49 protein-coding genes and 2 pseudogenes (1 of these 51 running past the window's edge) are annotated in these 57,671 nt (G+C 70.2%); 36 read left to right on the top strand and 15 right to left on the bottom strand.

From position 1 onward, the window contains the following. The 3 genes from ABEA33_RS02535 to ABEA33_RS02525 form a co-directional block, all read left to right on the top strand. A protein-coding gene (locus ABEA33_RS02535) for a YifB family Mg chelatase-like AAA ATPase (RefSeq protein ID WP_345524985.1) crosses the window boundary here: on the top strand, positions 1-832 show its 3' portion. Its footprint begins 755 nt before the window's first position; 832 of the gene's 1,587 nt are visible here — the last part of the coding sequence; its start codon lies off the left edge, out of view; its stop codon occupies positions 830-832. Beyond that, complete coding sequence (gene dprA, locus ABEA33_RS02530) at positions 829-1,947, top strand: DNA-processing protein DprA (RefSeq protein ID WP_345524984.1); 1,119 nt, start codon at positions 829-831, stop codon at positions 1,945-1,947. The genes ABEA33_RS02535 and dprA overlap by 4 nt, the downstream gene beginning before the upstream one ends. 79 nt (positions 1,948-2,026) lie before the next feature. Beyond that, a complete protein-coding gene (locus ABEA33_RS02525) occupies positions 2,027-2,926 on the top strand; it encodes a tyrosine recombinase XerC (RefSeq protein ID WP_345525427.1) in 900 nt (299 codons plus the stop codon). Here the strand turns inward: ABEA33_RS02525 and ABEA33_RS02520 are convergent, their stop codons facing one another. Next, positions 2,927-3,511 carry a M23 family metallopeptidase gene (locus ABEA33_RS02520; RefSeq protein ID WP_345524982.1) on the bottom strand — a complete coding sequence of 195 codons (585 nt, stop codon included), beginning with the start codon at positions 3,509-3,511 and terminating at the stop codon, positions 2,927-2,929. A 405-nt stretch (positions 3,512-3,916) separates the two neighbouring features. Between ABEA33_RS02520 and rpsB the strand changes: the two genes are divergently transcribed. The 7 genes from rpsB (at position 3,917) to rlmN (ending at position 9,783) form a co-directional block, all read left to right on the top strand. After that, positions 3,917-4,891 carry a 30S ribosomal protein S2 gene (gene rpsB / locus ABEA33_RS02515; protein ID WP_345524980.1) on the top strand — a complete coding sequence of 325 codons (975 nt, stop codon included), beginning with the start codon at positions 3,917-3,919 and terminating at the stop codon, positions 4,889-4,891. Between the two features lie 42 nt (positions 4,892-4,933). Next, on the top strand, positions 4,934-5,746 hold the full coding sequence (gene tsf, locus ABEA33_RS02510; protein ID WP_345524979.1) for a translation elongation factor Ts: 813 nt from the start codon (positions 4,934-4,936) through the stop codon (positions 5,744-5,746). Between the two features lie 192 nt (positions 5,747-5,938). Next, complete coding sequence (gene pyrH, locus ABEA33_RS02505; protein WP_345524978.1) at positions 5,939-6,652, top strand: UMP kinase; 714 nt, start codon at positions 5,939-5,941, stop codon at positions 6,650-6,652. Between the two features lie 69 nt (positions 6,653-6,721). Further along, a complete protein-coding gene (frr, locus tag ABEA33_RS02500) occupies positions 6,722-7,276 on the top strand; it encodes a ribosome recycling factor (RefSeq protein ID WP_345525426.1) in 555 nt (184 codons plus the stop codon). 16 nt (positions 7,277-7,292) lie between these two features. Then, entirely contained in the window at positions 7,293-8,165 is an 873-nt protein-coding gene (locus ABEA33_RS02495; protein WP_345524977.1) for a phosphatidate cytidylyltransferase, read from the top strand. A gap of 68 nt (positions 8,166-8,233) precedes the next feature. Next, the gene (locus ABEA33_RS02490; RefSeq protein WP_345524976.1) at positions 8,234-8,599 is read left to right on the top strand and encodes a hypothetical protein; all 366 of its coding nucleotides are present in this window, start codon (positions 8,234-8,236) and stop codon (positions 8,597-8,599) included. Between the two features lie 59 nt (positions 8,600-8,658). Beyond that, complete coding sequence (gene rlmN, locus ABEA33_RS02485; RefSeq protein ID WP_345524974.1) at positions 8,659-9,783, top strand: dual-specificity RNA methyltransferase RlmN; 1,125 nt, start codon at positions 8,659-8,661, stop codon at positions 9,781-9,783. Between the two features lie 114 nt (positions 9,784-9,897). Here the strand turns inward: rlmN and ABEA33_RS02480 are convergent, their stop codons facing one another. Further along, the gene (locus ABEA33_RS02480; RefSeq protein ID WP_345524972.1) at positions 9,898-10,194 is read right to left on the bottom strand and encodes a putative quinol monooxygenase; all 297 of its coding nucleotides are present in this window, start codon (positions 10,192-10,194) and stop codon (positions 9,898-9,900) included. 279 nt (positions 10,195-10,473) lie between these two features. On the opposite strand from ABEA33_RS02480, the gene ABEA33_RS02475 reads away from it, so the two are divergent. Then, positions 10,474-11,430: an aldo/keto reductase gene (locus ABEA33_RS02475; RefSeq protein ID WP_345524971.1), complete on the top strand. Its 957-nt coding sequence runs from the start codon at positions 10,474-10,476 to the stop codon at positions 11,428-11,430. A gap of 178 nt (positions 11,431-11,608) precedes the next feature. After that, positions 11,609-11,779 (top strand): annotated as a pseudogene (locus ABEA33_RS02470) (23S rRNA (adenine(2503)-C(2))-methyltransferase RlmN); the annotation flags it as partial. A gap of 45 nt (positions 11,780-11,824) precedes the next feature. Here the strand turns inward: ABEA33_RS02470 and ABEA33_RS02465 are convergent. The 4 genes from ABEA33_RS02465 to ABEA33_RS02450 all read right to left on the bottom strand — a co-directional run bounded on the left by ABEA33_RS02465 (position 11,825) and on the right by ABEA33_RS02450 (position 16,752). After that, entirely contained in the window at positions 11,825-13,417 is a 1,593-nt protein-coding gene (locus ABEA33_RS02465) for a TIGR03767 family metallophosphoesterase (protein ID WP_345524970.1), read from the bottom strand. Between the two features lie 26 nt (positions 13,418-13,443). Further along, a complete protein-coding gene (locus ABEA33_RS02460; protein ID WP_345524969.1) occupies positions 13,444-14,376 on the bottom strand; it encodes an LOG family protein in 933 nt (310 codons plus the stop codon). A gap of 22 nt (positions 14,377-14,398) precedes the next feature. Then, the gene (locus ABEA33_RS02455; protein WP_345524968.1) at positions 14,399-15,250 is read right to left on the bottom strand and encodes a serine protein kinase RIO; all 852 of its coding nucleotides are present in this window, start codon (positions 15,248-15,250) and stop codon (positions 14,399-14,401) included. Positions 15,251-15,411: 161 nt separating this feature from the next. Continuing rightward, complete coding sequence (locus ABEA33_RS02450) at positions 15,412-16,752, bottom strand: rhodanese-like domain-containing protein (RefSeq protein ID WP_345524967.1); 1,341 nt, start codon at positions 16,750-16,752, stop codon at positions 15,412-15,414. Between the two features lie 91 nt (positions 16,753-16,843). On the opposite strand from ABEA33_RS02450, the gene ABEA33_RS02445 reads away from it, so the two are divergent. Then, positions 16,844-18,301, top strand: a complete 1,458-nt coding sequence (locus tag ABEA33_RS02445) for a M1 family metallopeptidase (RefSeq protein ID WP_345524966.1) — start codon at positions 16,844-16,846, stop codon at positions 18,299-18,301. 8 nt (positions 18,302-18,309) lie between these two features. Here the strand turns inward: ABEA33_RS02445 and ddaH are convergent, their stop codons facing one another. Genes ddaH through ABEA33_RS02430 form a run of 3 tightly spaced genes read right to left on the bottom strand, consistent with a single transcriptional unit; the run spans position 18,310 to position 20,955 of the window. After that, positions 18,310-19,086: a dimethylargininase gene (gene ddaH / locus ABEA33_RS02440; protein WP_345524965.1), complete on the bottom strand. Its 777-nt coding sequence runs from the start codon at positions 19,084-19,086 to the stop codon at positions 18,310-18,312. Between the two features lie 4 nt (positions 19,087-19,090). Continuing rightward, the gene (locus ABEA33_RS02435) at positions 19,091-20,497 is read right to left on the bottom strand and encodes an NAD(P)/FAD-dependent oxidoreductase (protein ID WP_345524963.1); all 1,407 of its coding nucleotides are present in this window, start codon (positions 20,495-20,497) and stop codon (positions 19,091-19,093) included. Then, positions 20,482-20,955: an Lrp/AsnC family transcriptional regulator gene (locus tag ABEA33_RS02430; protein ID WP_345524962.1), complete on the bottom strand. Its 474-nt coding sequence runs from the start codon at positions 20,953-20,955 to the stop codon at positions 20,482-20,484. The genes ABEA33_RS02435 and ABEA33_RS02430 overlap by 16 nt, the downstream gene beginning before the upstream one ends. Before the next feature lie 161 nt (positions 20,956-21,116). Here ABEA33_RS02430 and ABEA33_RS02425 point away from each other — a divergent pair, with 161 nt between their 5' ends. From ABEA33_RS02425 to ABEA33_RS02410, 4 genes are read left to right on the top strand one after another with little or no spacing between them, the layout of a single operon-like run. Beyond that, positions 21,117-22,313, top strand: a complete 1,197-nt coding sequence (locus ABEA33_RS02425) for a polyamine ABC transporter substrate-binding protein (RefSeq protein WP_345524961.1) — start codon at positions 21,117-21,119, stop codon at positions 22,311-22,313. Further along, positions 22,297-23,460 (top strand): ABC transporter ATP-binding protein, encoded by a 1,164-nt coding sequence (locus tag ABEA33_RS02420; protein ID WP_345524960.1) that lies wholly within the window; start codon positions 22,297-22,299, stop codon positions 23,458-23,460. The genes ABEA33_RS02425 and ABEA33_RS02420 overlap by 17 nt, the downstream gene beginning before the upstream one ends. Then, entirely contained in the window at positions 23,460-24,365 is a 906-nt protein-coding gene (locus tag ABEA33_RS02415) for an ABC transporter permease (protein WP_345524959.1), read from the top strand. Before ABEA33_RS02420 ends, ABEA33_RS02415 begins: the two co-directional genes overlap by 1 nt. Further along, entirely contained in the window at positions 24,365-25,162 is a 798-nt protein-coding gene (locus tag ABEA33_RS02410) for an ABC transporter permease (RefSeq protein WP_345524957.1), read from the top strand. The genes ABEA33_RS02415 and ABEA33_RS02410 overlap by 1 nt, the downstream gene beginning before the upstream one ends. Before the next feature lie 51 nt (positions 25,163-25,213). Here ABEA33_RS02410 and ABEA33_RS02405 read toward each other — a convergent pair whose 3' ends face one another. Together ABEA33_RS02405 and ABEA33_RS02400 are read right to left on the bottom strand one after the other, a co-directional pair. Further along, positions 25,214-26,092 (bottom strand): hypothetical protein, encoded by an 879-nt coding sequence (locus tag ABEA33_RS02405; protein WP_345524956.1) that lies wholly within the window; start codon positions 26,090-26,092, stop codon positions 25,214-25,216. Positions 26,093-26,283: 191 nt separating this feature from the next. Continuing rightward, on the bottom strand, positions 26,284-27,675 hold the full coding sequence (locus tag ABEA33_RS02400; protein ID WP_345524955.1) for an aspartate aminotransferase family protein: 1,392 nt from the start codon (positions 27,673-27,675) through the stop codon (positions 26,284-26,286). Between the two features lie 123 nt (positions 27,676-27,798). Here ABEA33_RS02400 and speB point away from each other — a divergent pair, with 123 nt between their 5' ends. From speB to ABEA33_RS02385, 3 genes and pseudogenes are all read left to right on the top strand, one after another. Beyond that, entirely contained in the window at positions 27,799-28,800 is a 1,002-nt protein-coding gene (gene speB / locus ABEA33_RS02395) for an agmatinase (RefSeq protein WP_345524954.1), read from the top strand. Then, positions 28,800-29,942: pseudogene (locus tag ABEA33_RS02390) on the top strand (amidohydrolase); the annotation flags it as partial. The gene speB and the pseudogene ABEA33_RS02390, both read left to right, overlap by 1 nt. Positions 29,943-29,971: 29 nt before the next feature. After that, a complete protein-coding gene (locus ABEA33_RS02385; RefSeq protein WP_345525425.1) occupies positions 29,972-30,415 on the top strand; it encodes an amidohydrolase family protein in 444 nt (147 codons plus the stop codon). Here ABEA33_RS02385 and ABEA33_RS02380 read toward each other — a convergent pair. Next, positions 30,400-30,810 carry a bleomycin resistance protein gene (locus tag ABEA33_RS02380; protein ID WP_345524953.1) on the bottom strand — a complete coding sequence of 137 codons (411 nt, stop codon included), beginning with the start codon at positions 30,808-30,810 and terminating at the stop codon, positions 30,400-30,402. The two genes, ABEA33_RS02385 and ABEA33_RS02380, sit on opposite strands and share 16 nt — an antisense overlap. Positions 30,811-30,891: 81 nt before the next feature. Between ABEA33_RS02380 and ABEA33_RS02375 the strand changes: the two genes are divergently transcribed. The 7 genes from ABEA33_RS02375 to ABEA33_RS02345 all read left to right on the top strand — a co-directional run bounded on the left by ABEA33_RS02375 (position 30,892) and on the right by ABEA33_RS02345 (position 38,349). Then, positions 30,892-32,322 (top strand): gamma-aminobutyraldehyde dehydrogenase, encoded by a 1,431-nt coding sequence (locus tag ABEA33_RS02375; protein ID WP_345524952.1) that lies wholly within the window; start codon positions 30,892-30,894, stop codon positions 32,320-32,322. Positions 32,323-32,454: 132 nt separating this feature from the next. After that, entirely contained in the window at positions 32,455-33,678 is a 1,224-nt protein-coding gene (locus ABEA33_RS02370) for a saccharopine dehydrogenase family protein (protein ID WP_345524951.1), read from the top strand. A 75-nt stretch (positions 33,679-33,753) separates the two neighbouring features. Next, the gene (locus ABEA33_RS02365) at positions 33,754-34,326 is read left to right on the top strand and encodes a hypothetical protein (protein ID WP_345524950.1); all 573 of its coding nucleotides are present in this window, start codon (positions 33,754-33,756) and stop codon (positions 34,324-34,326) included. Next, positions 34,286-35,101: a sensor histidine kinase gene (locus ABEA33_RS02360; RefSeq protein ID WP_345524949.1), complete on the top strand. Its 816-nt coding sequence runs from the start codon at positions 34,286-34,288 to the stop codon at positions 35,099-35,101. Before ABEA33_RS02365 ends, ABEA33_RS02360 begins: the two co-directional genes overlap by 41 nt. Positions 35,102-35,186: 85 nt before the next feature. Continuing rightward, on the top strand, positions 35,187-36,470 hold the full coding sequence (locus ABEA33_RS02355) for a hypothetical protein (protein ID WP_345524948.1): 1,284 nt from the start codon (positions 35,187-35,189) through the stop codon (positions 36,468-36,470). 31 nt (positions 36,471-36,501) lie between these two features. Further along, positions 36,502-37,158 (top strand): RNA polymerase sigma factor, encoded by a 657-nt coding sequence (locus tag ABEA33_RS02350; RefSeq protein WP_345524947.1) that lies wholly within the window; start codon positions 36,502-36,504, stop codon positions 37,156-37,158. Between the two features lie 12 nt (positions 37,159-37,170). Continuing rightward, positions 37,171-38,349 (top strand): peptidase associated/transthyretin-like domain-containing protein, encoded by a 1,179-nt coding sequence (locus tag ABEA33_RS02345; RefSeq protein WP_345524946.1) that lies wholly within the window; start codon positions 37,171-37,173, stop codon positions 38,347-38,349. A 158-nt stretch (positions 38,350-38,507) separates the two neighbouring features. Here ABEA33_RS02345 and ABEA33_RS02340 read toward each other — a convergent pair whose 3' ends face one another. Beyond that, positions 38,508-39,881, bottom strand: a complete 1,374-nt coding sequence (locus ABEA33_RS02340) for a polysaccharide deacetylase family protein (RefSeq protein ID WP_345524945.1) — start codon at positions 39,879-39,881, stop codon at positions 38,508-38,510. 102 nt (positions 39,882-39,983) lie between these two features. On the opposite strand from ABEA33_RS02340, the gene ABEA33_RS02335 reads away from it, so the two are divergent. Next, the gene (locus tag ABEA33_RS02335) at positions 39,984-43,505 is read left to right on the top strand and encodes an ATP-binding cassette domain-containing protein (RefSeq protein WP_345524944.1); all 3,522 of its coding nucleotides are present in this window, start codon (positions 39,984-39,986) and stop codon (positions 43,503-43,505) included. 142 nt (positions 43,506-43,647) lie between these two features. Then, positions 43,648-47,370 (top strand): 5'-nucleotidase C-terminal domain-containing protein, encoded by a 3,723-nt coding sequence (locus ABEA33_RS02330; RefSeq protein ID WP_345524942.1) that lies wholly within the window; start codon positions 43,648-43,650, stop codon positions 47,368-47,370. A gap of 427 nt (positions 47,371-47,797) precedes the next feature. On the opposite strand, the gene gabT is transcribed toward ABEA33_RS02330, so the two are convergent. Then, positions 47,798-49,141, bottom strand: a complete 1,344-nt coding sequence (gene gabT / locus ABEA33_RS02325) for a 4-aminobutyrate--2-oxoglutarate transaminase (protein WP_345524941.1) — start codon at positions 49,139-49,141, stop codon at positions 47,798-47,800. Positions 49,142-49,253: 112 nt separating this feature from the next. Here gabT and ABEA33_RS02320 point away from each other — a divergent pair, with 112 nt between their 5' ends. The 7 genes from ABEA33_RS02320 to ABEA33_RS02290 all read left to right on the top strand — a co-directional run bounded on the left by ABEA33_RS02320 (position 49,254) and on the right by ABEA33_RS02290 (position 56,779). Then, positions 49,254-50,360: a 1-deoxy-D-xylulose-5-phosphate reductoisomerase gene (locus ABEA33_RS02320; protein WP_345524940.1), complete on the top strand. Its 1,107-nt coding sequence runs from the start codon at positions 49,254-49,256 to the stop codon at positions 50,358-50,360. Then, on the top strand, positions 50,357-51,718 hold the full coding sequence (locus ABEA33_RS02315) for a M50 family metallopeptidase (protein WP_345524939.1): 1,362 nt from the start codon (positions 50,357-50,359) through the stop codon (positions 51,716-51,718). The genes ABEA33_RS02320 and ABEA33_RS02315 overlap by 4 nt, the downstream gene beginning before the upstream one ends. Before the next feature lie 44 nt (positions 51,719-51,762). Continuing rightward, on the top strand, positions 51,763-53,121 hold the full coding sequence (locus ABEA33_RS02310) for a polysaccharide pyruvyl transferase family protein (RefSeq protein ID WP_345524938.1): 1,359 nt from the start codon (positions 51,763-51,765) through the stop codon (positions 53,119-53,121). Positions 53,122-53,139: 18 nt separating this feature from the next. Then, positions 53,140-54,291, top strand: a complete 1,152-nt coding sequence (ispG, locus tag ABEA33_RS02305) for a flavodoxin-dependent (E)-4-hydroxy-3-methylbut-2-enyl-diphosphate synthase (protein ID WP_345524937.1) — start codon at positions 53,140-53,142, stop codon at positions 54,289-54,291. A 25-nt stretch (positions 54,292-54,316) separates the two neighbouring features. Beyond that, positions 54,317-55,165, top strand: a complete 849-nt coding sequence (locus tag ABEA33_RS02300) for a GNAT family N-acetyltransferase (RefSeq protein WP_345524936.1) — start codon at positions 54,317-54,319, stop codon at positions 55,163-55,165. Between the two features lie 358 nt (positions 55,166-55,523). After that, complete coding sequence (locus ABEA33_RS02295; RefSeq protein WP_345524935.1) at positions 55,524-56,051, top strand: DUF6318 family protein; 528 nt, start codon at positions 55,524-55,526, stop codon at positions 56,049-56,051. Further along, positions 56,048-56,779, top strand: a complete 732-nt coding sequence (locus ABEA33_RS02290) for a hypothetical protein (RefSeq protein WP_345524934.1) — start codon at positions 56,048-56,050, stop codon at positions 56,777-56,779. The genes ABEA33_RS02295 and ABEA33_RS02290 overlap by 4 nt, the downstream gene beginning before the upstream one ends. 40 nt (positions 56,780-56,819) lie before the next feature. On the opposite strand, the gene ABEA33_RS02285 is transcribed toward ABEA33_RS02290, so the two are convergent. Continuing rightward, a partial coding sequence (locus ABEA33_RS02285) for an HNH endonuclease signature motif containing protein (protein ID WP_345524933.1) occupies positions 56,820-57,671 on the bottom strand: 852 nt, incomplete at its 5' end.

Below are 57,671 nucleotides of genomic sequence, written 5' to 3'. Positions count from 1 at the left end.
CGAGTCGCTGGAGCTGACCGCGCTCCACTCGCTCGCCGGCATCCTCGACCCGGGGCAGGGGATGGTGGTGCGACCGCCGTACACCGCGCCCCACCATGACGCCAGCAAGGCCAGCCTCATCGGCGGTGGCCGCGGCCAGGTGCGGCCGGGCGAGGTCAGTCGGGCGCATGGCGGGGTGCTGTTCCTGGACGAGTTCCCGCTCTTCCGCAGCGACGTCATCGAGGCGCTGCGCCAGCCCTTGGAGAGCGGTGACGTGACGATCGCTCGACAGGAGGAGTCGGTCACGCTCCCCGCTCGGGCGATGGTGGTCCTCGCCTGCAACCCGTGCCCATGTGGCAGATTCAGTGTTGACCCGGGCACGAACGGGTGCAACTGCCGCTCGCCCCAGCTGCGGGACTATCGCAACAAGGTCACCGGACCGGTCGCCGACCGGGTCGACATCGTCCGCAACCTGGTGCCGCTCGGTCGGGCCGACCGGGGCGACCGGTTCACGGTGCCCGAGTCCTCGGCGGCGATCCGCGAGCGCGTGGCTGCCGCACGGTTGCGCCAGGCGGAGCGGTACGCCGGCGAGAGCTGGGGGCTCAACGGCCACGCCCCCGGCCCGGTGCTGCGCGAGCGGTGGCCGCTGCCCGAGCCCGCTCAGCGGGTGATCGACGACGAGGTCTACAGCGGCAGGCTCAGCCGGCGAGGTGGGACGCGGGTGCACCGGCTCGCCTGGACGGTGGCCGACCTGCGTCGCCTCCAGGGGCCAGGTGTCGAGGAGGTCGCCGTGGCGCTCCGGCTGCGGACAGGGGATCCGCTCCTGATCGGCATGCTGGAGCGGGCGTCATGACCGCCGCGGAGGCAGACCGACTCGCCCGGGTCGCCCTGGCCCGCATCACCGAGCCTGGGCACGTGCGACTGCTCGACCTGGTGAGCGACAGCGGAGCCGAGGTCGTCCACGCCCGCCTGCTCGATCATCCCGAGATCGGACGTCGGCTGAGCGCGGTGGAGCCGGAGCGCGAGCTGGCCGCCGCCGCCAAGATCGGTCTCCGCTTCGTCGTGCCGGGTGACGACGAGTGGCCTCCGGTGCTGGACGACCTGAGGACCGCGGAGCCGGTGCAGGAGCGCGGGGGAGTGCCCATCGGGCTCTGGGTCCGCGGACCGGTCCGTCTCGACGAGGTCGGAGGCTCGCTCGCGGTCGTGGGCGCACGGACCGCGACGACGTACGGCACCGACCTCGCAGCCGATCTCGCTGCCACGGTCGGGGAGGCGGGTCGGGCGATCGTGTCGGGTGCGGCGTTCGGCATCGACTTCGCGGCGCACCGGGGCGCGGTCGCCGTCGAGGCTCCGACGGTGGCGGTGCTCGCCTGCGGTGCCGACCGCGTCTACCCGCAGGCGCATCACCAGATGATCGACCACATCGCTGCCGAAGGCGCCGTGGTCTCGGAGACGGTCCCGGGCGGGGCGCCGATGCGGATCCGCTTCCTGTCCCGCAACCGGATCATCGCGGCGCTGTCCGCGGGCACGGTCGTGATCGAGGCTGCCCTGCGCAGCGGTGCCCTCAACACCGCGAACTGGGCCGGGCGTCTCAACCGGACCCTGATGGGCGTGCCGGGCCCGGTGACCAGTGCCTCGTCGGCCGGCGTGCACCAGCTGATCCGCACCGGGGCGGCGACCCTGGTGACGTCGGGGGAGGAGGCACTGGAGCTGCTCGGGGCGTCAGGCGAGCACGTGCTCGACATTCCGCGCGGCAAGGACCGTCCCCGCGATGGACTCAGCCACCTGCAGCGCCAAGTGCTCGACGCGGTGCCGGTGGCGCGTGGGGCGCCGTCGGTCTCGGTGGCCAGGGTCGCGGGTCTACCGGCGGAGGAGGTGCACACGACGCTGCTGGGCCTCGAGGTCCGCGGCATGGTCGAGCTCGACGGCGACGACGGCTGGCGGCTCGCCGCGCTCGCTCACGACTGAGGCGGCCCGGCGTTCCTAGAGTGGAGCCGTGACCAAGCAGGCCGACGAAGCGGGGGCGACCGACGAGCTGCCGGAGGCGATGGCGAGGGTGCTGGGGGCGTACGAGCGTCATCTTGCTGTCGAGCGCGACCTGACCGCGCACACGGTCCGCGCCTACCTCGCCGACGTGGCGGGGCTGCTCGACCACGCGGCCCGGATGGGTGACACGGACGTCACCGAGCTCGACCTGCGCACGCTGCGCAGCTGGCTGGCCAAACAGCAGACGATGGGCAAGTCGCGCACCACCATCGCGCGTCGGGCGACCGCGGCACGGGTGTTCACTGCCTGGCTCACCCGGACCGGCCGGATCCCGACAGACGTCGGAGCGAGCCTCGGTTCGCCGAAGGCGCACAAGTCGCTGCCGCCGGTGCTACGGGCCGACGAGGCCTCCGACCTGATCAGGGCGGCCACCGAGCACGCCGACGACGGCAGCCCGACGGGGCTGCGCGACATCGCGATGCTGGAGCTGCTCTACGCCACCGGCATTCGGGTCGGCGAGCTGGTCGGCCTCGACGTCGACGACGTCGACCGCGAGCGCAACGTGATCCGCGTCTTCGGCAAGGGGCGCAAGGAGCGGTCGGTGCCGTTCGGCAGGCCCGCCGCCCGGGCCGTCGACTTCTGGGTGCGGCACGGACGTCCCCAGCTCGCGATCGAGGGTTCCGGTGCGGCGCTCTTCCTCGGCACTCGCGGCAAGCGGATCGACCAGCGGGCGGTCCGGACGATGGTGCACCGGCGGATCGCCGAGGTCCCGGGCGCGCCGGACATCGGCCCCCACGGGTTGCGCCACACGGCCGCAACCCACCTGCTCGAGGGCGGCGCAGACCTGCGGTCCGTGCAGGAGCTGCTCGGCCACGCGTCGCTCGCGACCACCCAGCTCTACACGCACGTCACCACGGATCGGCTGCGGCGGGCCTACCAGCAGGCGCATCCCCGGGCCTGATCACCCGCTGGTGAGCAGCTCCAGCGGGGCCCGCCAGCCGGCATAGGAGGGTCGGGCGACGAGGGGCGCCGTACCCACGGGCTCGTCCCGCCAGAGCGGCAGCAGCCGCACCGGTCCCGCACCCACGAGCCGCAGCGGATCCAGGTAGGTCTCGCCCGACAACCATCCCCAGTGCAGGCAGGCGCGCGGCAGGCAGTGGGAGCCGGTCAGCTCGAGGGTGCCGATCCGGTCGCCGGCGCCGACGGTCGCCCCCAGGTCGACGCCGGCGGTGACAGGCTCGTACGTCGTGCGGGTGCCACCGTGGTCGACCACCACGACGCCCCGGCCGGCCAGCACCCCTACCCAGGACACTCGGCCGGGGAGCGCTGCTCGGACCGGCTGACCGACGGCTCCGAGGAGGTCGACCCCGCGGTGGCCGGCGCCCCAGGGATCGTCCGGGGGATCGAAGCCGTGCTCGACGGCAGGCTCCGGGTCCAGCGGCCACACGCCCACCGGATCGGGCCCCACCGGATCGGCCGCGACCGCCCGGAGCGGCCAGCAGCAGAGGGCGAGAAGGATCAGAAGGGCGGCGAGTCGACGGACCATGGGGACGAGACTGCTCGTCGGGGAGGGTGACCGCGAGCGAGCCTTGGGACGCTGTGGAGAACCCGCTCCAGGGGGATCCTGTGGACGGGTTTCGGACCGCCTGCATCGATTCGCCCCGCGGGCAGCGGTGGACTACTCTGGTCCGAGCAACCCGCAAGGGTTGACTTCGCACGCTCGCAGACCGCGACGGGACCTGGCACTCCGAGGACCCGATCACCCGTGGGCGCGATCCTCAGTTCCGCTTGGCCCAGAAATGGATCCAGTGCGGGTCGGGTCCGCGCGCAGGCGTCAGGGCCGCCGGCACCCGCCGGGGGCAAGAACTGTAAACAACAACAGAGCACGCTCCGGTCGGCCCTGCTTCAAGGGCCGACATCACGGTGCGGGCTCGCACAACAGGAGATCCACATGGCAGTCGTCACCATGCGCCAGCTTCTCGAGAGCGGCGTCCACTTCGGGCACCAGACCCGTCGCTGGAACCCCAAGATGAAGCGCTTCATCATGACCGAGCGCAACGGCATCTACATCATCGACCTGCAGCAGTCGCTGGCCTACATCGACCGCTCCTACGCCTTCATCAAGGACGTCGTCGCCAAGGGCGGCACCGTGATGTTCGTCGGCACCAAGAAGCAGGCCCAGGAGGCGATCGCCGAGCAGGCGACCCGCGTCGGGATGCCCTACGTCAACCAGCGCTGGCTCGGTGGCATGCTCACCAACTTCCAGACGGTGCACCAGCGGATCAACCGTCTCAAGGAACTCGACGAGATCGACTTCGAGGACGTGGCCGGCAGCAGCCGCACGAAGAAGGAGCTGCTCCAGATGCGCCGCGAGCGGGACAAGCTGAACAAGTCCCTCGGCGGTATCCGCGAGATGAGCCGTACGCCGTCCGCCGTCTGGATCGTCGACACCAACAAGGAGCACCTCGCCGTCGAGGAGGCGCGCAAGCTGCGCATCCCGATCATCGGCATCCTGGACTCCAACTGCGACCCGGACCTGGTCGACTACCCGATCCCGGGCAACGACGACGCGATCCGCGCGGTCGGCCTGTTGACCCGAGTGGTCGCCGACGCCGTGGCCGAGGGCCTGATCGCCCGCTCCGGCGCCAAGGTGTCCGAGGGCACCGAGGCCGTCGGCGCCGAGGAGCCGCTGCCCGAGTGGGAGCGCGAGCTCCTGGGTGGCGAGGCCGAGGCCGCCGCCGTCGAGGCGACCGGTGGCGACACCGCCACGGACGAGACCCCGGCCGCCGAGGCGACCGGTGCTGCTTCCGAGGCTGCCGAGGCCGCTGAGGTCACCGAGGCTGTTGCCGAGGCTCCCGTGGCGCCCGAGGCCGTTGCGGAGGCGCCCGCCGAGGCTGCCGCCGAGACGACCGACGCCCAGGCCTGAGTACTCACCACCACACTTCGGATACTTCGAGGAAGAAGGATCATGGCTAACTTCTCCGCTGCCGACGTCAAGAAGCTCCGCGAGCTCACCGGCGCCGGCATGATGGACTGCAAGAAGGCGCTCGACGAGGCCGACGGCGACTTCGACCAGGCCGTCGAGATCCTGCGCGTCAAGGGCGCCGCCAAGGCGGCCAACCGCGCCGCCGAGCGCGAGGCGTCCGCTGGTCTCGTCGCGCACGCCCCCGGCGTGCTCGTCGAGCTCAAGTGCGAGACCGACTTCGTCGCCAAGGGCGAGGACTTCATCGTCGCCGCCCAGAAGATCGCGGACGCTGCTTCGGAGGCCAAGCCGGCCGACGTGGACGCCCTCCGTGCGGTCCCCCTGGGTGACCAGACGGTCGGCGAGGTCGTCGACGGCCTCGCGGTCGCGATCGGCGAGAAGATCGAGCTCGGCCAGTACGTCTACTTCGACGGCCCGGTCGTGGCCTACATGCACAAGCGGGCCGCCGACCTGCCGCCCGCCGTGGGTGTGCTCGTGGCGTACGACGGCGACGCCGACGCCGCGCGTGCCGCTGCGATGCAGATCGCCGCGATGCGCCCGAAGTACCTGACGCGCGACGAGGTCCCCGCGGACGTCGTCGAGCACGAGCGCGACATCGCCGAGAAGACCTCCCGCGAGGAGGGCAAGCCCGAGCAGGCGATCGCCAAGATCACCGAGGGCCGCCTCAACGGGTTCTTCAAGGACGTCGTGCTGCTCGAGCAGCCGTCGGTCACCGAGAACAAGAAGTCCGTCAAGACCGTCATGGACGAGGCCGGCACCACCCTGAAGCGGTTCGCCCGCTTCGAGGTCGGCGCCTGACGACTCCTGGCACGCACCCGGCGGCGTTGTCGGGCACGCACCATGAGCCGCCAGGTCGGATGATGGACTAGGTTTCGAAGCAGACGAAGTCGAGGAGGCCGGTTCGATGACAGCAGTACTGATCATCGGACCGGCCTTCTCGCGTCTCCGGCCCGCCGGCCGGGGCATTCACGACCTCCGAAGGAGCCGCCCGTGACGGGTTACAAGCGAGTCCTGCTCAAGCTGTCCGGCGAGGTGTTCGGCGGTGGCAAGGTGGGGGTGGACCCCGACGTCGTTCAGAAGGTCGCGCACGAGATCGCGGCCGTCGCCGAGGCAGGTGTCCAGATCGCGGTCGTGACCGGTGGCGGCAACTTCTTCCGCGGCGCCGAGCTCCAGCAACGCGGCATGGACCGGGTCCGTGCCGACTACATGGGCATGCTCGGCATCGTGATGAACTGCCTCGCGCTCCAGGACTTCCTGGAGAAGATGGGCGTCGAGACCCGCGTGCAGACCGCCATCACCATGGGCCAGGTCGCCGAGCCGTACATCCCGCGCCGCGCCATCCGGCACATGGAGAAGGGTCGCGTCGTGATCTTCGGCGCCGGCATGGGCATGCCCTTCTTCTCCACCGACACCGTCGCCGTCCAGCGGGCCCTGGAGAGCAAGTGCGACGTCGTGCTGGTCGCCAAGAGCGGCGTCGACGGCGTCTACAGCGCCGACCCCAAGCTCGACCCGACCGCCACCAAGTACGACGAGCTGACGTACGGCGAGGCGATCGCCCAGGGCCTGCGGATCATGGACCAGACCGCGTTCGCGCTGTGCGGCGAGAACAAGCTGCCGATGGTCGTCTTCGGGATGGAGCCGGAGGGCAACATCCTCCGGGTCGTCCAGGGTGAGAAGATCGGCACGCTCGTCAGTGCAGGCTGACCGGGCTGAGGCCCGACAAGCAACGGACAACCACGAGCCCGCGGGCTCGACATCGAAGGAGCAGCGGTGATCAACGACATCCTCAACGAGGCCGACGGCAAGATGGACAAGTCGGTCGAGTCGACGCGCGAGGAGTTCTCGGCGATCCGCGCCGGTCGGGCGCAGCCGAGCATGTTCAGCAAGATCATGGTCGACTACTACGGCACGCCGACTCCGCTGCAGCAGCTCGCCTCGTTCACCGCCCCCGAGGCCCGGATCATCCTGATCCAGCCGTACGACGTGGGCGCGATGGGCAACATCGAGCGCGCGATCCGCGACTCCGACCTCGGCGTGAACCCGTCCAACGACGGCAAGATGCTGCGCTGCAACTTCCCGGAGCTGACCGAGGACCGCCGCAAGGAGTACATCAAGGTCGCCCGGGCCAAGGCCGAGGACGGCCGGGTCGCCGTGCGCAACCTGCGGCGTACGGCGAAGCAGGGCCTGGAGAAGCTCGAGAAGGACGGCGAGGTCGGCAAGGACGACGTCACCGGCGCCGAGAAGCGGCTCGATGGCATCACCAAGAAGCACACCGACGCGATCGACGAGATGCTGAAGAACAAGGAGTCCGAGCTGCTCGAGGTCTGAGCGGGTCGGCACATCTATGAGCGAAACCACCACACCGGCGACGAAGGACCACGGCCGCGCCGGCCGCGACCTTCCCGCCGCCATCACCTCCGCGCTCGTCCTGGTCGCTGCGATCCTGCTGTCGCTGCTCTTCTGGAAGACGGCGTTCATGGTGATCGTCGCGATCGCCGTCGTGGTCGCGATCTGGGAGCTGCACCGCGGGTTCGCCGTCAAGGGCATCGACCTGCCCGAGCAGCCCCTGATGCTCGGCGGCGTCGTGATGGTCGTGGTCGCCTACTTCTGGGGTGCGCCCGCCCTGGTCACGGCCACCGCGGTCGCAGCCCTGATGACGATGCTCTGGCTGTTGCGCCGCGGCATCGACGGCTACGTGCAGAACGCCACGGCCTCGGTGTTCAGCCTGATCTACGTGCCCTTCCTCGGCTCGTTCGTGGCGCTGCTGCTCGCCGAGGGGGGCGGCGTCAACGCCCACGGCCTCGACGACCCGGGCGTGCAGGGCATCATCGCGTTCATCGCGATCACCGTCGCCTCGGACACGGGCGGGTACATCGCCGGCGTGCTGTTCGGCAAGCACCCGATGGCCCCGGTGATCTCCCCCAAGAAGTCCTGGGAGGGCTTCGCCGGCTCGGTGGTCTTCTGCCTGGTGGCCGGCTGGGCGCTGGTCGTCTACCTGCTCGACGGCGACTGGTGGGTCGGCATCGCTCTCGGCCTGATCGCGGTCGTGATGGCGACGCTCGGCGACCTGTGCGAGTCGGTGATCAAGCGTGACCTCGGCATCAAGGACATGAGCCAGGTCATCCCGGGCCATGGCGGCCTGATGGACCGGCTCGACTCGCTGCTCGCGACGGTCGCGCCGATCTGGCTGCTGCTCCACTACGCCGTCTTCACGTGACCGAGTCGTCCGCCTGACACGCACCTATAGACGGCTGAGAGGCGGACGACCCGTCTAGCATCGAAGTGATGACCACCGAGCAGGAGACCGAGCCCACCGGGTCGGGCGAGCCGTCCGAGGAGCGGCAGCCGGACTGGTGGCACCGTGACCACCCGACGTTCGCGTCGCTGACCGGGTTCTTCACGGGGCTGGCCTTCGTGGTGCTCGTGCCGGGCCTGTTCATCGCCCTGCTGCACGTCCTCGTGGACGACGACACGGCCGAGCAGCTGTTCCCGTTCGTCCTCGTCACGCTGGCGGTCCCGATCGGTCTCGTCATCGCTCCGCGCACCCGCCGGTTCGGCATCTACATGCTGATCGGGATGGTCGCCACCGCACTGGTCGTCGGCGGTGTCGCCGCGCTGGTGCTCTGGTACATGATCACGCACGACGTCTGAGCGGCCTACCGACCTCTGCGAATCGTCCGGGGGCGGCGCCGGGTGAGAGAATCGACACGATGTCCGAGCGCACCCCCCTTCCCCTTGTCTTCGACGAGCCCCGTGGCCGCAAGAAGCCGCCGCCGCACCTGGCCGACCTCACCCCCGACGAGCGGGTGGAGCGGCTCAAGGAGCTCGATCTCCCCGGGTTCCGCGCCAAGCAGCTGTCGACCCACTACTTCGCCCGGCTGGTCGACGACCCGGCGGAGATGACCGACCTGCCCGCGGCCCAGCGCGACGAGCTGGTCGCCGGCCTGCTCCCGAACCTGATGACGCCGCTGCGCACCATGGAGGCCGACCGCGGTACGACGCGCAAGACGCTATGGAAGCTGTTCGACGGCGCGCTCGTCGAGTCGGTGCTGATGCGCTACCCCGACCGCGCGACGGTGTGCGTCTCCAGCCAGGCCGGCTGCGGCATGGCCTGCCCGTTCTGCGCCACGGGCCAGGGCGGCCTGCAGCGCAACATGTCCACCTCCGAGATCGTGGAGCAGGTCGTCGCCGCCGCGCGCTCGTTGGCCCGCGCCGAGGTCCCCGGCGGGCCGGGCCGGGTCTCCAACGTCGTGTTCATGGGCATGGGGGAGCCGCTCGCCAACTACAAGGCGGTCATCGGCACCGTCCGGCGACTCACCGACCCGACGCCCGACGGCCTCGGCATGAGCGCGCGCGGCATCACGGTGTCGACCGTCGGCCTGGTGCCGCGGATGCTGCAGCTCGCCGAGGAGGGCATCCCGGTGACCCTGGCGCTGAGCCTGCACGCGCCCGACGACGAGCTCCGCAACGAGCTGGTCCCGATCAACACCCGCTACTCAGTCGCCGAGACCGTCGACGCCGCCTGGAACTACGCGCGTACGACGAAGCGCCGGGTCTCGATCGAGTACGCCATGATGCGCGGCATCAACGACCAGGGCTGGCGCGCCGACCTGCTCGGCGACGTGCTGCAGGAGCGTGGCGACTGGGGCTGGGTGCACGTCAACCTGATCCCGCTGAACTCGGTCCCAGGGAGCCGCTTCGACCGATCGACCGAGGAGGCCATGGCAACGTTCCAGAACCGCCTGATTGACCGTGGCATCAGCACGACGATGCGTGACACGCGTGGCAGTGACATCGACGCAGCATGCGGGCAGCTGGCTGCTTCCGAGGGTTGAAGTCTGGTCTGTCTGAAGACGCCGAATGGGGCTGAGTGCATGTCAGCTGAAAGGCGAACTTGACCGCAACCACCACGGTGGGCCGAGGCATTCTTGGGGCAGACAACGACTGAGTCAGATCGAGTCGTCGATCGTGAACCAGCCGTGCGCGGGCGGACCGGCGAGCAGCGGACCCAGGTCGGTGATGACACCGGGTCCGGCGCGGAACTCGTGGTAGGCGTCGTTGTGCTCTTGCGACTCCCACCGCTCGTACAGGATCCAGTGCGAGCGGTCGTCGCGGTCAACGAGGACGTTGACCCCGAGGTTGCCGTCGAAGGCGCGGGTCTCCTTCAACGCCCGCCGCACGACGGTGCGGGCGTCGTCTAGCGCTTCGGGCTTGAAATGTAGTTCGAGTGTTTTCGTGATCGCCATGTCGTCCTCTGAGTCTGAGTGGAACTCATCCTAGGGCGGGGCTCGGCACAGTCTCGGCACAGTCCAGATCAGCTGCTTGTTCTCTTGGAGATCGCGCTTCAGCGGCGGTGATCCGACCTGGCCGGTGTCTCCTGAGGCTCGCGGCAGAGTCGATGCCGCGGTGACGTTCGCAGGCCACTGGCGGTCTGGCCGGAGCGTTTTCCAGGGGATGTACGTTGGGGGCGCTCTCATCAATCTACGGCTCCGCCGTGCTCACGGCCGCCAAGCGGAGGGGACTTCATGGCCTCGCGCCTCACACGAGAAGACCTTGATGTCTATTTCGGCCAGTTCGTTCTTGGAACCGGTGGGATCGGCGGTATCGCGGGCGAGACCGGACCAGGGATCGGCCTCTCCGAGTCCGACGGGCTGGGCCTGATCGATCGGGCGGTGGCCGAAGGGTTCCGCGTGATCGACACCTCCGACGTTTACACCGGTGGGACCAGTGAGCGCGTGGTCGGAGAGTGGAGCCGGATGCACCCCGAGGCCGACGTCCTCATCCAGACCAAGACCGGCGTGACAGCCAACGGTCCGGATCTCTCGCCTGAACGTTTGGCTCGCCAGTTGCAGCACGGCATCGCCGTCCTTGGCCGTGTCGACATCTACATGGCCCACACGGTGGACGAGAACACGCCGTGGGGGACGTCGCTGCCCGTGTTCAGTCGCGCGGTCGAGGATGGGACGATCCGCGCCTACGGGTTGTCGAACGTCAGCGGTGCGGAGCTGTCCTTGGCCCTGGACACGGCTGACAGCCTGGGACTCGTCCGGCCATCCGTTATCCAAAACTCCTACTCCCTCATCGTTCGAAGCGACGACGACGATGTCCTGCCGATCGTCCAGTCCGAGGGTTTGGTGTACAGCCCGTACTCTCCTTTAGCGACGGGGGTCCTCGCTGGGCGTTACAGCACCGGAGAGCGACCTGTCGTCGGAAGCCGCGCCAGCGTGGCTTCGAACGCTGATGAGTATCTCGACGACGGGGATCTGATGGTCAAGGTGCGCGAGTTCGACGAGCTGGCCCGCGACAACGGTGTGTCGTCCGCGGGGCTCGCCTTGGCGTGGCTGGTCAACCATCCGGTCGTTGCGGCCCCCGTCGTCGGAATCAGCAAGGACTCACAGTGGGCGGGTATCCACGAGGCCCGGCAGACCGACTGGACACCGCAGCTCGCAGGCGAGCTCGAGCGCATCTTCGCCTCCAGCTAAGTCTCAGGCGACTGTCCGCTACGCGGCAGCAGTTGCCTGGATCCAGCCGTCATCGACGACCAGGACGGAGAGCCGCAGGCCTGTGCATCGGGGGGAGGCAGGCGACCGCGTTTGCGGCACGGCAGGAGGGAAAAGGAACGATCCTCGCGGTTCACAAGGCGTCAGTGATCGAAAATTGCTGATCCCGCTCAACCCCTCGCCGGGGTCGAAGTGGACGGCGTCCGACCCGGCCGACGAGCGCGAGTTCGTCCGCCGCCTCGAGGCGAAGGGCATCCCGACCACGGTGCGGGACACCCGTGGCCGGGAGATCGACGGGGCCTGCGGCCAGCTGGCCGCGACCGAATCGTGACGACCGAATCGTGACGACCGAGTCCTGACCGGTCGCCCGGGCGGGCTACTTCTTCTTTTTCTTCTTGCGCAGGAAGTCCGGCGTGCGGACCAGCAGCTCCACGTTGCGCGCGGAGCGAGCCCCTTCCCGGTTGTCCTCGCGCTCCTGCCAGTCGTTGGCGGCGAGGACCCGCGACAGGCCGGCGAGTTGCGTGGGGTCGGTCAGGTCGCCGTTGAACTCCACCGCTCCGCCGTGGTCGATCATCGTCGTGAAGATCGAGAGCGTGTTGTCGCGGTTGTCCACGATCTCGAGCAGGCGTGCCTGCTGCGGCCAGTCGATGTGCGACGCGGTGTTGATCTCCCAGAAGCCGCCGACCACCTTGCCCTTCTCCTTGCGCGGGTGCGCCCAGATCTGGTTCGTGTGGGAGTGACCGTTGATCCATGCGATCACATTGGGACGGCGGGTCAGCGTGCCGGCGATCTCGCTGGCGAGGTTGGGATCCGCGAACGAGGCGAGCGGGTGGTGGCTGACGAGGACGACCAGCTTGCGCTTGCTCTGGTCGAGCAGACGCTTGAGCCAGGCGAACTGCTTCTTGTCGAGCGCGCCACGCTCTCCGCTCGTGGCCACGGTGTCGAGCACGACGAAGCGGACCCGGCCCTTGTCGAAGTAGTAGTAGGCCGTCTTCTTGGCCTTGTTCTCGCCGGTGAAGCCGTGTCCCTTCGGCGTACCCGTCGTCTTGAAGTGCTCGTTGACCCACGCGGCCTTGTCGAGCAGGCGCCGGTTGGGGTCCGCGGTGACCGTGCGAGTGCCTCCCGGCACCTCCTTGGCGGAGCCGATCGCCCGGTTGCGGTAGGTGTCGTTGGGGGTGAAGTTCCCCTGCACCAGACCGTCGTGGTTGCCCATGGCGGAGTACCAGGGCATGTTGAGCCCGGCCGCCTCGAACGGCCGCCCGGCCGCTTCGAGCAGGCCCGGGATCGTCGGGAAGCCGTACTTGGCGAGCGCGTCGTCCGGGGTCTTGCCGGCCGGTGTGCCGTCCGGGTGCCAGAACATCGGGCTGTGGAAGTCCGACTGGTCCATGACACCCTCGTAGCGGGCTGGGTCGCCGGAGTTGATGGCGACGGTGCCTCCGTCGAGCAGGTCGATGTTCCAGCGCAGCTCGTTGTACTGCGAGGTGTCGGAGTTGTCGCCGGTCTGGATCGTCAGGGCGAGCCTGCGTCCGGTCACCGGGCCCCGACCGATCGCGTTGATCTCGCGCACCATCGCGTCGGCGACCTGGCCGGTGAGGATCTCCTGGGGGCGGTAGGCGCTGGAGCTGAAGTTCTCGCCGGACTCGATGCGCAGGGGGGACTCGGTGTCGATGATGTGCACGTCGCTGATCTGCGCGAACGCCAGGAGCGGCTTGCGGCGCTTGGCCCGGCCCTTCCGGGCCGGCGCGCCCAAGCCGCGGCGGACCAGGTAGTTCTCGCCGGACTGCTTGACCACCGGGCGCCAGCCACCGGCACCCGCGGGGCCCTTGGCGAGCCTGGTGGTGCGGGTCGTCGCCCGGGTGACCGGGCTGGTGCCGGCCACGGCGGCGTCGGCGAGGCCGACCCCTCCCAGAGCCACGACGCCACCGACGACGGCGGAGGAGCGGATGAGGTCACGACGAGAGATCTGCACCGCGTCAATCTAGGCGACGAGGTCGGTCACGTCACCGAAACAATCAGGTTTACCGCATCCTCGACCGACTCGACGAGGTGCACGTGCTCCTCCATGGGGCGGCCCCGCGCGATGGCGCGCAACAGGGGCCAGGCGGGCAGCTCCTCGGTCCAGTACGCCGCGCCGACGAGCACCATCGGCGCGACCGACTCCTCGGTGGCGTAGTAGTTCTCGCAGGCGTCCTGGAAGATCTCCTGGACCGTCCCGCCGAGACCCGGCAGGAAGACGATCCCGGCGTCGCACACCTCGAGCAGCGTCGCCTCCCGAGTGGAGTTGCGAAAGTACTTCGCGATGGCCGTCGCGAACACGTTCGGCGGCTCGTGCCCGTAATGCCAGGTCGGGATGCCCAGCGTGTCCGTGTCATCGGGGTAGCGGTCGAGCACCTCGAAGGCCCGGTGCACCCACCGGTCGATCGACGGGTGGTATGACGGAGCCTCGGCGAGCATCGCGAGCGCACCGTCGAGATCACCGGGACGGGCGGCGAAGCGGGCCCCGAGGTTGGCGGCCTCCATCGCGCCCGGGCCGCCGCCGGTGGCGACGACCTGACCTGCACCGAGCGCTGCCCCGAGCCGCGCGGCCTCGGCGTACGCCGGGTGCCCGCGCTCGATCCGGTGTCCGCCCATCACGCCGACCAGGTGCCGCCCCTGGATCCAGCTGTCGAGCGCGAGGTCGACGGCGTGGTCGTGGAGCGCCCGGGCCAGCGCGGCGGGCCGGGTGCGGGGAGCCCGGGACCACGCGTAGGCGCGGGCGTCCAGCGACGCGTCGTACGTGCCGCCGGGTTCCAGGCAAGTGTCGTAGAGCTCGGCCGCCGTGTAGAGCGAGGTCCGGGCCGTGTCGACCGGGACGCCCGGGTGGTCGGCCATCCACCGTTCGAGCTCGTGGACGATCTGTGCCGGCTCACCACGGACGACCCTCTTCACGTCGCCGACTCTAGGGCCGGCTCTAGAACGCGTGCGCCATCAGCTCCGCGAACAGTTCACCGGGATCGACCTCCAGACCCCTCGCCGTGAACCAGGTGCAGACGTTGGTGCAGTCGCGCAGCAGGAAGTCCATCCCGGTCGGGTTGCCGACCAGGTCGACGATCTGGGGCAGGTCGATGATCACCAGCCGGCCTCCCGCGGCGAGGATGTTGTACGGCGAGAGGTCACCGTGCACGATCCCGTGCTGCACCATCACAGCGAGAGCGTCGCGGAGCTGGTCGTAGTACGACGCCAGCAGCTCCGGGCCTGGTCGGGTCTGGGCGAGCCGCGGAGCGGTCTCACCGTCGTGGGTGATCCACTCCATCAGGATCTCGGTGCCGTCGATCTGCACCGGGTAGGGGACCGGTAGGCCCAGCTCCCAGCACCGCTTGAGCGCGTCCCACTCGGAGACGGCCCACTCGCCGGCGGCGACGATCTTGCCCCAGGTGCTCTTGCGTTTGAGCGCCCGCTCGTCGCGCGAGCGTTTCACGCTGCGGCCCTCGGTGTAGGTCGCGGCGCGGTGGAAGGTGCGGTGCTCGGTGCTGCGGTAGCGCTTGGCGACGAGCACGACGGACTCGCCCAGTGCGTCGCTGCCGGGGACGGCGCGCTCGAGGAGGAACGCGTCCGCCTCCTTGCCCGTCTTGAGGATGCCGAGGTCGGTGTCGACCGCGGCCTGCGAGGTGACGACCCAGTCGGGTCGAGGCTGCGGGCCGCGGCAGAGCGGCTCGACGCTCAGCCAGGTGGACCAGCGCTGACCTTCATCGAGGTCGTCGTACGTCTGGAAGTCGAAGACAAAAGCGGGGTCGAGCTCAGGTTCGGAGATTTCGTAAGACATCGGTGGAGGTGCTCCAGAAGCGAGAAGGGGTGTGGTCTGCGGACAGGCCAAGGACAGTCGTGGACATGTCACGCTCCTCTCGCTCGGGCACCGGTCACTCCGGGCGCTCGGGAAAACTGTGCGGGTTCCGCCGAGCCCCCGCAACCGATTTACGTGCGCCGTCAGGCGGCGACCGTGGTCGGGATCGCCAGCTCGGTGACCCGGTCCCAGGAGTCGTCGACGTGCACGACGCTGCGCCCGGCATTGTGCAGGAGGCTCGAGGCAATGCCGGCGCGGTAGCCGGAGCGGCAGTGCACCCACAGCTCGCCGGGCGGCAGCTCGAGGCCGCGCCGATCGACCTCGTGGACGGGCAGGTGGACGGCGCCGGGCAGGTGCCCCTCGTCGTACTCGTCGCGCTGGCGCACGTCGACGACGACGCGGGGACCGACGTGCTCGCGGAAGCCGGCCCAGTCCGTGCGCCGGAAGGTCGCCGGCAGTGCGGTCGCCGGGTCGAGGTCGTGGATGCCCGGACCCTCGATGCCGATCGCGGCCAGGTCGTGGAGCGCCGAGCCGACGTCCTGCGCCCTGTCGTAGAGGAGGACGAGGTCGTCGGCCCAGGGGACCAGCCAGCCGACGTACGTCGCGAACTGGTGGGAGTACTCGACGCTGACCGATCCGGCGAGGTGGCCACGGGCGAACGTGTCGCGCCGGCGCAGGTCGATGACCCACTGGCCGTCGAGGATCGCGTCGGTGACCTCGTCGCGGGTGACCGGCCGCCCGGGCCGCGGCCGCGCCCGGCCGGCCCCGGCGCGGTTGAGCGGCGCCATCTGGTCGTAGTACGACGGGATCGGGCCGAAGCCCGCGACGAGCTCCTCCACGAACGGGTCGCGGTCCAGGAGCAGCGCGGGGTTGACCAGCAGCTCGGCGCCGATGGTGCCGTCGGTCTCCACCGACGGGGTGCCCCCGGCGCAGAAGCTGCCGAAGCCGTGGGTCGGCAGGAGTCGGGTCGCCGGGTCGAGGAGCGCCAGCGTGCGGGCGCTTCGCCACTGGGCTCGGGCGAGGTCGAAGCGCAGGCGCCGGTCGACGAGGTCGGTGCGCCCGACGGTGCCGTGCAGCAGGCTGCCGCCGCTGAAGAGCGCGGCCGGTGCGGCCGCGTCGGGATCGTGCACGGCGAAGGCCTGGTGGTGGCGGGTGTGCCCGGGCGTCGCGAGGACCGTCACCTGGAGTCCGCCGACCGTGAGCACGTCGCCGTCGCGGACGCCGACGCGTTCGAACTGGACGGACTCGTCGGCCGACAGCAGGTAGTCGGCACCGTGCCGTCGGGCGAGCCCGAGGGCGCCGGAGACGTAGTCGTTGTGGACGTGGGTGTCGGCGACGGCGGTGATCTCCACGCCGGCCGCCTCGGCCGCCGCCTCGATCGGCGCGATGTCCCGAGGGGGGTCGATGACCAGCGCCTGCCGGCCGTCGTGGACGAGATGGGTGTGGTTGCCCAGCTCTGGGATCTCCAGCGTAAGAACCTGCATCTGCGCCTCCGCATTTAAGTACAGTGAATCAATAGAGTTATAACACAAAGGACGTGCGGGCTCCGGCCCGAAGGTCGGGTACCTTGCCCGGGTGCCACGCCCTCGCCGTACCTTCGCCGCCCTCGTCGCCGGGCTGGCACTGGCCCTGACCCTGGGCTCGGGCGCCCGGACGGTTGCCCACACAGTTGCCCGGTCGCTCGCCCCCGCCGACGTGCGTCCGGCCGGAGCGCCCGGGATCGGGGACCCCTACTTCCCGCGCGACGGCAACGGCGGCATCGACGTCCTGACCTACGACATCCACGACACCTACGCGTTCCGGAAGGGCCGGCTGTCGGGATGGACGGACCTACGGGTCCGGGGGACCGCTGCGATCTCCGGCTTCAACCTCGACTTCCTGCTGCCGGTGCAGTCCGTGCGCGTCGGTGGCCGCCCGGTCGCCTACTCCCAGACCCAGCACGAGCTGGTCGTGGCGCGCGGCCTCGAGCCGGGTGAGGTCGTCGACGTGCAGGTCCGGTACGACGGACGGCCGGGGCGCTACTCGTACGCGGGAGAGAGCAACTGGCTCGCCGGGCCCGGCGAGGTCGTGGCGATGAACGAGCCGCACATGGCGCCGTGGTGGTTCCCCGCCAACGACCACCCGCTCGACAAGGCCCGGATCCGGGTCAGCATCACCGTCCCGGCGGCGTACGACGTGGTGTCCAACGGGCGCCGGCTCAGCCGGAAGGTGCGCGGCGCCCAGGCGACGACCACCTGGCGCGCGGACGAGCCGATGGCGCCCTACCTGGCGTTCTTCGCCGCCGGCCGTTTCCGCATCGACAAGGGCGTCCGCGACGGCCAGCACTGGCTGGTCGCGGTGTCCAAGGCGTTGCCGACCGCCGCGCAGCCGCGCGCTATGCGGATGATGCGGCAGAGCCCCAAGATCACGGGCTGGCTCGAGAGCCAGCTCGGCGACTATCCGTTCTCGACCGTGGGCGGTCTGGTCACCAGCCTCGAGCCCGGCTTCGCTCTGGAGAACCAGACCCGCCCGACGTACTCACCGGCGAGCCTGACCGGGATCACGGTCGTGCACGAGCTCGCGCACCAGTGGTTCGGCGACTCGGTGTCCGTGCGGCACTGGAGCGACATCTGGCTCAACGAGGGCGCCGCGACCTACCTGGAGTGGCGCTGGGACGAGACGCACAGCGGGCCGTCGGGGGACAGCCAGTTGCACCAGCTCTACGACTCTGCCGACGCCGACGACGAGTTCTGGGACCAGCAGGTCGCGGACCCGTGTCCGACGTACGTGAACTGTGTCGGCCGGATCTTCGACCGCCGCGTCTACGAGCGGGGTGCGATGGCGCTCCAGGCGCTGCGCAACCGGATCGGTGAGGCTGACTTCTCGGCGCTGCTGCGCCGCTGGGTCGCCGACCGCAAGGGCGGCAACGGCTCGACCGCGGAGTTCGAGGCGCTCGCCGAGGAGATCAGTGGTGAGGATCTGGACGGGTTCTTCGCCGCCTGGCTGCACGCCACGACCAAACCGGCGGACATCGTGGCGAACGGGCTCGGCTGAGTGGTGCCTCAGCCCCGCAGCCGCACGGACAGGCAGGTCACGCATCCCTCGAGCTTCTCGAACTCGGAGATGTCGACGGCGACCACGCGCAGTCCGCGCTCCTCCAAGAGCGCCTGGGTCCGGGGCGCGCTCGTCGACATCAGCACCGCCGACTCGTCGAGCACGACGACGTGTGAGCCGGCCTCCTCGGGCACCGGGAGGAACGCGTCCCAAGCACCTGGGTCGTCGACCAACGGCTCGAAGCCGACGACCGTGCCGTCCGGCAGCGCGGTGACGGCCGACTTGAGGTGCAGCACGAGCGCGACGGGTACGCCGACGACGCGGGCGCCGAGAGGAGCGAGATGGGCAGCGAGCTGCTCCATCCCCTCGCTGTTGGTGCGGCCGCCGAGTCCGACCCAGACCGTCCGTTCGTGCTTGAGCACGTCGCCGCCGTCGAGGGTGCCGGGGGCCTCGATGCGGGCGATCCGGTAGCCGAGGCCGGCCAGAGTCGCCTCGGTCGCGGCCGTCTCGGGCTTGCGCTCGTCGGCGCCGGGCCGGCTGATCACCGCGAGATCGTCGAGGACCACGACCGTGTCCTCCACGAACACCGCGTCCGGGCAGTCGTCGGCAGGCGGCACCTCGATCGTCTCCCAGCCCTCGGTCCGCAGCGCCTCGACGTACGACCGCCACTGCTGCTCGGCGAGGGCGAGGTCGACCGGGATCCGTTCGAGGTGGGTCAGCAGGCCGTCGTCGAGTCGGGGGCCGGGCCGGCGGACGAGGGCACGCGTGGTCCGCGGAGTGTTCATGGCCTCATCCCAGCAGGGGAGAGACCGCTCGCGCCACCAGGCTCGGCATCCGGGTGAGGGACTCCTCGGCGTCGGCGATCGTCATCGCCCGCAGCCCGGCGTTGATGCCGAGCCAGCGCAGCGGCTCGCGCTCCCAGCCGGGGGAGCGGTGGCCGACCCACGGCAGCCGGGTCAGCTCGGTGTCGCGGCCGAGGACCAGGTCGCGCAGCGTCCGGCCCGCGAGGTTGGCGGTGCTGACGCCGTCGCCGACGTACCCACCTGCCCAGCCGAGCCCGGTCGCAGGGTCGAGCCCGACCGAGGCGCACCAGTCGCGCGGGATGCCGAGGGCCCCGCCCCAGGCATGGGTGACGCGGGTGCCGGCGAGCACCGGGAAGAGATCGATGAGCGCGGAGTAGAGCCGCGCGAACACTCTCTCGTCGTGGTCATACTCCGGCTTGATCCGCGAGCCGAGGTGGTACGGCGCGCCGCGGCCGCCGAAGACCAGCCGGTCGTCGGCGGTGCGCTGCCCGTAGACGATCAGGTGCCGGTGGTCGGTGAACGTCTCGCGCCGTGCCAGGCCGATCTCGTCCCATGTCTCGACCGGCAGCGGCTCGGTCGCGATGATCAGCGAGTAGACCGGCACCATCGTGCGGCGTTCGCCGGCCAAGGTGGCGGTGTAGCCCTCGGTCGCGCGCAGCACGGTGCGGGCTCGTACGACGCCGTGCTCGGTGCGTGCGGTGCGCGGCTCGATCGCGCTCACGCGGGTCTGCTCATGGATGGTCACGCCGCGCCGCTCAACGGCGCTCGCGAGTCCGCGGACCAGCCGCGCGGGATGGAGCGCCGCGCAGTCCGGGGTGTACGTCGCGCCGCGGGTGTGGCTGCCCCGCAGGATCGCGGTCGCCTCGTGGCGATCGAGCAGGCGGACGTCGTCCTCGCCGCGGTCCCAGGTGCGGGCGTCCGCCACCTCGGCCCTGGCGCGCGACCACTGCGCCCGGCTGCGGGCGAGGGTGATCGTGCCGCTCTTGCTCACGTCGGCGTCGATGCCCTCCGCTGCGGCGGCGCGGACCACCTCGTCGACGGTCTGCCGCATGGCGCGGTGCTGGGCGAGGGCGGCGTCGCGGTCGGCGTACCCCGCGAGCGTGGAGAGTGAGGCAGGAAAGAGTGCCGAGCACCAGCCACCGTTGCGCCCGGAGGCGCCGAAGCCCGCGGTCTCGGCCTCGAGCACGACGATGCGCAGCTCCGGGTCGGCCTCCGCGAGGTAGTGGGCGGTCCACAGACCGGTGAAGCCGGCGCCGACGATCGCGACGTCGGCCTCGACGTCGCCGTCGAGTGGCGGACGTGGCGTCCAGGCGGTGTCGACGGTGTCGTGCCAGAGGGAGAGCCGTTCGTAGTGCGGGTCCTTCTCGGTGCGCCGGCTCAGCGGACGCCCCACGAGTAGGTCTGCTTGCGGAGGCTCAGGTACATGAACGTCTCCGTCGCGGCCACTCCCTCGACCGTCCGGATCTGCCCGGAGATCAGCTCGAGCAGGTGCTCGTCGCTCTCGCAGACGATCTCGACGAGCAGGTCGAACGAGCCGGCGGTGACCACGACGTAGTCGACCTCGTCGATCTCGGCGATCTTGTCGGCGACCGGCTCCAGCGGACCGGTGACCTTGACCCCGACCATCGCCTGCCGCGCGAAGCCGAGCTCCAGCGGGTCGGTCACGGCGACCACCTGCATCACGCCGGACTCGATCAGGCGCTGCACCCGCTGGCGCACGGCCGCCTCCGAGAGGCCGACGACCTTGCCGATGGCGGCGTACGACCGCCGACCGTCCTGCTGCAGTTGCTCGATGATCGCCTTCGAGACGTCGTCGAGCGGCTGCGACGTACGTCCTGGCTTCCTGCTCATGGGGGGATAGTTCCCTAAGGGGCGGCTGCGGTCAAAGATCTGGTACGGCTCGTCGACAAGCGATTTCGTTGCGAGGATGTTTCATGTCGACGGTATCGCTTGTCGGGGACCTTTTCGCGTGGCACGATCCGATGCGTCGGGGCGGTTCGAAGGGAGTCCACATGGTGCAGGGGCCCACCGGTGGTGGACGTGGCAGGCTCTCTCGCCGCGGGTTGCTCAGGGTCGGCGGTGGCGTGGCCTTCGCCGGCGTCAGCGTCGCGGCGCTGAAGCTGCCGTTCTTCGACGTCGCGGCGGCGAAGGTCAACCCGGCGGAGTGCCGGGCGACCGACGTGTCGGCGACCGACAAGAAGCTGATCGTCTCCAACTGGCCGGCGTACATCGACCCCCGCAAGAAGGCGACGTCGACGGTGTCGGTCTTCCAGGACCGCACCGGCATCAGCGTCGACTACACCGACGACGTCAACGACAACGCCGAGTTCTTCGCCAAGGTGAAGAACCAGATGGGCGCCTGCCAGTCCATCAACCGCGACCTGATCGTGATGACGGACTGGATGGCGGCACGGATGATCGGACTGGGCTGGATCCAGCCGCTCGACGCCACGGCAGTGCCGAACCTCCACAGGAACCTGATCGAACCCCTCCGCAACCGTCAGTGGGACAAGGACCGCACCTACAGCGCGCCGTGGCAGGCCGGCCTCACCGGCATCGCCTACAACGCCGCGAAGGTCCCGGAGGTCCGCAGCTTCGAGGAGCTGCTCACCCGCGACGACCTCAAGGGGCGGATGACGCTCCTCAGCGAGATGCGCGACACCATGGCGTTCATGCTCCGCGTGGTCGGGGCCGACCCCGACGAGTTCACCGAGGACGAGTGGGGCCAGGCGATCGAGCGGCTTCGCCAGGTCGTGGCGAGCGGACAGGTCCGGTCCTTCACGGGCAACGAGTACATCCAGGACCTCGCGGCCGGCAACATCGTGGCGTGCGAGGCGTGGTCCGGTGACGTGATTCAGGCGCAGTTCGACAACCCGGACATCAAGTTCGTGACGCCCGAGGAGGGGCTCTCCCTCTGGGCCGACAACATGATGGTGCCCAACCTCGCGAAGCACCAGGCGAACGCCGAGAAGTGGATCGACTACTACTACGAGCCGGAGGTCGCCGCGAAGCTGGCCGCGTGGGTCAACTACATCTGTCCGGTCGAGGGGGCCAAGGCCGAGATGGAGAAGATCGACCCGTCCCTCGTCGACAACAAGCTGATCTTCCCCGACAACGAAGACCTCGCCACCGCCTTCGACTTCATGCCCCTGTCCGACGCGCAGTCCCAGCAGTACGAAGGAGAGTTCAACGATGTCATCGCCGGCTGACCTCACGGTGCAGGCACCCTCGAGCGACGACTCGTTCGACGGGCTGCGACTGCGCAACGTCACCAAGTCCTTCGGATCCTTCACCGCTGTCGACGACCTCGACCTCGACGTACCGCGCGGCGCGTTCTTCGCCCTGCTCGGCCCTTCGGGCTGCGGCAAGACCACCACGCTTCGGATGGTCGCCGGCCTGGAGACCCCGACCCGCGGGTCGATCACCCTGGCCGGGACGGACATCACGTATGCCAAGCCCTACCGGCGTCCGGTCAACACGGTCTTCCAGAACTACGCGCTCTTCCCGCACCTCGACATCTACGAGAACGTCGCGTTCGGCCTCAAGCGGCGCAAGGTCAGCGGGGTCGACGCCCAGGTGCGCCAGATGCTCGACCTCGTCGAGCTCGAGTCGCAGGCCCGGAAGAAGCCGACCCAGCTCTCCGGAGGCCAGCAGCAGCGGGTCGCGCTGGCTCGGGCGTTGATCAACGAGCCCGAGGTGCTGTTGCTCGACGAGCCCCTGGGCGCGCTCGACCTCAAGCTGCGGCGTGCGATGCAGATCGAGCTGAAGCGGATCCAGACGGAGGTCGGGCTGACCTTCATCCACGTCACCCACGACCAGGAGGAGGCCATGACCATGGCCGACACGGTCGCGGTGATGAATGCGGGCGTGATCGAGCAGATGGGCGCCCCGGAGGAGCTGTACGAGAACCCGCGCACGACGTTCGTCGCCAACTTCCTCGGCCAGTCGAACCTGATCGAGGGTGAGGTCAAGAGCCGGAGCTCGGACTTCATCACCGTCGACATGCACGGCATCGACGTCTCGGTGCCGGCCGATCGAGCGCACCTCGACGGCGACAAGGCCTGGATCGGCATCCGGCCCGAGAAGGTGCTCATCGGCGACGCGGGCGAGGTGCTGGACGCACCCGGCAACTCGATCCCGGGTGGCGTGGTCAGCGACGTCAGCTTCGTCGGGGTGAGCACGCAGTACCTCGTGCGGATGCCGTGGGGCCAGGAGCTCCAGGTGTTCCAGCAGAACACCGGCCACCGCCGGCTCTACCGCAACGGTGAGTCGGTGGAGCTGTCCTGGCGGCCCGACTACGCGTTCCTCCTCGACCACAGCCAGGACGCTCGTGCGGGGCAAGAGGACGACGACTGATGGCGAGCACGGCTGGAGCAGCCCCGGTCACCACCGCCCCGGCGTCCGACGACTCGAGCCGTCGCCGCGGCCTCACCGGCTACTTCCTGCTGATCCCCGGCGTCGTCTGGCTCGCCCTCTTCTTCGTCATCCCGTTCTACTCGCTCGTCGCCGCCAGCCTGTTCGACCCGAGCGGGTCGGTGGTCAACGGCTACGAGATGACCTTCCACTTCCAGAACTACCCGGACGCGCTCCGGGACTACTGGGAGCCGCTGGTCCGCTCGCTCGGGTACGCCGCGCTGGCGACGCTGATCTGCCTCGTGCTCGGCTACGTGCTCGCGTACGCGATCGCGTTCAAGGCCGGCCGCTGGAAGAACCTGATGCTGGTGCTGGTGATCGCACCGTTCTTCACCAGCTTCCTGATCCGCACGCTGTCGTGGAAGCTCATCCTCGCCGACGACGGCATCGTGGTGAACACTCTCCAGGCCGTGCACATCCTCGGCGCCGAGGGTCGCCTCCTCGCGACCCCCGTCGCCGTGATCGCCGGCATCACCTACAACTTCCTGCCGTTCATGGTGCTGCCGCTCTTCGCGAGCATCGACAAGATCGACCACCGCCTGATCGAGGCGTCCAGCGACCTCTACGCCAACCCGTTCGTCGGGTTCTGGAAGGTCACCTGGCCGCTCTCGCTGCCGGGGGTGGTCTCGGGGACGCTGCTGACCTTCATCCCGGCGGCCGGCGACTACATCAACGCCCAGCTGCTCGGCAGCCCCAACCAGCGGATGGTCGGCAACGTCATCCAGAACCTCTTCACCAACGCCAACGACTATCCGGCGGCCAGCGCGCTCTCGATGATCCTGATGATCCTGATCATCGCCATGGTGCTGTTCTACGTCCGCCGGGCCGGCACCGAGGAGCTGCTCTGATGCGGTGGCTGCGCAACAACCTGGTGCTGATTCTCGGGATCGCGATCCTGATCTACACGTTCGTCCCGATCTTCGTGGTCGTGCTGATGAGCTTCAACGACCCGTCGAGCCGGCTGATCTACCGCTTCGACGGGTTCACCCTCGACAACTGGCTGCACCCCTGCGCGCCGGAGGGCATGTGCAGCGCGCTGGGGACAAGCATCCAGATCAGCCTGGTGGCCACGATCGGGTCAACCATCCTCGGCACGCTGATGGCGTTCGCGCTGGTGCGGCACGACTTCGCGGGTCGGTCGTCGATGAACCTGCTCATCTTCCTGCCGATGGCCACGCCCGAGATCGTCATGGGCTCCTCGCTGCTGGCGCTCTTCGTGGCGGCCGGGTTCGCGGGTCAGCTGGGTTTCTGGACGATCCTGATCGCGCACATCATGTTCTGCATCTCGTTCGTGGTCGTCACCGTGAGAGCCCGGCTGGCGGGCATGGACGACAACCTCGAGCAAGCGGCGATGGACCTCTACGCGACGCCCCGGCAGACGTTCTGGCGAGTCACCTTCCCGCTGGTGTTCCCGGGCATCCTCGGCGCCGCCTTGCTCAGCTTCTCGCTGTCCTTCGACGACTTCATCATCACCAACCTCAACGCCGGCAACACCACGACGTTCCCCATGTACGTCTGGGGCGTCGCCCAGCGCGGCATCCCGATGCAGGTCAACGTCGTCGGCACGGTGATGTTCATGATCTCGGTGCTGATCGTGGTGGGTGGCGAGGTCAACAGCCGCCGCCGCACCCGCGCGCTGGCCTGATGAATCGCCGAGTCGGCGCTAAGTGACCCCCGAGTCGGCGCAAAGTGACCCTCAATAGAAGTACGTCGGCGGCAGGCCGCGGCGCGCTCGCGCTGCGTCGTACGCGATCCTGAGCAGGCGTTCGGCATCCTGTTGCTGCCCGAAGACGTGCTGCTTGCGGAACACCGCGATCGACCACTCGCGCTCGCGCTCGAGCCACTGTCGGCGCTCCTCGTCGTACTCCGCCCGATCCTCGCCATGCCATTGCTCGCCCTCGTACTCGGCGGCGAGGAGAAGATCTTCCAAGCCCATGTCGAGCCGATAGACCTCGCGTCCGTCGACGAGGACCGAGATCTGGGTCTGCGGTCGGGGAAGGCCGGCGCCGCGCCAGCGCCGACGTAGAGCGGTCTCCCCGAACGACTCCGACCCGCCGTCGGCCAACGGCGCCAGGACGCGGAGCTCGACCACGCCGCGCTGCCGGTTGAATCGTGGAATCTCGGCCAGCAACTCGTCGAGCGTGAAGACCTCTAGTCCGAGCATCGTGTCCATGCCGTGCAGCTTGAGATCGGCGTTCGACTGGAGGCGTCCGAGATCGAGTGCTGTCCGCAGCGGGGTCGTGACGACGATCCCGCCGATCTCCATCAGGTCGCGCGACCGGATGGCGCGCTCGCCGCTGCTACTCAGGGCGTTGCGCAGGCGACCTGCGTCGCTCGGGCGGAAGCACGAGATCGGCGGTACGTCGAGGTGCTCGTTGGGCGCCAGGGCTCGGTCGCCGGCGTGGATCCACGCCGCGCTGCGGTCGCAGACGAAGCAGTCCGATGGCAGGACGAGCGCGAGCATCGCGCACCGGAGCTCGATCGAGTCCTCGACATCGGCGGCGACGTACACCCCCTGGATCGGATGCCGGAGGTACCTGCACATCGTCAGCCAGCGCAAGGCCTTGGGGCTCAACCCCACTTCCCTGGCCGAGGCAGTCGTGAACGGTTCGCTTGGCGGAAGGTTCCCGAGGCGATCGAGCCAGCCATAGTTCTCCATGCAGCAGCCCTGCCCCGGAGGCGCCGTACGGCACCACGGGACAGGGCTGCCTGTGGATTATGGGGTCACTTTGCGCCGACTCGCGGGTCAGTCTGCGCCGACTCGGCCTAGAGGATGGTGGCGGCTTTGTCGAGGACGGTGCGGAGGATGTGTTCGATCTCGTCGAAGTGGGTTTGATTGCAGATGAGTGGGGGTGAGAGTTGGATGACGGGGTCGCCGCGGTCGTCGGCGCGGCAGTAGAGGCCTTCGTCGTAGAGGGCTTTGGAGAGGAAGCCGCGTAGGAGCTTTTCGGATTCGTCTTCGTTGAAGGTCTCGCGGCTGTTCTTGTCTTTGACGAGTTCGATGCCGTAGAAGTAGCCGTCGCCGCGGACGTCGCCGACGATGGGGAGGTCGGTGAGGCGTTCGAGGGTGGTGCGGAAGGCGTCTTGGTTGTCTTGGACGTGTTCGAGGATGTGTTCGTTCTCGAAGATGTCGAAGTTGGCCATGGCGACGGCGGTGGAGACGGGGTGGCCGCCGAAGGTGAAGCCGTGGGCGAAGGTCGCGGCGCCGTGCAGGAAGGGTTCCATGAGGCGGTCGGTGGCGATCATCGCGCCGAGGGGGGCGTAGCCGGAGGTGATGCCCTTGGCGGAGGTGATGATGTCGGGCTGGTAGCCGTAGCGTTCGGCGCCGAACATGGTCCCGAGGCGGCCGTAGGCGCAGATGACCTCGTCGGAGACCAGGAGTACGTCGTATTCGTCGCAGATCTCGCGGACCCGTTGGAAGTAGCCGGGTGGGGGTGGGAAGCAGCCGCCGGCGTTCTGGACGGGTTCGAGGAAGACCGCGGCGACGGTGTCGGGTCCTTCGTTCTCGATCTGGACCGCGATCTGGTCGGCGGCCCAGCGGCCGAAGGCCTCGGGGTCGGTGCCATCGAGGAGGCCGCCGGTGGTCTCGGCGGCGCGGTAGATGTTGGTGTTGGGGACCCGGAAGGTGGAGGGGACCAGGGGTTCGAACTGCTGCTTGAGCGGGGGGAGCCCGGTGATGGACAGGGCGCCCTGGGTGGTGCCGTGGTAGGCGATGGCGCGGGACAGCACCTTGTGCTTCATCGGTTTGCCGGTGAGCTTGAAGTAGTTCTTCGCGAGCTTCCAGGCGGACTCGACGGCCTCGCCGCCACCGGTGGTGAAGAACACCCGGTTCAGGTCGCCGGGCGCGTAGCCGGCGATGCGCTCGGCGAGCAGGATCGCGTTCGGGTGGGCGTAGGACCACAGCGGGTGGAAGGCCAGCTCGCGGGCCTGGGTGGCGGCGGCCTCGGCGAGCTCGGTGCGGCCGTGGCCGAGCTGGGAGACGAACAGCCCACCGAGGCCGTCGAGGTATCGCTTGCCCTGCGCGTCGTAGATGTAGGCGCCCTCGCCCCGCACGATGATCGGCACGTCCGAGGTCTCGTAGGTCGAGTGCCGCGTGAAGTGCATCCACAGGTGGTCCTTCGCGGCCCGCTGCAAGTGGTCGTAGTCCCAGGTACTCATACCCCCATGGTGCGTGGTCAGACGGGAGCAAGGCAAGTGAATCCGTGGCGCTGCGGCGTGATTCTCGCGGATTTCGTTGTCGCCGACGGACGGCGCGGGTCTCCTGGCTGATAGGAATGCTCCATGACCCGGTATGGCCCGCAGTTCGGTCCCGACATCACCTTCCTGGGAGTCGGCCGCGTCGACCTCGACGACGCGGCCGGCCTGGCCGCGGCCGACGTGGTCATCGTCGGAGCGCCGTTCGACGGCGGTACGTCGCACCGCCCGGGCACCCGGTTCGGGCCGATGGCGATCCGGCAGACCGACTACCTGCCGCACGACGGCTCCCGGCCGCACCTAGCCCTTCGCGTCGACGCCCTCCAGGACCTCCGGGTCGTCGACGCCGGCGACGTCGAGATGCCACCGGGGGAGATCGAGCGGTCGCTCCACGCGCTGGAGGACGCGGTCTTCGCGGTGGCCAGCGCGGGGGCCGTGCCGCTCGTCCTGGGTGGCGACCACTCGATCGCGCTGCCCGACGCCACCGGGGTCGCCCGCCACCTCGGCTACGGCAAGGTGTCGATGATCCACTTCGACGCGCATGCCGACACCGGCGACATCGAGTTCGGCTCTCTGTACGGCCACGGCCAGCCGATGCGACGGCTGATCGAGTCGGGTGCGTTGCGCGGCGACCGGTTCCTGCAGATGGGGCTGCGTGGCTACTGGCCCGGACCGGACACGCTGGCCTGGATGGCGGAGCAGCAGATGCGCTCCTACGAGATGACCGAGATCGGCAAGCGCGGCCTGGAGGAGTGCCTGGACGAGGCGTTCGAGATCGCGCTCGACGAGTGCGACGCCGTCTTCCTCTCCGTCGACATCGACGTCTGCGACCCCGGCCACGCGCCGGGCACCGGCACCCCAGAGCCCGGTGGGCTGTCGTCGCGCCAGCTGCTCGACGCCGTACGCCGGATCTGCCTGGAGCTCCCCGTCGCGGGCATCGACGTGGTCGAGGTGTCGCCGCCGTACGACCACGCGGAGATCACCGCGTTCCTCGCCAACCGGGTCTGCCTCGAGGCGCTCTCGGGACTCGCTGCTCGCAAGCACGGGATCAGCCACGACCCGACCGGCCCGCTGCTGGAAGGTCGCTGATGCGGACCCTCTTCACCAACGGCACGCTCTTCGACGGGCACCGGTACGTCGGCGCGGGCGAGGTCCTGGTCGATCAAGGTCACATCTCGGCCTGCGGGGATCTCGACAAGCTCGATCACTGGGATGTCGATGAGGTCGTCGATCTCGATGGTGGGTTGCTGAGCCCCGGCTTCGTGGACGCCCACGTGCATGCGGTGCAGGGCGGCCTCGAGCGCACCCGGTGCGACCTCACCGAGGGCGACACCCGCGACGACTACCTCCGCATCGTCAAGGAGTACGCCGACGCGCACCCGGACCGGCCCTGGATCCTCGGCGGCGGCTGGGCGATGTCCGCCTTCCCGGGCGGGGCACCCACGGCGGCTGACCTGGACGCGGTCGTGCCCGACCGGCCCGTCTTCCTGCCCAACCGGGACCATCACGGTGCCTGGGTCAACAGCCGGGCGCTGGAGCTCGCCGGGATCCGCCGCGACACCCCCGACCCGGTCGACGGTCGCTTCGAGCGCGACGCCGACGGCCACCCGACCGGCACGCTGCACGAGGGCGCCATGCACGCTGTCGCCCGCCTGGCCCCGCAGACGACCGATGACGAGTACTACGCAGCGCTCCTCGAAGGGCAGCGCCACCTCCACTCGTACGGCGTGACGGGGTGGCAGGACGCCATCGTCGGGTCGTACGCCGGGATGGACGACCCCGGCCCGACGTACCTCCGCGCCGCGCGCGAGGGTGACCTCTCCGCCCACGTCGTCGGTGCGCTCTGGTGGGACCGCAGCCGCGGCGAGGAGCAGATCGCCGACCTGGTCTCGCGCCGCGAGCTGTACACCCACGGTCAGTTCCGCGCGACCAGCGTGAAGGTGATGCAGGACGGGGTCGCCGAGAACTTCACGGCCGCGCTCGTCGAGCCCTACCTGGACCGCTGTGGCCATGCGACCACCAACGCGGGCCACTCGTTCGTCGACCCGTCGGCGCTGCGGGAGTACGTCCGGCTGCTCGACGCCGTGGGCTTCCAGGTGCACGTGCATGCCATCGGCGACCGCGGCGCCCGCGAGGCGCTCGACGCCTTCGAGGGCACCGAGCCCGAGAGGCGCCACCACATCGCGCACCTCCAGCTGGTCGACCCCGACGACGTACGCCGCTTCGGCGAGCTCGGGGTCGCGGCCAACCTGCAGATGCTGTGGGCCTGCCTCGACGAGCAGATGGTCGAGCTGAGCTGCCCTTCCTCGGTCCGGAGCGCGCGACGTGGCAGTACCCGTTCGGCGACCTCGAGCGCGCCGGTGCCCGCCTCGTGGCCGGCAGCGACTGGCCGGTCAGCACCCCGAGCCCGCTGGAGGCGGTCCACGTCGCGGTCAACCGCACGGCGTACGGCGAGAGCGGGCCGGCCGGCCAGGACCGCTTCCTGCCTGAGCAGGCGATCGCGCTTGAGTCGGCGTTCGCGGCGTACACCTCCGGCTCGGCGTGGATCAACCACCGCGACAACGCGGGTGTGCTGCGGCCCGGTGCGGTGGCCGATCTGGTGGTGCTCGACCGCGACCCGTTCGCGGGGTCCGCGGACGACATCGGTGGCACCGGGGTGGTGTCGACCTGGGTCGACGGGACGCCCGTCTATCGCCAGAGGTAGAACGTCAGCAGGTTGCCGTCGACGTCGATGACGTGGAACTCGCGGCTGCCGTAGTCGGTGTCCTCCGCACCCCCCTTGCTCACGCCGTGCAGCGCCCCGGCGGCGTCCATCTCGGCGTACAGCTCGTCGATGCCCTCGACCTCGATCCGGCAGCTGGCCGTGCCGGCGAGGAAGGACTCGGCACCGCTGACGACCGGCTGCGAGGCCAGGTCGTGACGACCCCGCCACGACTGGTCGGAGGCCTCCCACAGGTGGATCCGCGCGTCGTCGCGCCGCAGCACGCTGAAGTGGCCGTCGGTGTGGGCGATGGCGAAGCCGAGCCGGTCGACATAGAAGGCCGTCGCCGTCGGGACATCGCGCACCGGCAGTGCTGGAATGGTCGTACCCACGCGCATGAGACCCTCCATTCAACGAAATCCGCGTTCAAGAGCCTCAGACACTACAGATTCCGTTGCCAGATCACTAGGCTCGCAGCCATGGCCGATACGACCTTCACGAACGTCATCAACGGAGAGCTCGTCGAGAGCGTGTCGGGGGAGACCTACGACGTCCTCGACCCGACCACGGGCGAGGTGTATGCCCAGGCACCGAAGTCGGGGGAGGAGGACCTCGACCGGGCGTACGCCGCGGCCGACGCCGCCTTCGAGGGCTGGGGCTACGCGACCCCGCAGGACCGCTCGAACGCCCTGCTGAAGCTCGCGACCGCGATCGAGGAGCGCGTCGAGGAGATCAACGCCGTCGAGTGCAAGGACACCGGGAAGCCGCTCCAGCTCACGATGGACGAGGAGATGCCGTACGCCTCGGACCACTTCAAGTTCTTCGCCGGCGCCGCGCGCATGCTGGAGGGCAAGGCCGCGGGTGAGTACCTGGCCGACCACACCTCGTGGGTACGCCGCGAGCCGATCGGCGTGGTCGGTCAGGTGACGCCGTGGAACTACCCGCTGCTGATGATGATCTGGAAGATCGCGCCCGCGCTGGCGGCCGGCAACACGGTCGTCCTCAAGCCGAGCGACACCACGCCGGCGAGCTCCACGCTGCTGGCCGCGATCGCTCAGGAGTTCCTCCCGCCGGGCGTGCTCAACGTCGTCTGCGGCGACCGCGACACCGGCCGCGCGCTGGTCGCCCACAAGACCCCGCAGATGGTCGCGATCACCGGGTCCGTGCGTGCGGGCATGCAGGTCGCCGAAGCGGCCTCCCACGACCTCAAGCGGGTGCACCTCGAGCTCGGTGGCAAGGCCCCGGTCATCGTCTTCGACGACGCCGACATCGCCTCCGCGGCCGAGGGCATCGCCGGCGCGGGCCTCTTCAACGCCGGCCAGGACTGTACGGCGGCCACCAGGGTGCTCGTGCAGGCCGGCATCCACGATGAGTTCGTCGCGGCCCTGGCCGAGGCCGCCAAGGGGATGCCGACCGGCATGCCCGACGACGAGGCGACGTACTACGGCCCGCTCAACAACGCCAACCAGCTCGCCCACGTCACGGGCATGGTCGACCGGCTGCCCGACCACGCCACCATCGAGACCGGCGGTGCGCGGAAGTTCGAGAAGGGCTACTTCTACGAGCCCACGGTGCTCTCGGGCCTGCAGCAGAAGGACGAGCAGATCCAGACCGAGATCTTCGGCCCGGTGATGACCGTCCAGAAGTTCAGCGACGAGGCGCAGGCGCTGACCTGGGCCAACGACGTCCAGTACGCGCTCTCCTCGAGCGTCTGGACCAAGGACCACGCCCGCGCGATGCGGATGTCGCGCCGGCTCGACTTCGGTGCGGTCTGGATCAACACCCACATCCCGTTCGTCTCCGAGATGCCGCACGGCGGCTTCAAGCACTCCGGCTACGGCAAGGACCTCTCCGGCTACGGCTTCGAGGACTACACCCGTATCAAGCACGTCATGTCCTACATCGGCTGAGCGCCGCGATAGCGGCGCGCTGCCTGCGTTGTCGGCGCTCGACGGCCCGCTTCGCTCAAAGGCCGCCTTCGCACCTCCGCCTTGGCATCACACCACTCTCGCGACGCTCAACTCGATGAGGAGAAGCTGCACATGAGGATTCTGTTGGTAGGCGCCGGGGGCGTGGGGTCGGCGTTCGCGGCCATCGCGGCGCGTCGCGACTTCTTCGAGATGATCGTGGTCGCCGACTACGACGTCGCCAAGGCCGAGAAGGCGGCGGCTGCCGACGGGCGGTACGCGGCGGCGCGGATCGACGCGTCGTCCGCTGAGTCGGTGGCGGCGCTGTGCCGCGAGCACCGGATCACCCACGTGATGAACGCGGTCGACCCGGTCTTCAACATGTCGATCTTCGACGGCGCGGCCGAGGCCGGCGCCGACTACCTCGACATGGCGATGTCGCTGTCGCAGCCGCACCCGCAGGCGCCGTACGAGCAGACGGGGGTGAAGCTCGGCGACGAGCAGTTCGCCGTGGCGTCGGACTGGGAGTCCGCCGGACGGCTGGCGCTGGTCGGCATCGGCGTCGAGCCGGGGCTCTCCGACGTCTTCGCGCGGTACGCCGCCGACCATCTCTTCAGCGAGATCGATGAGCTGGGCACCCGCGACGGCGCCAACCTGGTGGTCACCGACGACGACGGCAACGAGATCTTCGCGCCGTCGTTCTCGATGTGGACCACGATCGAGGAGTGCCTCAACCCGCCGGTCATCTGGGAGAAGGAGCGCGGCTGGTTCACGACCGCGCCGTTCTCCGAGCCTGAGGTCTTCGACTTCCCCGAGGGCATCGGGCCTGTGGAGTGCGTCAACGTCGAGCACGAGGAGGTGCTCCTGATGCCGCGCTGGGTGGACTGCAAGCGGGCCACGTTCAAGTACGGCCTCGGCGACGAGTTCATCAACGTCCTCAAGGTGCTGCACACCCTCGGCCTCGACAGCACCGAGAAGGTGCGGGTCAAGGCAGAGAATGGGTTCTGTGAGGTGAGCCCACGTGACGTGGTCGCCGCGGTGCTGCCGGACCCGGCGACCGTGGGACCCCGGATGAAGGGCAAGACCTGTGCGGGCCTGTGGGTGACCGGCAAGGGCAAGGACGGTGCCGACCGATCGACGTACCTCTACCACGTCGTCGACAACGAGTGGACCATGCGGGAGTACGGCCACCAGTGCGTGGTCTGGCAGACCGCGATCAACCCCGTCGTCGCCCTCGAGCTGCTCGCCCGCGGCACCTGGAGCGGCGCCGGCGTGCTCGGCCCGGAGGCGTTCGACGCCGTGCCGTTCCTGGACCTGCTCACCGAGTACGGCAGTCCCTGGGGGATCAAGGAGCTCTAAGGTCTCGCCCCGAGCGGCCGATGGGTGAGTGTGCGCTTCTCACCACTGCCGGGCGGTAGGCGGTGGCCTGCCTGGTTGCCACGGGCTGGGTCGCTGCCCGACGCCGCCTGGCAGACTCGGCACCGGGCCGTGATGGTGATGTTGTGGGCACACGTGGTCGCGATCCTGCTGTACGCCGTCTACCGCGGCAACTCGCTCGGCCACGTGTGGGTGGAGCTGTCGCCGGTGCTGATGGCCGCGCTGCTCGCCGGCTTCGGCCTGCTGGGCCGCGGCCTGTCGGCCGTGATCGCGGCCGGCGGTCTGATGGTCTGCTCGGGCGTGATCGTGCACCTGTCCGGGGGCATGATCGAGGCGCACTTCCACTTCTTCGTGATGATCCCGGTGATCGCGCTGTACGAGGCCTGGCCGCCGTTCGCCATCGCCGTGGCCTATGTGCTCGTCCACCACGGCGTCGTGGGCACCCTGAATCCGCGGGCGGTGTACGACCACCCGGAAGCCTGGGAGCGACCCTGGCTCTTCGCCGGCGTACACGCGGCGTTCTTCGCCTTCGCCTGCACCGCCTGCCTGGTCAACTGGTGGCCGCACGAGCGCGCGCGCCTCGCCGCGGGTGCTGAACTTCTCGGCCACCGCGCTGCCGCCTGCCGGTGACGACGGCGTCAGGGACGTCGTCGTGGTCTTCCGCGATGTCACCGAGCGCCACCGGACCGCGCAGGCGCTGTCGGACGCGCTGGCCACCGAGCAGGACGCCGTCGAGCGCCTGCGCGAGCTCGAGCGGGTCAAGTCCGACTTCGCCTCGACGGTCAGTCATGAGCTCCGGACGCCGATCACCAGCATCATCGGCTACCTCGAGGTGCTGGCGGACGGCGCGGTCGGTGAGCTCGACCCTGCTCAGCTCGGGCTCGTGGGCCGCGTTGAACGCAACAGCCACCGGCTGCTCGGCCTGGTCGAGGACCTCCTCCGGTTGTCCCAGATCGAGTCCGCGACCTTGAGCATCGACGCGATGCCGACCGACCTGCGCGAGGTCGTCTCGGCGGCGTACGACGGCGTCGCCTGGCTGCTCGACCCGCGATCGTTGGACCTGGCCGTCGACGTGCCCGATCATCCCGTCCAGCTCGAGGGGGATCCGGCGGAGCGGGAGCGGATGCTCGTCAACCTGCTCAGCAACGCGGTGAAGTTCACTCCGCTCACGGATACCGGGATGGGCATACCCGAGGCCGAGCAGGACCGGCTGTTCACCCGCTTCTTCCGGTCCACCACCGCCACCGAGCAGGCCATCCAGGGCATCGGTCTCGGTCTCACCATCGTGCAGGCCATCGTGGCGCTCCACGGCGGGACCATCGAGGTCGAGTCGAGCGTCGAGCGAGGGACCGCCGTCGCGGTTCGCCTGCCGCGGCGCCTGTACCCTGCAGCCGTCGTCGCCTGATCGCGACATCGGGCGATGTAACGCAAACGGGGGCATCGACGCTGTCAGTGGTGAGACACACCAGATCACCACTCCAGGAGGGCCCGTGCGCGCTACTCGATCGCTGGCCGGCGCCGTCGCCGGGGCGCTCCTCGTCAGCTCTCTCGGCGTACTCGGGGCAGCCAGGCCCGCGGTCGCGGCCCCGGCCGCGACGTCGATCTCGATCCGGGCACTCGACCCGACGATCCAGCCCGGGGAGACCGGCGCCATCGCCGGCAACATCGACGTGCCGGGACGCCCGGTGGCAGGTCGACCCGTTGCACTGGAGGCGCGGGCGGCAGGCGAGGCCGTCTTCACCCCGATCGGCACCGTGTCGGCGGGCGTCAAGGGCGGGCTGACCCTCGACGTACATCCCGAGGTGACCACGCGCTACCGCTGGAACTACGCGGGGGCGCCCGACGCTCAACCGCGGTACAGCGGAGAGGCGGTGGTCCGGGTGCGTACGGGGGAGCACCCGGGCCGCCGAGTCCCGACGACGCTCTCGATCCGGGCCATGCGCGAGGTTGTCGCTCCCGGCGCCAAGGCCGTCGTCCGGGGCACGCTCTTCACGGCGAAGAGGGGACTCCGTGGTCAGTACGTCGTGCTGCTGGCGCGCACGGCGAACTCCGACGGCTGGCAGTTCCGCGACGGGGTGCGCACCCGACGGGACGGCAGCGCGGTCTTCACCGTGCACCCGCGCATCCAGACCACGTTCCGGTTCGCCTTCGCGGGGACCAAGAGCTTCCGGCCGGTCCGGAGCGGCACGGTCGTGGTCCAGGTCCGGCCCGCCGTGACCATCGCCGCCGAGCCGCCCCGCATCGACCCGGGTGGCAGCACCGTCGTCACCGGCACGGTCGTCTGGAACGGCAGCGCGGTCGCCGGTGCGACCGTCGACCTGCTCGCTCGCGTCGTGGCCAAGGGTAGCCCGTGGACCGTCGTGGCGACCGGCACCACCGATGCCGTCGGCTCGGTCAGCACCACGGTCACCCCCGCGGTCAACACCCGCTACCGGCTGCGTGTCCGTCCAGTGGGTCCGCCCACCGGTGCCAGCCGGGTGATCGAGGTCGTGGTGCGTGCGCCGAGCTCGCTCTCGATCCGTGGTGAGGACGTCGCGGCCGGGTTCGCCATCAGCGGCCAGCTCCGCGCCAAGGGCAACCCGGTCCCCAACGCGGTGGTGACGCTCCAGGCCTACGACCAGGCCACGAAGGCCTGGACCGACACGGGCACCGACCTCACCGGACCCAACGGCGTGGCGCAGTTCATCCGACCGAGCGCCCCCGGCACCGACTACCGTCTCCTGTACGTCGGTCAGCGGTTCGCGACCAGCACCAGTGCGACACTGACCGATTGAGGACGAGTTGACGACCGCGAGTCTCGGGGGTGTGACGCTGGACGCCACGAACGGTGGAGGCCTGCCGCGGAGGCTCGGGACGATCACGTCCCGAGCCGATGTGCGCGTGCCGACCGCCGAGGACGTCCGGGACCAGGATGCCGCCGAGGAGCTCGAGTTCGCCCTGGTCGCTGCGTGTGCCGGTGACGAGGCGGGCTTCGCGACGTTGTGGCGAGACCTGCACCCGCGACTGCTGCGCTACCTGAAGGCGCGCGGTGACGACGCGGCAGAGGACCTGGCCGCGGAGACCTGGATGCACGTCGTGCGTGGCCTGCCGACGTTCGAAGGCCAGTTCGCCGACTTCCGGGCGTGGATCTTCACGATCGCCCGGCACCGCGCGATCGACCAGGGCCGGGCCCGCTCGCGGGGTCTGACCGTGGTCTCGGTGGCCGACCCGGTGGAGGCCAGCGGGCAGGTGCCGACAGCGCCCAGCGCCGAGCAGGAGGCTGCCGACAACGATGCGACCTCCGAGGCGCTCCGGTTGGTCGCGACACTGCCGCCGACCCAGGCCGAGATGGTGGCCCTGAGGGTGGTGGCCGGCCTCGACGTCGCCGACGTGGCGCAGTTGATGGACAAGAGACCCGGCGCGGTCCGAGTGGGAGTGCACAGAGCGTTGAGGACATTGGCCCGAACGACCGGCCTGACCTGAAGGTGGTGAGTCATGACGAGTGAAGAGTTCGACGAGCAGGCGCTGATCAACGCGCTCACTGCGCCGGGCTCGCCGGCGGAGCTCGGTGAGGAGGAGCGCTACCGCGAGATGTTCCGAGCGGCCCAGGCGACGCCCGTGGCTGCCGTTGCTGCCCCCAGCCTGGTCGGGCACCGCGCCGTACGCCGTCTGGGTGCGGGCACGTCGCTGGCCGTGGTGGTCGCGTTGGCGACCGGAGGCGTCGCCGCGGCGTACTCCAGCAACCTCCCGGACCCGGTCCAGCGCGCGGTCCACTCGGTGCTGTCACCCATCGGGGTCCCGCCGGCCGAGTCGCAGCGTCGCGTGGAGCAGGCTCGGAAGCAGCCGACACCGACGCCGAGCCCTGAGCCAGCCGCTCCGGCGCCGACGCACCCGATCGCCAAGCCGTCCGAGAAGCCGTCGGCCAAGCCGTCGGCGACGGCGACGGCGACGGCGACGGTGGAGCCGACACCGACGACTGACCCGTCGCTCTCGGAGAGCCCGACTCCGTCCGAGACCCCGACCGACGTACCGTCGAGCTCGGCCCCCACGGATCCGACGTCGTCGCCGTCCCCGACCGGGTCGCCGTCACCGACCACGCCCGTGGTACCCGTGCCGGCGGCTGTCAACATCTCGTCGGCAGGTGCCGGCAACAAGGTCGCGGCGGGCGGTACGGCGGTCGTCACGGGCAAGGTCACCGCCGCTGACGGGGCGTCCGTCCCGGACGTCCACGTCTACCTCCAGGAGCGCACCTCCAGCGGGTGGCTACGCGTCGCCACCGGGCGGACGGCTGCCGACGGGTCGATCGCGTTGGTGACCCGACCGGTGCAGAGGTCTGTCCAGGTCCGGCTCAAGGTCGCCAAGCTGGCCAGCGCGGCCCGGCAGCTCACCGTGCAGCCGACCGTGACCGCGAGCGCCCTCACGGTCGACCAGGTGTCGACCGTGACCGCGACGGTCGTCGGAGGCCAGGCCGGTGACCAGGTCTACCTGCAGACCACCCGCAACGGGCAGGTCGTCTTCGAGGGCCAGGTCACGCTGGGGGCCGGCGGCGGGGTCCGTTTCGACGTCACGGCGCCGAAGCTCGACCGTTGGTACGTCGTACAACTGCCGTCCACGGACGCCCACGCGGCCGCCCAGGTGCGGGTCCTGGTCAAGGCGCAGGCCGCTGATTCCTGACCTCGCGGCAGGTCGGTACCGGCATGACAGCCACCAATCTCGCTGACACGGCCGCCCCGGTCACCGACCCGGCCGCCGTGGCTGGTCTACCGGATCGACGCGACCGCGATGACGGCGTTGATGACCGTCGAGCCGGGCGGCGCCACCCGCTGGACCTTCTAGAACGACAGGCCCTCGACGCTCAGCGCCGGCCAGGTCACCGAGGCAAGGGCCTGCCGGGCAGCGGTCGCCCGGTCGACGGCCGGTGGCCGCACCACCAGGGTCGCCGGTGCGTCGAGCGTGGCATGCGTCGCGTCGATGATCCGTAGGGGGAGCTCTCGGACCTGCTGGTCCGGCGTACCGACCGGGATCGTCAGCTGCGCCTCGGCGGCACGGCTCCTCGCCGCGATGACCGCACGGCCCTCGCCGAGTCGGGTGCGGATCAGCACGGAGACGTCCCGGTCAGTGGTCCGGTCGAGGCGGACGGGCACTCGGGCCACCGTCCGGATCAGGGGTGAGGAGACGGCGGTGACGTCGTCGGCCCGCACGAGCGGCGGGGGGTCGTCGTCGAGCACCCGCACCGACCGGGCCGCCGACGGCAGCGTTCCCTTCCCTCCGGTCGTCCCGAAGATCGCGCGCTCGGCGTGCTCGTCGGCCCGGTCCTGGGGGATCCGCAACCACACGTGGGCCGAGGTCTGGCCGACGCGGAACCGCACGACCGACGCGGAGACCCGCCCCTGCGCCGTGAGCCCGACGGTCGTCGGGCGGCTGGTCGGCCGGTCCAGCCGCACGGTCAACCGGAGCCGGCCGCCCTCGGCGATCCGGCGCACGTCGGCGCGCACCGTCGCGACCGGCACTGGCGGGGTCGGCCCGCCGGCGGCGTCGAGGTCCGCGAAGCAGAAGCCCCGACGCCGGAGCTGGCTGATCTCGGTCGAGATGGCGCGCAGCGTCGCGGGGGAGTTGGTGACGCCGTCGTGCTGGAGCACGACGTTGGCACGGTGAGGTCGTACGGCGCCGAGGACACGCGCCTCGATCTGCGGGGTGCTCGCGCCGGCCCAGTCCCGCGGGTCGATGCTCCAGAGCACCGGCGTGTAGCCCAGCCCCTCCAGCACTCGCCGGACCCGGTCGTCCATGGCGCCGTACGGCGGGCGCGCCAGCGAGGTCGGCTCCACTCCGGCGTGCACCAGGGCGCGCCGGGTCGAGCGGATCGACGCCCGGATCTGCGGGCCGGAGAGCGTCGTGAGGTCGTCGTGCGCCCAGGTGTGGTTGCCGATCGCGAAGCCGGCCCGGTCGACCATGCGAACGATCTCGGAGTGCGCGTCGACGTGCTGACCGATCATGAAGAACGTCGCCGGCACCCGCTCGCGCTGCAGCAGGCGCACCAGCTTCGGCGTCACGGTCGCCGACGGGCCGTCGTCGAAGGTCAGCGCGACGAGTCCGCGCGAGCACGGCACCACGGGGTCGCGGTGCCGTGGTGCGGCCGCGGTGGACGCCCCCGGTGTCATCGGGACGAGCACAGCCAGCAGCAAACCCACGACGAGCACCCGACGCATCCACCCACCTCCGGAGACTGTGACGCCCAGACCGGGCTCCAGGTTGTCAGGTCGCGTAAAGCAGGCGACGACTGTCCGTGCCGCGTCGTAGCGTCGACCCCGATGTCCACGACTCTCGGCCCCGACCGGACGGTCACGTCCGCGCGCCTCGACCCACCTGCCCCGGCTCGGACGGTCGACTGGCGACGCCTGCGCACTCCGGTCGCGGTCTGCGCGCTCGTCGCGTGCGCGGTCGCCGCCGTCGGTACGTCGCTCGGCTCGCTCGTCGCCGGTCGACTTGCTGAGAACACGACGGACCGGCTGGTCGGCGCGCTCGCGGTCTGCGTGATCGGTGCCGCCCTGCTCGACACCGTCGCCCGCACCCTGTGGGCGGGGACGGTGGACCGCGCGGAGGGCCGGCTGCGCGCCGACCTGCTCGACGCCGCCATGCACCAGCCGCTCTCGGCGCTGACCGAGCAGGCCGTGGGGGAGGTGCTCGACCGGATCGACGACGACACCCACGAGGTCGGCACCCTGTTGCGTCAGAGCGGCTGGATGGCGATCCGCACCGTGTTCGCGGCCGGCCCGCTCTGGATCGTGGCGGGCGTGACCTGGTGGCCCGCGTTCTTCCTGTTCCCGGCGACCGGGCTGGCGGCCCTGGCCGTCGTCCGTCCCCTGCTGCCGGAGATCTCCACGCGCAAGGTCGTGGAGGAGGCCGCCTGGACCGACCACGCCGCCGCCCTGGAGGAGGGCATCGCCGGGTGCGACGACCTCCGCGCCAGCCTCGGTCAGGCGCACGTGCTGCGCCGGTGCACCGAGCTCGCCGCCCGCGTGCACGCGCTCTTCGACGCGGTCCTGCGGGTCGAGGCCACGGTCACCCGCCGGGCCGGGACGCTCCTGCACGCGGTGCTCGCCGGCACCGCGCTGGTCGGGGTCACCCTGGTCGTCAACGACCACCTCGACACCGCGTCCCTGGTCACGCTGTTCCTGGTCACCACGATGTTCGTCGGTCAGGTCGACCAGCTGGCGCGGCACCTGCCCGACCTCCAGGAGGGCTTCGGCGCGGTGCTGCGGCTGCGCGGGGTGCTCGGAGCGGAGCGCGAGCCGACGGACGGCGTACCCGTCCCGGACGGTCCGCTCGACCTCCGCTTCTCCGACCTGCACTTCAGCTATCTCCAGGGGCAGAGCGCCGAAGGACGGTTCGCGCTCCAGCACGTCGACCTCTACGTCCCGGCCGGCACCACCCTCGCCCTGGTCGGTCGCACCGGCTCCGGCAAGTCCACCCTGGCGTCACTGCTCTCGCGCGCCGTCGAGCCCGAACGCGGCTCGATGTTCCTCGGCGGGGTCGACGTGCTCGACCTCGAGCTCCAGTCGCTGCGCTCCGCCGTCGGCGTCGTCACCCAGCGCACGGAGGTCCTGGCCGGGACGCTGGCCGACAACATCGCGCTCTTCGAGGACGTCCCGCGCACCCGGATCGAGGCGGCGGTCGCCGAGCTCGGCCTCGACGGCTGGGTCGCCGGACTGTCCGACGGTCTCGACACCCTGCTCGGCCCCGGCGGCACCACGCTGTCGGCGGGGGAGGAGCAGCTGGTCGCGTTCGCCCGCTTGCTGGTGCGCGACGTCAGTGTCGTCGTGCTCGACGAGGCGACCGCTCGGATGGACCCGGTCACCGAGGCCAACGTGGTGCGCGCCGCCGACCGGCTGCTCGCGGGTCGTACCGGACTCCTGGTCGCCCACCGGCTCTCGACCACCGAGCGAGCCGAGCAGGTGGCGGTGCTCGACTCCGGGCAGGTGGTCCAGCGCGGGCCGCGCGCGCAGCTGGCCTCGGAGCCCGGTCCGTTCCGGGCCTTGCTGGAGGCGTCGGACGACGACGACCGCCGTGCCGTCGAAGCGTCCGGGTCGACCCAGGTCGGCACCGCTCGGCGAGTCGGCGCGCCGCCCCCGGATCCGGCGCTCGAGCCGGTCCCGGGGCTGGCCCGGGCCACGACCTCGGCGCTCCTGGTCGAGCCGCAGTGGGGCATGCTGAGCGTCGCGATCTTCCTGGCCTCGGCGCTGTGCGGCGCCTTCGGCGCCGTGACCGGCTGGATCTGGGGCCATCTGGTCGTCGCCCTGCAGCGTGGCGACAGCCCGACCCTGCTGACCCTCGCGGTCGTGGTCTCGCTGCTGGCCTCCCCGCTCCTGCTGGCCGAGGCGATCCGGCTCTACCCGCGCTGGTGGATCGCGGTGATGCTGCGGGTCCGGACAGCGGTGCTTGCCGGACAGACGGAGCAGCACCGGCTGCGCCGTACGCCTCCCGGCGAGGTCGTCGCTCGCACCATGGACGCCGACCGGCTCGCGCGGTACGCCGACCGCTGGGTCGACTTCGGCAACGGTCTCGTGATCGCTGCACTGACGGCGGTCCTGGCGCAGAGCCTGCTGGCCGGCGGTGTGCTGCTGGCCGTCATGGTGGCCTCGTCCCTCGCCTCTACCCTCGGCCGCCCTGTCGCCGGCAGGTCGGCCGCCGCGTCAGCCGCGGCCCGTGCCCGCTTCGGTCGCTCACTGGTCTCGGCGCTCGACTCGATCCGCACCGTGAAGCTGGCCGCGTCGACCCCGAGCGTGCACGCCCACCTTCGCGAGGTCGACGGTGGTCGCGTCGATGCCGCGGTGCGCGAGCACCGGGTGCAGGCACTGCTCGACGGCGTACCGATCGTGATGGTGCAGTGCGGCGTGGTCGCCGCCTGGGGCATCCTCGCCGCCGGCGGCTGGGGACTTGCGACGGCGCTGTTGGTGGCCGGGGCGGTCAACGGCTTCGACTGGTTCGGTCGGGTCGCGGGTGCCGTCATCACGGAGGCTCCCGGCACCCGGGCGTGGATGCAGACCACCAGCCGACTGGCGGGCGGCGGCGACCTGATGCACCTCCCCGAGGGCGTTGACCTGGTGCGGGGTGTGGCGCCGGCCCCGGCCCCCGGTCCGCGCGACCCGCTGGACACCCTCGAGCTGCGCGGCGTCTCCGCCATCCACGACGACGGGACGATCGGCGTCAGCGACGTCGACCTGACGGTGGGTTCCCGGGAGCTGGTGCTGCTCCTGGGACAGGTCGGCTCGGGCAAGTCCAGCCTGCTCTCGGCCCTGGCTGGACTGGTCTCCTCGACCGGTGAGGTCCGCTGGAACGGCCAGCCGGCGGATGACCGTGAGACGTTCCTGCGCCCGGGCCGGATCGCCCACGTCGCCCAGGTGCCGCGGGTTCTCTCCGGCACCTTCACCGACAACGTCCGTCTCGACCACCCCGACCGGGTCGTCCTGCCGGCGCTCGAGAGCGCGCGCATGCTGCCCGACGTCGAGAGCGCAGGCGGTCCCGACTCCCTGGTCGGCCACCGCGGCGTCCGCCTCTCCGGCGGTCAGGTCCAGCGCCTCGCGCTGGCTCGCGGCCTCGCCTGTGACGCCGAGCTCCTCCTGGCCGACGACGTCTCCTCCGCCCTCGACGCCGCCACCGAGATCGAACTGTGGTCGGCGCTTCGCGCCCGCGGCGCCACGGTCATCGGCGCCACCAGCAAGCGCGCGGCGCTCGCCCAGGCCGACCGTGTGGTCGTCCTCGTCGAGGGGCGCGTCGCCGCGGTGGGGCCGTGGACCGACCTGGCCCCGGCGTGGGGACACCTGGCGGGCTGACCGGAGCGGCGATCCCATCCCCAAAGTTGACGTTGACCCGCAGGTCGGAAGGGCGGCAGGTTCGTCTTGTTGACGGGAGCCGCGCTCGGAGCGGCTGCAGTCCACCTCGGACCGACTCCCACCCTGTTCTTGGGAGAGCGCCGTGAACCGTACCCAGGCCCGTACCGCCGTGTTCGTCGCCGCCCTGATCACGCCCGCCGCGGTCACGGCCCTCGCAGTCGGCCCGACGCCGGCGATGGCGGACCGGTCCTCGCCCGAGGGGCACTCGACGCCCCAAGGCGTCTTCTTCGCCTCCGACGGGCTGCGGCAGGACCTCGTGGAGAAGTACGCCGACCAGGGCGTCATGCCGACGATGCGCGCGTTGCTGCGCGACGGCGTGAAGGCCCGTGGCGACGGCATGCTCACGCAGGCACCGCCGAACACGGGCGCCGGCTGGTACACCATGGCCACCGGCGCCTGGCCCGGCGTCACCGGCTCGACCAACAACACCTTCCACAAGAACGGCGACGCGTTCACCAACCGCACCGCCGCCTTCGACCCGAACGTCCTCCAGGCCGAGTCGATCTCCCAGGCGGCCGAGCGGGGCGGGCTCAAGGTGGCCCAGGTCGAGTGGGCCGGCGGCCGGAACGCCTCGATCCAAGGTCCGACCATCGACTTCCAGACCTTCCACTCCGGCCGTGGGGTCACGACGAACTTCATCGGGCACGCAGGTGGGCCGCTCTTCGACGACGAGGCGTTCATCAGGTCCTTCGGGCTGCAGTTCGACCACCCCGCCGGGTACGCCGGCAACGCTCCCTTCCCGGCGGCGGCACCGACTGCGGCTACCGGGTGGACCAACGTGCCGACGTCGTACAGCCCGGCGCAGGAGATGCGGATGCGGGTCCTCGATGCCGGCACCGACAAGTACGGGCTCGACGCGTACCTCTACGACAGTCGCAACGACGGCCGCACCCGCTACGACCGGGTGCTGTTCTCCACGACGAAGGACGGCGCGGACGCCGTCGCCGACCTGCGCCAGGGCGAGTGGGCCGACGTGAAGGTCTCGATCCGTGGCGGCGCGCTCGACGGCAAGACCGCAGGGATGCTGGTCCGGGTCGAGACCCTGTCGTCCGACCTCTCGCGCGTGCGGCTGTTCCACACCTCGGTGAGCCGGGCGATCGCGAGCTGGCCGACCTGGGTCCCGGAGCCCGGCTACACCGAGTTCGACGAGTTCCTCGCCGCCGAGTTCCCGACCTCGACCGCTGCTGACTTCGCGATCCTCGAGGCCGGCGTCACCAGTGAGGAGACGTACGTCGAGCAGGGCCTCTACTGGTCCACCGGCCACTGGCCGATGCTGAAGTACGTCGCCAAGACCTACAAGCCGGACCTCCTCCTGGTCGGGATGCCGACCACCGACGAGTTCCAGCACCAGTTCCTGGGCCTGGTCAGCAAGCGGTTGCCCGGGGGGCAGCGCAACCCGGCGTACGACGACGTCGACCTCGACGGCGTACCCGACGGCCGCGTGCGGCAGCGCTCGGCGTTCATCCGCGAGGCGTACGAGGAGTCCGACGCGACCCTGCGGCTCGCCCGGTCCCTCGTCGGCAGGGACCCGACGACGTTCGTCGGATCCGACCACGGCTTCGCACCGCAGTTCCTCGCCGTCGACGCGAGCCTGCCGCTGGTCGAGCTGGGCCTGCTGTCTCGTCCCCAGACGTCCAACTGCCGGCCGGCGACCGGGGAGACGATCGGCAAGGCCAAGGCGTGCTGGGCCGGCGGCGCGCTGCAGGTCTACCTCAACCTCGCCGGGCGTGACCCGGCCGGCGGCGGCCTGCTGCAGGTGCCCGCCGCCGAGGAGGCGGCCACGGTCGCGGCCATCAAGGCGAAGTACCTCGGGCTGACCGATCCCAACGACTGGACCCACGACGGCCGGCCGGAGGGCTGGAAGGTGATCGACCGCGCCTTCACGAAGGCCGAGGCACGCCACATCCCGAACGGGCCGGGCAGCACCGCGGACATGGCGCACCCGACACGCACCGGCGACCTCGTGGTCTTCTCGTTCCCGCCGTACCAGTTCGATGCCGAGACCCCAGGCACCCTGGTCGCGGCGTCGCACTTCTTCGGACAGCACGGCTACGTCCCCGACGTCCAGGACCTCGATGCCAACGTCAACATGCGGGCGACCTTCCTGGCAGGAGGTGCCGGCGTCGGCCACGGCCGGGTCACGGCGCGCTCGATCGACCTCGCGCCGACGCTCGCCTTCCTGCTCGGCATTCCCGAGCCGCAGCACAGCCAGGGCAGGGTGCTGCTGGACGTCGTAGCAGGAGGTCACAAGTACACGCCGGTCTCGATCGTCGGGCTGAACGACTTCCATGGTCAGCTCGAACCGGCGACGCGGGCGTACGACAACGCGATCAACGCCCGGGTCGGTGGCGGCGCGTTCCTCGCCACGATGTTCGACGAGGAGGTCGACGCCCTACCCGGCCGGAGCCTGATCCTTGCCGGCGGCGACAACGTCGGTGCGTCGCCGCCCAACTCGGCGTTGCTGCAGGACCTGCCGGCGATCGACGTCGAGAACGCGTGGGGCCTGGACGCCACGTCGTACGGCAACCACGAGTTCGACTACGGCGTCGCGCGGCTGCTCCAGCAACAGGCGCGGGCGGACTTCCCGTTCCTGGCCACCAACATCGTCGACTCGGAGACCGGCAGGGCACCACCGTGGGTCACGCCGTCGAAGGTCTTCCGCGTGAACGGCGTGAAGGTCGGCGTGATCGGCGCCGGACTCAAGGACACGCCCGAGCTCGTCGCGGCGGGCGCGACCGAGGGGTTGGCGTTCCTCGACGCGGCACCTCGGATCGCAGCGGAGTCGGCTCGTCTCCGGCGCCAGGGCGTGACGGTCCAGGTCGTCGTCATCCACGAGGGCACGGCGGTGGGTGCCAACCCCACGGGCAACACGGCCGGCACTGCGTGGGAGGGCCCGATCCTCGGCATCGCCGACCAGCTCCAGGGCACGACCGTCGACGCGATCGTCGCCGGCCACACGCACCGGGTGTCGAACCTGGTGCGCGGGCACATCTTGATCACCGAGGGCATCAACTCCGGCGCGTCCTACTCGGTGCTCCAGCTGATGGTCAAGGGGGGCGACGTCGCCTGGGCCGGCGGCGCGACGCGGGTCGCGAAGACGCTCGGGGTGGCGGCGCGACCCGACGTGCAGGCGATCATCGACCAGGCGAACGCCGACACGGCGGTGCTGCGCAACCAGGTCGTCGGCACCCAGGCCAACGACATCCTGCGCGCTCCCACCCGGCTCCTGGAGTCGGAGATGGGCAACCTGGTGGCCGACGCGATGCGGCTGAAGTACCCGGGCGTCGACGCGGCGTACACCAACTCGGGCGGCCTGCGCCAAGACCTGGTCTGCACCCCGCCGAGCGCCGGTGAGCAGCCCTGCGAGATCACTTGGGGCGAGATGTTCGCGGTGCTGCCGTTCGGCAACCGGACCACGATCCTCACCCTCACCGGGGCACAGCTGCGGACCGCCTTCCTGAACGGGTTCTCGCCGGTCTGCGACAGCCTGGTCAACACCGGGCGCTTCCCGCAGGTGTCGGGACTGCGAGTGACCTTCCACTGCGCCGGCGCCACCCCGGTCGTCGACGGCATGTGGAAGACACCGGACGGCATCGCGGGCACGCAGATCCCGATCGGGGACGGCGACTCGGTCAGGCTCGTGACGAACGACTTCATGTACACCGGCGGTGACGGCTACACGGTCTTCGGTCAGGGCACCGACGTCCTGCAGCCCGGTGACGACCTGATGCAGGTCGCCACCGACTACGTCACCGCGAACTCGCCGGTCGACCCGGTGGTCGAGGGGAGGCTCACCCAGAACTGATGGCCCGCGAGCGGCAAGGGTCGGGCCGACCGGCCCTCGGCGTACGCCTCGAGGGAGCGTCGAGTCGCACGGGGTCGATCACCACGAGGTCGGCACGGTCGCCCTCACGCAGGGTCCCGGCGTCACGCACGTGCTTGAGCAGTCGCAGCCCGAGAGCGAGCACCAGCCGAGCAGCAGCGTGGTCACGCCGTGCCGCACCGACTCCGGCGGGCCGGGCCCGTCGAGCACCTCGATGTCGTAGTGCGTGTGGATGTCGACCAGCCCCGCTCGCGGGCGATCCCGAGGGCGTCGCCGTCGCCGGGATGTAACGGATCCGGCTGGTCCGACGCTCTGGGAGGTGCGGGGGCGGACGCTCGGCACTCGCGGTGCACCGACCACGTTCGCCGGGTGAATTTCCCCTATCCGCCCCCGCACCCTGACCTGATCGCTACCTGGTCGAGGCGAACGCCTCCGCGACGACTTCGAAGGCCTCCTCGAGCAGCGCGTCGCTGATCGAGAGCGGCGGCAGGAAGCGGAAGACGTTGCCCCAGGTGCCGCAGGTGAGGACGACGACGCCCTGCTGGTGGCAGTACGCCGCGACGGCAGCCGTCCGCACCGGGTCCGGCTCGGTGGTCCCTGGCTTGCAGAGCTCGATCGCCATCATCGCGCCACGACCGCGGATGTCGGCGACGACGTCGTGGACCGCGGCCAGCTCACCCAGCCGCGAGGCCATGATCGCGCCGATCTCCCGAGCCCGAGCGTCCAGCGACCCCCCGCGCATCTCCTCCAGGGCGCCGAGCGCGGCCGCGCAGGCGACTGGGTTGCCGCCGTAGGTGCCGCCCAGACCGCCGACGTGGACGCTGTCCATCAGCTCGGCGCGACCGGTCACGGCCGCGAGGGGGAGGCCGCCCGCGATGCCCTTGGCGGTCGTCACCAGGTCGGGCACGACGCCCTCGTCGTCGCTGGCGAACCAGTCGCCGGTGCGGCAGAAGCCGGTCTGGATCTCGTCGGCGATGAAGACGACGCCGTTGTCCTTCGCCCAGGCGGCCAGCGCGGGCAGGAAGCCCTTGGCCGGGACGACGAAGCCGCCCTCGCCCTGGATGGGCTCGATCACGATGCAGGAGAGGTTGCCGGCGCCGACCTGCTTCTCCAGCACGTCGATCGCGCGAGCGGCGGCCTGCTCGCCCGTGAGCCCGTCGCGCAGCGGGTAGGACATCGGCGCGCGGTAGACCTCGCCGGCGAACGGGCCGAAGCCGTTCTTGTACGGCATGTTCTTCGCGGTCATCGCCATCGTGAGGTTGGTGCGGCCGTGGTAGGCGTGGTCGAAGACGGCGACCGCGTCGCGACCGGTCGCGACGCGCGCGATCTTGACGGCGTTCTCGACCGCCTCGGCGCCGGAGTTGAAGAGGGCCGACTTCTTCGAGTGGTCGCCGGGGGTGACGTCGGCGAGCGCGACGCAGACGTCCACATAGCCGTCGTACGGCGTGACCATGAAGCAGGTGTGCGTGAAGGCCTCGACCTGCGCGTGCACGTTGCGGGCCACGGCCGGCGCCGCGTTGCCGACGGAGACGACCGCGATGCCGGAGCCCAGGTCGATCAGCGAGTTGCCGTCGACGTCGACGATGACGCCGCCGCCGGCGGCCACGACGAAGACCGGCAGCGTGGTGCCGACGCCGTCGGCGACGTACGCCTTCTTGCGATCCAGGCGCTCGAGGGAGCCGGGGCCGGGGATCGCGGTGACGAGGCGGCGCCCCTGCGGAAGGGAGGGGCCGCCGACAGCAGATTCGGTCATGAGGAGGAGCCTAGACCGGCGGGTTCCGCAGAAGCGAGGTCGGGATGCTGACGAAATCGGCAGGCAAATCGCCGGATTCAGTCGTGCGAGCGGGATACGGGAGACTGGACCGGTGGGCGGCCCCGTCAAAGACATCGTGATCCTGGGCAGCACCGGTTCGATCGGAACCCAGGCGCTGGAGCTGGTCCGGGCCAACCCGGACCGCTTCCGCGTCGTCGGGCTGACTGCCGGCGGCTCCAACCGTGAGCTCTTCGACGCGCAGGTCGGCGAGTTCGCTCCGGCCTTCTCCGGGCTGGGCGAGGAGGCCTCGACCGAGGCGGCCGGCCGCGAGTGCGACGTGGTGCTCAACGGCATCACCGGCGCCGTCGGGCTGCGGCCCACGCTGGCCGCGCTCGACGCCGGCAACACCCTGGCGCTCGCCAACAAGGAGTCGCTGATCATGGGCGGCCCGCTGGTCCTCGACAGGGCCAAGCCGGGTCAGATCGTGCCGGTCGACTCCGAGCACAGCGCGCTCGCCCAGTGCCTGCGGGGCGGCAGCCCCGAGGAGGTACGCCGATTGGTGCTGACCGCCAGCGGAGGCCCGTTCCGCGGCCGCACCCGCGAGGAGCTCGCCGCGGTCACGCCCGAGCAGGCGATGGCGCACCCGACCTGGGCGATGGGCCCGGTGATCACGATCAACTCGGCGACCCTGGTCAACAAGGGCCTCGAGGTGATCGAGGCACACCTGCTCTTCGGCATCCCGTTCGACCGGATCGAGGTCGTCGTGCACCCGACGAGCGTCGTGCACTCGATGGTGGAGTTCGTCGACGGCTCGACGCTCCTGCAGGCCAGCCCGCCGACCATGCTCATCCCGATCGCCCTCGGCCTCGCCTGGCCCGCCCGGGTGCCCGATGCGGCCCCCTCGGTCGACTGGACCCGCCCGGAGACCTGGGAGTTCTTCCCGCTCGACGACGACGCGTTCCCGGCGGTCGCGCTGGCACGTGCGGCGGGGGAGCGCGGAGGCACGGCCCCGGCCGTCTACAACGCGGCCAACGAGGTGTGTGTCGACGCCTTCCGCAACGGGCGGCTCGCCTTCACCGAGATCGTGCCAACCGTTCAGGCTGTTCTCAGCAGTGGCGACGTACCCTCTGAAGAGCAGTCGATGACCGTCGAGGACGTCCTCGCGGCCGACGCCTGGGCGCGCACCACCGCCACCGAGATGATCGAAGGAGCCCGATGACAGGCCTGTTCTACCTGCTGGGCGTGGTGATCTTCGTGCTCGCCATCCTGGCGTCGATCGGCCTGCACGAGCTCGGCCACATGATCCCCGCCAAGGCGTTCGGCGGGAAGGTCACCCAGTACTTCATCGGCTTCGGCCCGACGGTGTGGAGCAAGCAGGTCGGAGAGACGGAGTACGGCGTCAAGGCGGTCCCGCTCGGCGGCTACGTCAAGATCGTCGGCATGCTCCCGCCCGGTGCGGCCGAGCTGGCGGACGAGGTCGACGTCGACGTCGACGAGCAGGGCAACCAGGTCGTCAAGGTCCGCAAGTCCAACACCGGCATGTTCACGCAGCTCATCTCCGACGCGCGCGCGGCCGAGTGGGAGACGATCAAGCCCGAGGACTCCGACCGCCTCTTCTACAAGATGGTGTGGTGGAAGAAGGTCATCGTGATGGCCGGCGGTCCGACGGTGAACCTCCTCATCGCCTTCTTCATCTTCGCCGGCGTCTTCGCTACGTACGGCAACCCCAGTGAGGCCAAGCCCTACAGCCCCGTCGTCAGCGGGGTCGTCGACTGCGTGCTGCCCGCCGCGGAGCTGGACCGGGCCTGCGAGGCGTCGGACCCGGTCGCGCCTGCCAAGGCCGCCGGGATCGAGAAGGGCGACCGGATCGTCTCCTTCAACGGCGCGCCGTTCACGACGTGGGACGCGATGCAGGACGAGATCCGCGCCAACGAGGACGGCGTCGCGACGATCGTCGTCGAGCGCGACGGCCAGGAGCTGACGCTCACGACCAACACCACCGTCACGGCCCGGCCCACCTCGATCACCGACGACAAGCTGACCCAGGTCGGCTTCCTCGGCGTGAGCCCGACGTTCACGGGCCTGGTGACCGGCGGCCCGATCTACACGATCGAGAAGATGGGCGGGATGACCAAGGACACGGTCATCGCCCTCGGCACCCTGCCGCAGAAGGTCTGGGGTGTCGCCGAGTCCATCGCCGGTGTCCACCCGCGAGACCCCAACGGCCCGGTCAGCATCGTCGGCGGCGGCCGGATCGCGGGCGAGACGGTCTCCCACGAGGACTTCCCCGTCAAGGAGAAGGCCGTCTTCTTGCTGATGCTGATCGCCGGCTTCAACTTCTTCATCGGCATGTTCAACTTCATCCCGCTGCTGCCGCTGGACGGCGGGCACATCGCGGGGGCTCTGTGGGAGGCGATGCGGCGCGGCTGGGCCCGGCTCCGCGGCCGGCCCGACCCCGGCTACGTCGACGTGGCCCGGCTGCTGCCGATCGCGTACGTCGTTGCGAGCTGCCTGCTCGTCATGGGCCTGGTGCTGATCGTCGGCGACCTCGTCGTACCGGTGCGCCTGCAGTCCTGACCATTCGGCAAGTATGTCTACCGCTTTGGTCTAGTATCCCTCGGGTGAACCAGACCCGAGTCCTGACCGTCGGTGCCTACGAGCGTGACAACTTCGGCGACCTCCTCTTCCTGCTGTTGACCGAGCGCTACCTGACGGGCTGCGAGATCGTGGCGGCGGCACCGTTCGCCGCGGACATGACGCCGCTGCTGGACCGGCGCGTGGTCGCGCTCGGGGACGCGCTGAACGACAGGGAGTTCGACGTGATCTGGTCCGTCGGGGGCCAGATCGGCGGCACCACCCTGGAGTCCGCGCTGCGGATGTCGAAGTCGCCGGCCGAGTACGCCGCCTTTCGGGCGGCTGACCCCGTGGACAAGCGCGCCCTGATGCGGGCCGCCCTGCACGGCGCCGAGCTCGCGTCACCGTACATCCCGACGCCCGGAGCCTTCGGGCGCAACGCGGCAGCGATCTCGGTGCTGAACTCGGTGGGGATTGCCGGTGCCAGGGGTTTGGCGCCGCACGTGCGCGAGGAGGTGTTCGAGGTCCTGCGAACCACCGACGTCGTCTCCGTGCGAGACCGGGAGTCGAGTGACTTCCTCAGCCGGATCGGCGTCAGGCACACGCTGGCCCCCGACGTGGTCCACGCGATCAGCCTGCTCGAGCCCTACGACCCAGACCCGGGCTCGGACGTCGTCGTCGTGCAGTTCTCCACCCGGCTGCTTCGGAGGTTCGGGCACGAGCGGCTCGCTCGCGAGCTGGTCGGGAGCGCGCACCTCGGCGGCCTTCGGATCCGGCTCCTCATGGCCGGTGCCGCCTCCAGCCACGACTCGGTCGAGGACCTCGAGCGGGTGGCCGAGCACGTGCGGGCGCTCGACGCGGGGCGCGAGGTCGAGGTGCTCACCGACCGTCGACCGCTCGACATCGTGCACCAGATCCGGGAGGCCAGGGTCGTGATCGGTACGTCGCTGCACGTCCGGATCATCGCCGCGGCGTACGGGCTCCCGCGCGTCACGATGCGCCGCGCCAAGCCCACGCGCTACGCCACCCACTGGGACGCCCAGATGCCCTTCGACGTGCGGATCGAGGACCTCGGAGACGCGATCGGAGCCGCCCTGGCGGCCGGCACCCGGGCAGAGGTCCGGGCGGGATCGGAGCGGCTCAGCCGCCTGGCCGACGAGAACGTGCGGGCGATCGCGGAGCGGGTCGGCGAGCTGGTCGAGCGCGGGTTGGACGTCGAGCGCAAGGAGCTCGCCGAGCACCGCCAGCGGAGATATCGATCGATCGCGAACCGCCGCGAGGCCTGCGCCGTCGTGACCGACGTGCTCCGCTCCGAGCTGGCCGAGGCGCGGCGCGAGCTCGAGCTCTCCCGGGCGGAGGTCGAGCGGTTGCGCCGCAGGGTCCCGATCAGGCTTCGTGCCCGATGAGTCAGTAGCCTGAGGGGCATGACCGAGATCAACCTGGGCATGCCCGAGGCGCCCCCGCCGGTGCTCAACCCGCGCCGCAAGACCCGCCAGATCAAGGTCGGCAAGGTGGGCGTCGGGAGCGAGTCCCCGGTGTCGGTCCAGTCGATGACGACGACGCTGACGTCCGACGTCAACAGCACCCTTCAGCAGATCGCCGAGCTCACCGCCACCGGGTGCGACATCGTCCGGGTGGCCTGTCCCAGCCAGGACGACGCGGACGCGCTCGCCGAGATCGCGCAGCACTCGCAGATCCCGGTGATCGCCGACATCCACTTCCAGCCGAAGTACGTCTTCGCCGCGATCGACGCCGGCTGCGCCGCCGTACGCGTCAACCCCGGCAACATCCGCAAGTTCGACGACCAGATCAAGGAGATCGCGCGCGCCGCCAAGGACCGCGGCACGTCGATCCGGATCGGCGTCAACGCCGGCAGTCTCGACAAGCGGATCCTCGACAAGTACGGCAAGGCGACGCCCGAGGCCCTGGTCGAGTCGGCGGTCTGGGAGGCGGGCCTCTTCGAGGAGCACGACTTCCACGACTTCAAGATCTCGGTCAAGCACAACGACCCGGTCGTCATGGTGCGGGCCTACGAGCTGCTCGCCCAGGCCGGTGACTGGCCGCTGCACCTCGGCGTCACCGAGGCCGGACCGGCGTTCCAGGGCACGATCAAGTCGGCGACGGCGTTCGGCGCACTGCTGTCGCAGGGCATCGGCGACACGATCCGGGTCTCGCTCTCGGCCCCTCCGGTCGAGGAGGTCAAGGTCGGCATCCAGATCCTGCAGTCGCTCAACCTGCGCCCGCGCAAGCTCGAGATCGTCTCCTGCCCGTCGTGCGGCCGCGCCCAGGTCGACGTCTACACGCTCGCCGAGCAGGTCACCGCCGGGCTCGAGGGCATGGAGGTGCCGCTGCGGGTGGCCGTCATGGGCTGTGTCGTGAACGGCCCGGGGGAGGCCCGCGAGGCCGACCTCGGCGTCGCGTCCGGCAACGGGAAGGGCCAGATCTTCGTCAAGGGCGAGGTCATCAAGACCGTGCCGGAGTCGCAGATCGTCGAGACCCTGATCGAGGAGGCCATGCGGATCGCGGAGGGTATGGAGTCGGTCGACGGCGCCGCGGCTCAGGTGAGCGTCTCCTAGGTCCCGATCGGGCTAGGCTCCTGCCGTGCTGACGACTCGCCACGGAGTCCGACCCCTCGGGGCCGCGGACCTGGACGCCTTCCTGGCGCTGGCGCGTCGCGATCCGGTGGTCAATGTCTTCGCCGACTACCGCGCCACGACCACCAACCTCGAACCGCGCTGGCTCGGCGGCGAGATGTGGGGTCGCTTCGAGGCGGGTGACCTCGTGGCCGCCTGCCATGTCGGCGCCAACCTGGTGCCGGTGTCGGCCACCGCCGACGACGCCGCTGCCTTCGCCGAGCGGGCGCTGGCCCGAGGCCGCACGGTCTCCACGATCGTGGGCCCGCAGGACGCCGTACGCACCTTCTGGAACGGCGTGGCGAGCAGCTGGGGCCAGCCGCGCGAGTCCCGCTGGGACCAGCCGCACCTGGAGCTCGCGGCGGGACCGCTGGTCGCGCCGGACCCGTTGGTCCGGCGTACGACCCGCGAGGACATGCCCGAGCTCTACCCGGCGTGCGTCGCGATGTACACCGAGGAGGTCGGTGTCTCGCCCGAGTACGGCGGGGGAGCGGACCTCTACCGCGCGCGGGTCACCCAGCTCATCAACCGTGGGTGGTCGTTCGCCCGCTTCGACGACCAGGGCCGGCTCGTCTTCAAGGCGGAGGTCGCCTGCGCGACGCCGTACGCCGCTCAGATCCAGGGGGTCTTCGTGCCCGCCGACCTTCGCGGCCTCGGTCTGGCCACCGCCGGCATGGCGGCCGTCGTACAGCTCGTACGCCGCGAGATCGCCCCGGTCGTCTCGCTCTACGTCAACGACTGGAACACCACCGCGCGCGCCGTCTACGAGCGCGTCGGCTTCCGCGAGACCGCGCGTTTCGCCACCGTGATGTTCTGAGCGCCTCCGTACTCACGCGGCAGGGCTCTCCCTCGTAGCGTGAAGGTCCTGGCCCTCGGGTTCGCCGCCAGCGGCACCGTCCACCCGGCCAAGCCCGAGGTCTATCTCCCGCTGATGCCGTCGTGGGTGCCGGCGCACAAGGAGGTCATCGTCGCCAGCGTGCTGCTGCTCCTCGGCGCCTACCCCGGCAACATCAAGATGGCCGTGGACTCCACGAAGACGAAGAGCACGGGCTTCAAGGTCCTCTCCTTCGCGCGACTGCCCTTCCAGCTCCCTGCGCGCCGCTCGCGGCTGAAGTTCTCCACAGGCGGGTCGTTGGTCGTTTCGCTCCGGCCGATGGCGGGGAATGATCGGCGGCGTGAGCCGTACTCGGGCGACCCTCACCGCCCTCACCCTGATCCCGGTGCTTCTCGTCGCCGGTTGCTCCGACGACGACCCCAAGCCGAAGTTCGGGCCGCCGTCGTCGGAGGTGCCGACGACGGCGAGTCCGTCTGCTGGCGCGAAGGTGCTGGGCCCAGTGGAAACAGTTCGGGCGTGGATCGATGCGCGCAACATTGCACTCGGTACCGGTGATGTCTCGTCGGTCGAAGCCTTGAGCGCTGTTGGATGCACTACCTGCGAGGACTCGCTCGAACCGATTCGTCAGGTCCACGCGGACGGCGGGTCTTTTGACACGGCCGGGTGGGAGGTCGTGTCAGCGCGTTTGAAGTCGCGGTCTGGGGGCAAAGCGCGAGTCACCGCGGCGATCAACTACGCGCCCGGGACCACAATCCCGAAAGAGGGAGCGTCCCCGGTCTCGTACGGACTCGAACGACACATGGTCGTGGTGGATCTGACCAGGATCGAAGACCAGTGGCGGATCCGTTTCTTCGGGTATCTCTCGTGATCAAGCGCGCCGGAGCGGCTCTGCTCTTGGTGTCCGCGATCCTGATACCAGCGCGTGCGCAAGCGGCTTGCCATCAGCATGTCGTCACTGAGTTTGTACTGGGAGTTGCCCAGGTGAACACGAAGGTCGTCTGCGATGGCGAGCCAACAGGCGCCGCGGACCCGGTGGGCGATCTGCCGCCACGAGATTCGGATCTCGACTCGATGTGCACGCAAACGGCCATCACCAACGATGTTGATCCGTTCCTCTACTGCGACGTTCCTGCGGCAGCAGTCATCGCTGATCCAGAGCCGACTCCAGCCCTGATTGCTCGCGCCTTCCGGCGCATCCCGTTGCCGGAGGCGAAGCTGGTGATCCAGCCGCCGAACGGGCGGACGCTGGTGAACTTGGAGACGAACTTCTACACCGAGCAGGGCGAGTTCACCCGGACGGTGACGTTGCTGGGCCGGCAGGTCGAGCTGCGGATCTGGCCGGCGTCGTTCGGGTGGCAGTTCGGGGACGGCGAGTTCGACCAGACGACGTCGCCCGGCGCGGCGTACCCGGATCTGGAGGTCACCCACGAGTACCTCAAGAAGGGCCGGGTCAGTCCGAGCGTGGACACGACCTACGCCGCCCAGTTCCGCGTCGGCGGTGGTCCGTGGCGCGACGTCGCTGGGACGGTGACGATCCCGGGGACTCCGCAGCAGTTGCGGGTGGTCGAGGCACGCCCGGTGCTGGTCGGAGGCTGACATGACTGTGGCCCCACCGGCATGGCTGGTGGGGTGGGGGTCAGTGGGTTCGTCGTCTCTTGTGGGTGAGGTCGTTGACGTAGACGCGTCCCATGGGGCTGGTCCACTCGAACGTCGTGAGGGTCAGCCGGGTGTAGGTCCAGTTGCCGTGCGTCTTCATCCGGTGGTGCAGCCGGCACAGGGGCGCCAGGTTCGTCGACTCGGTTCTGCCGCCCTTATGCCAGGGGGTGATGTGGTCGAGGTCGCAGCGCCGTGCGGTCTTCCCGCAGCCGGGGAACACGCAGGTCGGACACGTGAGGATGACCTGTTCGCGTATCAGTGGGGTGGGTGCGTACCGGTCGACGTGCAGGTTCTCGGTGAGGTCGAGGACCGGACGAATGCTGACCTTGGTGTTGGCGTGGTGGCACCAGTCGGCGAGCTGCTCGATGGTGATGGTGGACCCGGTGCTGCTGAGGCCGCCGGTGCTTTCGAGGCTGATGATGCCGTGGGCCTCGCGGGTGTCGTGGTGGGCGTAGATGACCAGCTCCCGGGCACCCGCACCGTCGGTGTTGCCGGCGTTGGCTTGGTCGGCCAGGACTCCGAGGGCCTTCGCACGGCGCTCGTCGAGGTCGAGGGTGGGGTGGTCGGCCAGGAGCGCGTGGGCCTTGGCCTTGATCGCGGCGTCCAGGGCCAGCGCGTCGTCGAGGTCGAGGAGGCCTTCGATGGGGACGTAGCCGTGGTTGTGTTCGGCGTCCTCGAGGGCGATGCGCAGGTACTGCCCGGCGGCGGTCTCGGCGCGGTCTTCTTCGCCTTGGTCGGCGTCGGCTTCGGCGGCGGCCTTGTTGGCGACCCGTTCGATCTCCGCGAAGGAACACTGGTGGGCGATGGGGGCGATCTGGGTGTCGACCTGGGC

The sequence above is a fragment of the Nocardioides endophyticus genome (assembly GCF_039543845.1).
In the GTDB taxonomy this organism is placed as follows: Bacteria; Actinomycetota; Actinomycetes; order Propionibacteriales; family Nocardioidaceae; genus Nocardioides; species Nocardioides endophyticus.
Note: the sequence above shows the minus strand (reverse complement) of the source record. Positions and strands in the feature narration are given on the sequence as shown.

What these genes read in the sequence shown, in the direction of transcription:
- dprA (WP_345524984.1), top strand. Translation starts at nt 829, where the DNA reads ATGACCGCCGCGGAGGCAGACCGACTCGCCCGGGTCGCCCTGGCCCGC.
- ABEA33_RS02525 (WP_345525427.1), top strand. Translation starts at nt 2,027, where the DNA reads ATGGCGAGGGTGCTGGGGGCGTACGAGCGTCATCTTGCTGTCGAGCGC.
- ABEA33_RS02520 (WP_345524982.1), bottom strand. Translation starts at nt 3,511, where the DNA reads ATGGTCCGTCGACTCGCCGCCCTTCTGATCCTTCTCGCCCTCTGCTGC.
- rpsB (WP_345524980.1), top strand. Translation starts at nt 3,917, where the DNA reads ATGGCAGTCGTCACCATGCGCCAGCTTCTCGAGAGCGGCGTCCACTTC.
- tsf (WP_345524979.1), top strand. Translation starts at nt 4,934, where the DNA reads ATGGCTAACTTCTCCGCTGCCGACGTCAAGAAGCTCCGCGAGCTCACC.
- ABEA33_RS02495 (WP_345524977.1), top strand. Translation starts at nt 7,293, where the DNA reads ATGAGCGAAACCACCACACCGGCGACGAAGGACCACGGCCGCGCCGGC.
- ABEA33_RS02490 (WP_345524976.1), top strand. Translation starts at nt 8,234, where the DNA reads ATGACCACCGAGCAGGAGACCGAGCCCACCGGGTCGGGCGAGCCGTCC.
- rlmN (WP_345524974.1), top strand. Translation starts at nt 8,659, where the DNA reads ATGTCCGAGCGCACCCCCCTTCCCCTTGTCTTCGACGAGCCCCGTGGC.
- ABEA33_RS02480 (WP_345524972.1), bottom strand. Translation starts at nt 10,194, where the DNA reads ATGGCGATCACGAAAACACTCGAACTACATTTCAAGCCCGAAGCGCTA.
- ABEA33_RS02475 (WP_345524971.1), top strand. Translation starts at nt 10,474, where the DNA reads ATGGCCTCGCGCCTCACACGAGAAGACCTTGATGTCTATTTCGGCCAG.
- ABEA33_RS02455 (WP_345524968.1), bottom strand. Translation starts at nt 15,250, where the DNA reads ATGTCTTACGAAATCTCCGAACCTGAGCTCGACCCCGCTTTTGTCTTC.
- ABEA33_RS02450 (WP_345524967.1), bottom strand. Translation starts at nt 16,752, where the DNA reads ATGCAGGTTCTTACGCTGGAGATCCCAGAGCTGGGCAACCACACCCAT.
- ddaH (WP_345524965.1), bottom strand. Translation starts at nt 19,086, where the DNA reads ATGAACACTCCGCGGACCACGCGTGCCCTCGTCCGCCGGCCCGGCCCC.
- ABEA33_RS02430 (WP_345524962.1), bottom strand. Translation starts at nt 20,955, where the DNA reads ATGAGCAGGAAGCCAGGACGTACGTCGCAGCCGCTCGACGACGTCTCG.
- ABEA33_RS02425 (WP_345524961.1), top strand. Translation starts at nt 21,117, where the DNA reads ATGGTGCAGGGGCCCACCGGTGGTGGACGTGGCAGGCTCTCTCGCCGC.
- ABEA33_RS02420 (WP_345524960.1), top strand. Translation starts at nt 22,297, where the DNA reads ATGTCATCGCCGGCTGACCTCACGGTGCAGGCACCCTCGAGCGACGAC.
- ABEA33_RS02415 (WP_345524959.1), top strand. Translation starts at nt 23,460, where the DNA reads ATGGCGAGCACGGCTGGAGCAGCCCCGGTCACCACCGCCCCGGCGTCC.
- ABEA33_RS02410 (WP_345524957.1), top strand. Translation starts at nt 24,365, where the DNA reads ATGCGGTGGCTGCGCAACAACCTGGTGCTGATTCTCGGGATCGCGATC.
- ABEA33_RS02400 (WP_345524955.1), bottom strand. Translation starts at nt 27,675, where the DNA reads ATGAGTACCTGGGACTACGACCACTTGCAGCGGGCCGCGAAGGACCAC.
- speB (WP_345524954.1), top strand. Translation starts at nt 27,799, where the DNA reads ATGACCCGGTATGGCCCGCAGTTCGGTCCCGACATCACCTTCCTGGGA.
- ABEA33_RS02380 (WP_345524953.1), bottom strand. Translation starts at nt 30,810, where the DNA reads ATGCGCGTGGGTACGACCATTCCAGCACTGCCGGTGCGCGATGTCCCG.
- ABEA33_RS02375 (WP_345524952.1), top strand. Translation starts at nt 30,892, where the DNA reads ATGGCCGATACGACCTTCACGAACGTCATCAACGGAGAGCTCGTCGAG.
- ABEA33_RS02370 (WP_345524951.1), top strand. Translation starts at nt 32,455, where the DNA reads ATGAGGATTCTGTTGGTAGGCGCCGGGGGCGTGGGGTCGGCGTTCGCG.
- ABEA33_RS02345 (WP_345524946.1), top strand. Translation starts at nt 37,171, where the DNA reads ATGACGAGTGAAGAGTTCGACGAGCAGGCGCTGATCAACGCGCTCACT.
- ABEA33_RS02340 (WP_345524945.1), bottom strand. Translation starts at nt 39,881, where the DNA reads ATGCGTCGGGTGCTCGTCGTGGGTTTGCTGCTGGCTGTGCTCGTCCCG.
- ABEA33_RS02335 (WP_345524944.1), top strand. Translation starts at nt 39,984, where the DNA reads ATGTCCACGACTCTCGGCCCCGACCGGACGGTCACGTCCGCGCGCCTC.
- gabT (WP_345524941.1), bottom strand. Translation starts at nt 49,141, where the DNA reads ATGACCGAATCTGCTGTCGGCGGCCCCTCCCTTCCGCAGGGGCGCCGC.
- ABEA33_RS02315 (WP_345524939.1), top strand. Translation starts at nt 50,357, where the DNA reads ATGACAGGCCTGTTCTACCTGCTGGGCGTGGTGATCTTCGTGCTCGCC.
- ispG (WP_345524937.1), top strand. Translation starts at nt 53,140, where the DNA reads ATGACCGAGATCAACCTGGGCATGCCCGAGGCGCCCCCGCCGGTGCTC.